We start from the raw sequence: 56,145 nt of genomic DNA, 5'->3' as shown, positions 1-56,145 counted from the left end.
CGCCTTGTAGCGTGGCGCCACTGAGTCCCAGCGCCGCGCCACAGAGAAACGTCATCACCACACGCGGTAAACGTACCGTCCACACCACCTGTCCGGCGATATCGTTCGTCGTATAAGGATGGAGAAGATGAGTGACAACGTCACTCATTGGCAAATGATATTGGCCGAGACACAGCGAAACCAGTGCCAGCAGCAGAGTTAAGGCCATTAACCCCGCTTGTAGCGCGCGAAAGCGGGCCTCAGAGGGCATTCGATTTCCAGCTCACGCGGTAAAAGTGCTGATAATAATCCTGCGCCAGAGCATCCACGTCGACGTTTTTATAGCGCTCCGGATAAAGTTTTTTCGCCATCCACAGCTCACCAATCGCCATCGCTTCCGGCATCGGATAGCCCCAGGCTTTGGCATATTCTGGCATCAGCCACACGCGGTGGTTTTTCACGGCGTCAATTGCTTGCCACTGCGGATCGCTTTCGATGGCTTTCAGCACCTGCGGGTAGCGGTCCTGCACAAAAATAACCTGCGGGTTCCATTGTAAAACCTGCTCCAGCGACACCTGACGCGCACCTTTAACCGTTGCCGCCGCCACGTTCAGCGCACCTGCATGTTCCATCATCAGCCCGGTATATTTTCCTGAGCCGTAGGTGTTGAGATCCGGGTTTGCCATATACACGCGGACTTTTTTATCCTCAGGAATATTGGCCACCGGCGCGTTAGCGTTGGCGCGTGCGCTGAAGGTGTAGTCGATTAACGCCTCGGCTTCTTTCGGCCGTTCCACTACGTCGCCAATCAGACGAATGCCCTGTTTCAGTCCATCGTTATAGGCCTGTTCTTCGTTGGCCATCGTCGGGTTCATTTTATTCTTCTCGCTGGCGGCGTCCTCACGCAAAGAAATCGCCACCACCGGAATACCGGCATTTTGAATCTGCTGGATCATTTCGGTCGGCGCGTAGTTCGCCACGAAAACCACCTGCGGATGTAGCGCCAGCAGGCTTTCAATATTGGCCTGGGTCAGATCGCCCGGCATCGGCAGCGTGGTGATTTTCGGCATAAAGCGTGCAAACTGCGGCCCGAGCTGTTTTTGCCAGCTCCTCAACACGCCGACGATGTTGTCCTGCGCATTCAGCTGTACCAGCAAATTCAGCGTCTGATGTTGTAATACCACCACGCGGTTAACGTGGTCGGGCAAGGTCACCTGACGACCTAGCTGATCCGTCACTGTGCGGTCTGCGTGGGCAGCCGTGGCGAGCAGTGCGCTACAGGCCAGCGCGGTGCACAGGTAAAGGCGGTGTAGTCTGGACATGAAATCACTCTGAGAAGGGAAATAATCGATGTATATTTAATTATATAGCGGTGTGTTATGCAAACCCTTCATGCCACTTACCCATAAAGAGTGAGGGGATTTGGTTATAACAAGAGGTTATAACCTGATTCGGCTGTTGCATAACGCTGATAAGTTATGTATTTTTATGCAAATTAAATGCATAAAAAGGTGGTGGTATGATCAGCAAATGGATGAAGGGTTTTTGTTTAACAGCAGTGCTGGCAGCCAGTGCCCAAGTCGCAGCACAAACGTATATCGTCGGTTCGGGTGGCACCTATCGCCCGTTTGAATTTGAAAACAGCCAGAAACAGCTGGAAGGTTTTGATATCGATGTGATTAAGGCCATCGCCAAAGCCGAGAACTTCGATATCAAACTGATCAACACGCCGTGGGAAGGCATCTTCGCTACCCTCAATTCCGGCGACCGTGACATCATCATTTCCGGCATTACTATTACCGACAAGCGTAAGCAGATGATCGACTTCTCCGCGCCGTACTTCCCGGCTGAACAGTCGATTGTGGTGCCGAAGGATTCTAAAGTCAGTTCGCTGGCAGCGCTGAAAGACGAGAAGGTCGGCGTGGTGAACTCCAGCACCGGCGATATCGTGGTCTCTGACGTGCTCGGTAAAAACAGTACTGCCATCAAGCGCTTTGACAACACTCCACTGATGCTGCAAGAACTGTTTGAAGACGGCGTGAGCGCAGCGGTCGGCGACGTTGGTGTGGTGAAGTACTACATCAAACAGCACCCCGAAAAACAGTTCAAACTGGTCCCGGATGCCAAATTTGAACGTCAGTATTTCGGTATCGCGGTAGCGAAAGGTAACACCGAACTGCTTGGTAAAATTAACGACGGCCTGAAAAAGATCGTCGCCGACGGCACCTACGCCAAAATTTATCAAACCTGGTTTGACGCAGACGTTCCGACGTTGCCGGCTCAGTAATATCTTCTTTTTTATTTTCACGGCGATCGCCACGACTGACGATCGCCGTTTTTTCAGGGATAAGCTATGACGGGATTCCGTTGGGAAATTATCGAGGAGTACGGCCCGCTGTTTATCGACGGCGCGATAATGACCCTCAAATGCACCATTATTTGTGTGATCCTCGGTACGTTATGGGGTTTGACGCTCGGCCTGGGCCGGATGGCGAAGGCCGAACATGGACCGTGGAAATATGTGCTGCGCTACCTGGTGCAGTTCCCGGTGCGCTTTTATGTCAGTGCCTTTCGCGGCACACCGCTGTTCGTGCAAATCATGGTGGTCCATTTTGCGCTGGTACCGCTGTTCATTAACCCACGCGATGGTCTGCTGGTAACTCACGGCGTGATGAGCAGCGATTTCGCCCGCGAATTGCGTTCAAACTACGGCGCGTTTTTATCCTGCATCGTGGCAATTACGCTTAATGCCGGGGCCTACGTGTCGGAGATTTTCCGCGCAGGCATTCAGTCGATTGATAAAGGCCAGATGGAAGCGTCCCGCGCGCTGGGTATGCCGTGGTGGAAAACCATGCGCAAGGTGATTTTACCGCAGGCGTTTCGCCGCATTCTGCCGCCGCTCGGCAATAACGCCATCGCGATTGTGAAAGACTCTTCGCTGGCGTCGGCGATTGGTCTGGCAGACCTGGCGTACGCCGCGCGTACCGTTTCCGGGGCGTACGCCACTTATTGGGAACCGTACCTGACCATTTCGGTTGTCTATTGGGTAATTACCTTCGTGCTGGCGCAGCTGGTTAACCGTCTGGAAAAGAGGTTTGGCAAAAGTGATTCACATTAAAAATCTGCATAAGCACTTCGGTGCGAGTCACGTTCTGCGCGGTATCGACTGTGATATTCAGCCTCAGGAAGTGGTCTGCGTGATAGGGCCTTCCGGCTCCGGGAAAAGCACCTTTTTACGCTGCATGAATGCGCTGGAATCAGTGAGCGAAGGTGAAGTGGTGGTCAACGGCTTCCCGGTGCACGATAAGAAGACCGATCTCAATAAATTGCGCGAGAGCGTGGGCATGGTCTTCCAGCGCTTTAATCTGTTCCCGCACATGACGGTGCTGGAAAACCTGCTGATGGCGCCGATGGCGCTGCGCGACATGTCCCGCGCCGAGGCCGTAATCTATGCCGAAGGGTTGCTGGCGAAAGTCGGGCTGAGCGATAAGCGCGATGCCTGGCCGTCAAGTCTGTCTGGCGGGCAGCAGCAGCGCGTGGCCATTGCCCGGGCATTAGCGATGCAGCCGTCGCTCATGCTGTTCGATGAGCCGACGTCCGCGCTTGACCCGGAGTTGGTCGGCGACGTGCTGGAAGTGATGAAAAACCTGGCCACGGAAGGGATGACGATGGTCATCGTGACCCACGAAATGGGCTTTGCCCGTGAAGTGGCCGACCGGGTGATTTTCATCGACCAGGGCATTATTCAGGAGCAGGGCTCGCCGGAGCAGATTTTCAGCGCGCCGCAGAACCCCCGTACCGCGTCGTTTCTCAGTAAGGTGTTGTAATTAATCGTTGCCAGCGATGCCTGTCGACTTGTCGTAAAGGCGTCGCTGGATTACGGTTAAAGGCTACGACATTCGAATGACAGAACCTCATGGCCTATTTTTCCCGTTTACTGGCAGACATCCCCGGCGTTCGCCACGCCTTTCTCGATGTGCATGAATCCGCGGTGTTTGATAAATCCACCCTCGTGGATATCAAGCAGGTCCACGGCACGGATATCCTCAATTACGTCGCACCTCCTGCAGAGCGTCCTCATGCGGATGGGCTCTTTACGCAAATTGCAGGCCAGCAGATCGGGGTCTATACCGCAGATTGTTTACCCTTATTGATGGCATCGCGTGACGGACGCTTTATTGCCTGCGTCCATGCCGGATGGCGGGGTACCGCAGAGGGCATCGTGCGGGAAAGCGTGGCGCAGTTTATCGCAGCGAGGGTTAGTCTTGAGGATATTATCGTTGCTATCGGCCCGCATATTCGGCCGTGCTGTTATGAGGTGTCGCCCTCATTTTATGACGCATTATTACAAACACCTGCCGCAGAACAGGTGCGCCAGCACAAGCAGGATTTGTTCTCTGTGACACCGAGAGGGCCAAATGCGATCAGTGCCACAGCACGTGAAGAAAACAGTCTGTGGTTTGATTTACCGACATTTTGCGAGATTCATCTGCTGGATGCAGGAGTGCGGCAGGAAAACATCGACTGTCTGGCACACTGTACCTACTGTACGCCCGACAGCTTAGGGTCGTATCGCCGACGCACTCACGTTCCGGCAACGAAAACCCAGCAGGTATCATGGATTGTGCGGGATTAACGCGAAGGCCGACAGGATGTTCTGTAGATGGAGGAAAGCGCTACAGCGGCGTAACATCACACTGTAGCGCGATAAACGTGAAAGAATGCCGTTTATGCAGGAGCAGGGAAGAATGCCGGTCAGTCCACCATCTCAACGGTTCAGCGAAATTCCCCTGATTTTCAGTACTGCGATCAGGACACTAACTGAGTAATGACACCGAACTCATTAAAAATTGACCATTCCTGCTGAATAATACCGTCCTGAATACGATACTGGCTAATTCCTATTAAGCGAACCTCTTTACCTGTTGGTTTACCGTAGATGCCATTACCCAAATGTGTACCTTGCGCACTCCAGCGGACGGAAACTAAATACCCACTTTGATCATTCCCCATCCAGTAAACATCATCGACAGAGAATGTCAGGTCAGGGAACATGGAGAGCAGGGACAGGATCCAGGATTTATAATTGCCCAGGCCCTGATACACACGTTCTGTCGGTCCCTGATAGGCAATATTAGGTGAGCAGAAGTCAGTCAGTGAACGCAGCATTCTGCGGTTCCAGACGTTCTGATAAAATGCATTAATAAAGGCGCGGATGTCCAGTTTGTTGCTCTGTGGTAGCGGCAGCAGCGCTGGTTTACCCTGACCGGGGACACGGAATGGCTCACTTGCACCAAAATCGCGTGCCAGCGGGTTTTCCCCGTGTTTAGTCATCATATCGCGGGCAACATCAAACACATTTAATCCAAGCTGCTGAATAAGGCTTGCGGTGTTGTGCATGACATGTTCGTAGAATATTTCGTTTTCCAGCATCACGCAGTTGGCGATACACATGAAACGAACCGGTTTGTTGGTTGGGGCACCGAATTCACTAAATCCGGTGTTGGTGCCCATGATGTAGCTGCGGTGTGACGAGTGGAAACCCACATTTTCATCACCGGCCCAGATAACTTCATCACCCAGGATTCGGATATCCGGATAAGCATTCAGTGTCCGCGCGGTACCGGCAACAACCCGGTCACGTCCCACATGCAATCCCACATCATCCCACACATTACAGTCATGACTGTAGGTATCATAGATATAGCCAATATCGCCTTCTTCCCAGATGCGATGGGTGATACGGATGATGTAATCAATAATATTGACATATTCTTTGTCGAACCCACGCATCGGGTGGTGATGCAGATGAGAGGGAGTTTGTGCCAAAAATTTGTCTGTTCCGCCACGTTTATAGCTGTCCCAGGAAATGTTGAAATCGGACGGCATATGGTGATCATCGAGTTGCCTTGGCAAGCGATTCAATGAAGAAGGCACGATTTTCTTATCCTTTTGATTTTCATTACTATTGTCGACTCTTGCTTCAGTCAGGTTTTTACTGTCATTCACATCATTGACTATCTGTGGTTTGTTCATCATGCCCTCTTTACCTGGTTTCTGACATCGTTGATTAAGTATTTCAATCAGTTAGCTCGATCCCGTGCGTTGCTACGCCATAACCACACGGCTGTTTGGGTGTTGTCTTGATGTTGCTTGTTACGTATCTATTACGTTAAGGACAACATAAATCAACACAAATGTCACATTTATGATGATTTTGGTGATCTTCTTCACACTTAAACGTGTTCTCAGCGGGGCGTTGCCTCTTCTCGTTGGCTTTATGTTGTTTTTTTATGACTAAAGTGTGATTTGTGTGTTGTTATTGGTTGTGCTTGGTGTGTATATTCGTTTCTATTGTGTTGTTTTGCTGTTTAGGTCAACAGCGGTAGCGTCTGATTAATGGGTAGGGATGAATGAGGGTAAAGACAAGGCGACCAGTATGAATAAAATCTGCTGAATCTTGATAATCAACCTAATCCGCTGAAGAGGCGGAATTTGTAATGAATCCGTTCTTATGAGCGTAATGACAACCAGGATGCGAATATGTTTAAACAATTATTCTCTCGCCGGGAAATATTCCTGTTCTTTATTATGAGTTTGCTATTTTTTATCTGTATTAATGGTTACGATGCCTTTCTTGCTTCCTATATGGTGCAACATGATATTCCACCTGAAATTATCGGCTTGATAATGGGAGCCACGGGACTGGCAACCGTACTGTTACGTTTCCCACTTAGTGTGGTATCCGGGACATTACATAACAGGAAAATATTTATACAATTGAGCCTTATTTTGCCGATGGTCATGTGGCCAATAGCCTATTTCCATACCAATGATATTACATTGTATATTGCCAAAACGTCGTCGGGCCTCGCCTCAGCTACGTGGGTGCTTTATAACATTATGTTTATCCGTTATTTCAGTAAGAATGAAGCACCCGCTGCGGTGGCATTGCTCGCACTGGCAAGTCCCGTTGGTGTATTTTTGGGAAATAGCCTGTGTGGGATCATTGTGCAGAATTTCCCGCCCAATTTAGGCTTCTGGATCCCGAGTGCTGCAGCGCTAGCGGCGTTGTTTATTTCACTGTTCTTACAAGAGCATGTCGAAACACCGGTAAAATCGACATTAAATGATTGTTTTAAAAGCGCCTGGGGGCAACTGACTGATCGTACCATTTGGTTTGTCGGGATCTTGTGCGCCATTGTTTTGCTGGTGCCGTTCGCCACTCGCGATACATTGACACCCATCTATATGCTGAAATTGGGCAATAAAGGGATGTTGATTGCGGTTCTGAGTAACCTGCATTTGTTGTTCTACGCACTGGCTGTTGCGTTATGTAGCGCCTTTTTTTATCCGCGATTAGGTTTAGTTAAAACCGCGGTCATTGGTTCGCTTTTACAGGCTATCGCTGCGTTAGGCATTCCACTGACGCAAAACTACCTCGTCATATCTGCTTTCCAGGCGTTAGCCGGTTTTTCGTTTGGTATGGCTTTCGCGGTGATGATGTCACTCAGCGTAGTTAACACGACATCTGAGGAGCAAACCGCACGTATGGGATTGTTTCAGACTATTTATGCGACAGGCATGTTTTGGGGACCGGTATTAATGGGGATTATGCTGAAATATTTCACCATGCAGGCAGGCTATATGTTGATCGCTGGGCTTTCATGCTTCGCCGCACTACTGACCGCAATGGCAGCTAAACTGGTTCAGCACAGAACCCCACGATGTCAACCGGGCATCGTTGTAGAAAAAAGCGTGTAGCCAGACTGGCCGTGGTAAGGAACATCACGGCCAATTCGCACGAGCAGGTCACAATGCCTTATCGCTCGGTTTCTACTTCAGCGAATGTGACGTTTACATTGGCAGGAAATTTACTTTTCCGGTTCTGAGATCCATCGTTAGTGGTGAAGAGATAGTGGATTTTATCCCATCCGCAGACCAACGTTGTTGCGTGGTTTTGTAGTTTGTGGCCGTCGGCCAACACCACTGTGCGATTGCTGTTCTCAATCATCTGCCGGGCAATAGCTGCCTCATTAATATCCTGATCCATCATCCCGACGTCGGTATGTACCGCGCCAGCACCAATCACTGCATAGTCAACGAAGAAACGTTTGATGTTATCGAGGGCGATGGCACCGACACATTCAAATTTCGAACTGATGAATTCACCACCAATCAGAATCGTTTTAATGCTGCTATTTTCATGCAGGACATTGGCAATCAATGGTGAATTGGTGACGACGGTTAACTCGTTTATCTCAACCAGTTGACGAGTAAACTCAAGAGTCGTGCTGCCGAAATCGATAAAAAGCGAATCACCCGGTTTGAAGAGTTTAGCGGCATGACGGGCAATGGCTTTTTTTTCACTGGCGGCAAGCTTCGCACGTTCATTAAATTCCATTTCAAAACCAAACTGGCTGCTGACCGCGCCACCATGGATTTTCTTAATTAACCGTTGCTCTTCAAGTTTATTTAAATCGCGTCGTATCGTTTCCTGAGAGACCTGAAATATGTCTGAGAGCTCATTTACAAAAACTTGTCCATTATCTTTAAGTTTTTCCAGAATGATGGCTCTTCTCTCTAAAGAACTGACGACTTCTGTATTCATTGATGTTCCCTGATCGCTTTATTTTGATTGAAAATAGGGCGGTGAGAAATGCCCGACATATTTTTCAGCGTGTAATTATACACTATTAGCGTAAACGACCTTATCATTTTGTGTAACCCTCTGGCGACTGAAGCACTTTGCTGGCTACTAAAATGAGATCATGATCACAATACGTTGGGGATCCGTGACTTTAAATTGCCTTGCTGTGGCTTTTGTGTAATTTTCAACACTAAAGCCACATATAAGCAACATACAAATCACACCTGCAAGTGAGACGATTATGCTAAATCAACGTTACGCCGCTATCGATCAAGGCACAACCGGAACACGGGTGGTGGTCTTTTCTGAAGACGGAAGACACCATTCACCGGCCAGTGTTGCTCACAAACAAATTACACCCAACCCCGGATGGGTTGAACATGATCCCATGGAAATTTTGCGTAACATCCGTAATTGCCTGGGAAGTTGTAACGTAGTGGATGCTATCGGTCTGGGACACCAGGGCGAAAGCGTGGTCGCCTGGGATGCGCGCAGTGGCCTGCCATTATATAACGCTATTATCTGGCAAGATCAGCGTACCGAAAATGTGGTGCAGGCGCTCAAAAAGGAAGGCATAGAGGAAATGGTGAAGGCGCGCAGTGGACTGCCGCTGGATACCTATTTTTCGGCCACTAAATTAGGCTGGATCATGCGTAATGTCCCTGGCGCCGAATCACTCTCAAAACAGGGACGTTTATGCCTGGGCACAATGGATGCCTTCTTTTTGTTTCACTTATGCGGCGTGCACGCCACGGACTACAATTCCGCCTCCCGCACATCATTGTTTAATATCCACACCCTGCAATGGGATGAAGAACTTTGCCGTCTATTCGGGGTACCAGTCAACGCGTTACCAGAGGTAAAGGACAACGTAGGGCATTTTGGCAATGTTACGCTCGACGGCAACGTCATGCCGCTGACCGCCTGTATCGTCGACCAGTTTGCGGGAACCTACGGTCACGGCTGTCTATCAGCGGGCCAAATGAAAATCACCTTCGGTACCGGCGCTTTCCTGCAATCGATAGCTGGTCATGCCATCCCGGACCCTAAAGATTCCGGGTTGCTGCCAACCTTGTGTTGGAAAATGCCGGGCCAATCGCCGGTCTATGGGCTGGACGGTGGGGTTTACAACGCGGCTTCAGCCATCAACTGGGCACGTAAAATAGGCCTGTTCACGGACATTGAAGAATTCAGTGATTTTCCGGCGCAATCGGCTATTGCTCGTGGGCTGGCTTTTGTGCCTGCGCTATCTGGATTGGGCTGTCCTTACTGGGACCGCTCAGCTGCCGGTATGTGGGCCGGGCTGTCGCTTGAGACGGAGCGCAAAGACATGCTGCAGTCGATCCTTGAAGGCATTGCGGTCCGTTCGGCTGAAGTGGTTATTGCCATGGAAAAAGTCGGGCCAGTGGGAGAGTCTATCTCTGTCGATGGTGGATTGGCGAGCAATCAGTACTTTAAGCAATTCCTGGCAAATCTGTTGCAAAAAAACATCGTTACTCCGGGCAATAAAGAAATGACCGCCCAGGGCATCGCGATGTTGGCACGTAAGGGGCTTGGGATTGAGCGTGAGCTGAAAATCAACACCCAGTATGAAGTAATTAAACCTTCGGAAAATAACCTGGCACATCTGTTCCTGCGCTATCAGGACATTATTTCCCGCGCCCGTAATCTGCGTCAGGAATAAGAGGTTAGTGTATGTCAGAGATCGGTAACCTCATTATCTATATCATCATGGCGGGTACGCTGTTAGGCGCACTGGCTTCGGTTGCTCGCCCGGAAAGTGGCTTGGGACGTGAGTTCGTCAACGGTATCCATTCCATCGGCCCTGTTTTTCTCGCCCAGGCGGGAATAATGGCAGCGCTACCGCTATTGACGCATGTGATAATGCATACTGTCGGCCCCCTGTTTCAGTCGATGGGGTCGAACGCGGCCATTGCTGCGCTCTCGGTTATCGCGGTGGATATGGGCGGCTATCAGTTGGCAAATGCTCTCGCTGCGAATCGGGATATGTGGATAATCGCCATGCTGGTCGGATATACCTCTGGAGCCAGCATCGTGTACCTGATTCCTGTGGGTCTGATTATGCTCAAAAAATCCGACCATAAGTATCTGGCACTCGGGGCGATGGCCGGACTTATCAGTATTCCTTTTGGTGTACTGGCTTCCCTGATGGCAATTACTTTATATAACGTTCCGGTCCGGGAGATTATTTCGACCACCTCACTGGCAAACTATGCGTTAACTATTGATTTGATTTCAGCACTAAAATTGCTCGCGCCGTTGTTTGGTTTTTGCTTTTTTCTGGCGCTTGGCCTTAAATATCGACCCTTGATCATGGTGAGCGGTTTTTTGATTTTCGGCAAGATTATGGATGCCTTCATTAAGATAGTGCTGGCACTGTGTATCATTGAGCATTTCACCGGGTTGTTTACCCACCTGTGGGGTGGCTGGATATTCGATCCATTATTTGCTGATGAGAAAAGTGCATATCGTGCGATCGAGATGGCCGGGTACATTGGTATTATGTTGGCCGGGACATTTCCTGTCTGTTATCTCTTTCAGAAATACTGTCAGGGCATGATGCGTTATATCGGGAAAAAACTGTTGTTGACCGATACCGGTGCTCTGGGATTAGTGATGGTGCTCGCCAATATTATTGCTGTTTATCATCTGTTCCCGTCAATGCGGGCCAGAGATAAAGTGCTTTGTATCGCCTTTGGTATCTGCGCGCAGGCTACTCTGGGAGACCATTTGGCTTTTACTGCTAATTTCCAGCCTTCACTGGTGATCCCGGTTATGGCCGGTAAATTTACCGCCGGCCTATTAGCAATAGGGATAGCGATGATCATTTCCGTGCCAGCTGCTGAAGAACTGGAGGCAGAAACACTGGCTCCTGATATTGTTAATGACCTTACCGCATGATCTGATTTTATTTTCACCCCTGCTTATTTGGAGAAATACCGCAATGAGAAAAATATTTCTGGCTTGCCCTTATAGCCACACTGATGGTGTTGTCGTGAATGAACGCTTTAATACCTGTAATCAGGTCGCGGCAACAATTATTGAATCTGGCAATATTGTTTTCAGCCAGGTCAGCATGTCGCATCCCATAAACCAGGTGTTTCAGCATACGGAGAAAGGCGAGGTTGGCAAACGTTGGGCCCCCATAGATGCCTTCTTTATGTCGACAATGGACGAACTGATTATTATTGATTTGCCTGGCTGGGATCAGAGTGTGGGTATTCAGCGAGAAATTGCTTTTTTTGAGCAACGTGGGCAGCGTGTAAGTTTATGGTCCGAAAGTCAGGGCGAATTTGGCTCTGAATAATATTATAATACCTACAAAAAGGGCCGTTAAACGGCCCTTTTTTATATCTGATGTCAGCTGGCCGGTCAGGATTCAATTGATATGTGCAACGCGCTTTGTGCCGTCACATTACTCATATCAACATCCTTCAGTAAAATGCGGCGTTCAGGCATGCAACGATAGCGGCGACGATAAAGCTCTTTACTACCGTCGCGTACGACCACATAGCCGGTGACAGGACGTTGCACGCGGATGTTGAAGGTTGTTTTATTAACGGTATCCATCAGGCGCACAATGCTGGGAGCTGAGATACGGATGATGTCATCGTGCTGCACCGAGATAAACTCGGGAGCAATGGATCCTGACGGCAGTGCAGCCGCAATCCTCCCACCAATGCGCAGCCCTTCCTGATAACACTGATCCCCCATATCGGCAGGATGGGTCATGTTGCCGACGGCGTAGTATCCCGGATCTGAGCAGGCACCATTTTGGTCAAACAAAGGCCTTCCGGTACCGAAGTCAGAGGCCAGATGGCTTTTACGAATCAGGGTGTATTCACCGGTAAATTTGCCGGTGAAAATGACGCTGTCGCACGGCAGGGTCTTATGTTCCCCCTTGGACAATATTTCAATACTTTCAACACGCTCACTGCCGTTAATACGTGAGATACGGCTATTGCAGTGTACCGGGACATTCAATAACCTGGCGAAGAGCAGGCACAGACGCCAGGCTGTCGGGCGTGGGCCTTCTTCAATCATGGCCACTGCACGAACGCCAGCATTTTTGAGGGTCCAGATAGCAGAAAAACTGACAAGTTCAGTGCCGATTATGACTGGATGATCCCCTGGTTTGAGACCACGTAAATAAACAAATTGCTGTAACGCGCCAGCCGTCAGTACGCCTTGTGGGCGCACGCCGCTCACCAGACGGGGATGACGGGGTGTTTCTCGCACACCTGTCGCCAAAACGATTTTTCGTGCTCTTAAGGTTTCCAGTCCGGCATCTGACGATACCTCGATTTGACCATCCGGTAACAGGGAGGTGACGGTTGTTGCGGTACGGATAGGGTACTGAACATAGGTGAGTAGTTTCTCAGCCCAGGTGTGTCCTTTCATCGGACGGAGGAATGTCAACATCCCAAACGTGGGATGACGGCAGTGTTTAGGCACACCACCCGGTTGGCTTTCTCGTTCAATCAACAGGACATCTTTAACGCCCGCGTGTTGTAGCGCCCGCGCGACGCCTAACCCTGCTGGCCCGGCACCTATGATGATGACATCGTACAGCTTGCTCATTTTATCTGCCCCGTTATCAACGTGTTGTTAAAGCGGTCGCCAACAATTTCAGCTACATGGTTGCTACAGAAAAAACCGTTGCAGCGTCCCATCATGACCCGCGTCCGACGGCGCAGTCCGCCTATACAGTCCGGAGGGACATCCGAATCAAACGCGGCTTCCAGCTCACGACGTGTCACCCATTCACAATGACAGACCACACCGCCATTTCCCGGGCAGGTATAATCGCGTGGCTCATAGTCTGAGAGCATGGGCATCTTTGGCCAGTGAGGATTTTTTACTGGCGCCAGCGTAAACAGTGCTGCAAAACGCTGGAGGTAGAGTGTTTCAAGATGGCTGGCAATGCCAAGCGCCGCAGTGAGTCCGGTAGAGCGAATCCCCCCTACGGTTATCCACTGTTCTTCAGGATAAGGGAAAATCCGATACTCTTTTTGCTCGGTAGCCGGGCGTAAACCAGCATAAGTGGCGGTGACGGAGTAATCCGCCAGCGAGGGCAGCATTCGCTGACCCTGAGCAATCAGTGATTTCAGCATCTCTTCATTGACATCAGCGCGGTCGCGACAGGTTTGCTCTTCTGCTGTCGGTCCCAGCAACAGATTGCCGAAAATAGTTTTCGACAATAAAACGCCCTTACTGCGCGCCGTCGGAACCGGGAGAATAATGGCATTGATTTGTGTCGAGGCCGGTTTATCAAACACCAGAAACTGGCCTTTGCGTGGCCTGATTTCAAATTCAGGGATACGCCATAATGCATCAATCTCATCGCCATGGTTTCCTGCACAGTTAATCACCAGTGCCGCCTGATAGCTATCAGCTGAGGTGCTGAGCGTCCATTGGCCATCATTGAATTGTGCCCCGGTCACTGCACAGTTAAAGCGATACTCTCCGCCATGTTTTACACCCTGAGTCAGATAGGCCAGCGGACTGCTCCAGGGATCGATAATTCCTTCTCCCGGGACAATCACGCCACCCATAACACCGGCCGCAAGATGCGGCTCCCGTTGATAAATCTCTTCGGCACTGACCTGTCTGACATCCGACACCCCATTTTGATGTGCCTGAGAAACAATTTCCGGCAATGCCGCCAGTTGCTCGTCATTCCAGGCGACGACAATGGCACCCGTCTCAAGGAGCGGGAGATTCATTTTTTGATGGATAGCTTTGTACTCAGCATATCCCGCTTGCATACAGGCAAGCTCAAGACTGCCGGGGGGGGCATCAAAACCTGTATGAAGAATAGCGCTATTAGCTTTGCTGGCACCTGAAAGAATATCTTCGCCTTTTTCCAGCAGCAGCGTGCGTGCACCCATTAGCGTGAAACGACGAAAGACTGCGCAACCAACCACACCGCCGCCAATGACGATGACATCAAAATCGTGAGTTTTCTGCTCCATAGATATTTGCCCATGCCTGAATGATGATCTTATGTCACCACAAGGCAACACAAAAAACAACATTAAAGATGGTAAAACAACATCAAAACCACAATTAAAGGCATTGAACATAACAAAAAAGCCATCTGACGTGCAGATGGCTTTGAAAGAGAGAATCGGTAGGATTTTTTACCGGCGGAAGAGCCAGTATTGGGCGAACTAGTTTTCGATGCGTGCGGTGTAGGCCGCAGACACGCGGCGGGCAACCTTACGTGCCGTAAGAGGCATGACATCTACCTTCGCAATATAGCCGTCAGGATCGACAGCCCAGCCGTGTTGCTCTGCTGCGGCGACGATCTCTTCATCCCAGTAGAGCGTTTTGCGCTGATCGCCGCGACTGGTCAGCGTCACTTCACACTCACCGTCCAGCGCACGGTACTGCCGCCAGCAGTTTTCCGGAACAGAAATGACCGAGCGCTCAGGGGCGGTGAGGACCACCTCTTCGCCCTGGTGATTAAACGTCACTTCCAGCGTACCTTTAAAGACCATGATCACCTGTACCTGCTCACAACGGTGACGGCCAAGCAGGCCGCCAGCTGGCAGTTTCAACCATTCCACTGAAAAACCATGAGGACGGATAATTTTCGGCTGGCTGTTTCGATCCTGGCTGACACCAAACCCGATAACCGGCGCAATTTGTGCGCCGTGGCCGGGCAGGATAGCATCCAACAATCCCTGCGAAGACCACTGGCGTTGCTCACCCGTTACCGCAAATTCGGCCATTTGCTGTGGCGTATAGTGGGTGAGGCTCTCGATCTCGGCTTGTGCCAGCTCCGGCATCAGTGCCGAAGCGTCCGGAATCGCATCTCCTTTTTCAACATCGATCAGCATGTTCTCACGGCTGAGATATAACCCGTATTCTTTCGCCGCCTGCATTACGGAAGGGTGCCAGATAATTCCGCCCGTATTATCGCCGCCCAGTACGGTGAAGACCCAGCCATCGGTATCCGTTGCTGAAGCGTTGGTAAAACCACGGAAAATCCACGTCGGGATCGATAAAATCGCCGGTGCGCTGAATGTTGCTTCATTTTCGCCGTTTGCCCCCCAGCGAAAACGCCAGCTCCCTTCATGGATCAGGAACACTTCGGCGGTGAAATGAAGATGAAGATTATTGGTGACGCCTTTCGGCATCGCGGCAGCGCCGATATTGAAACCGTGAGGCAGCGGAATATTGATGACTTGCTCGCTGGATTGCGTGACGCCAGGCCCGATAAACGAGTAATTTTGCTTAAGATGAGAGCCGGGTAATTTGCAGTCAATAAACGCCACGCTGCATGACACCATATCTTCTGGCGTAATCAGACGCTTACGAGCTTCTTCGTGGGTCAGAGTCGTGTTTTTCATACCATCTCCATTAATAACCGGAACCTGAGCGGGCCGGAGGAACGTCGCCGCGAGCGCGAGCAACCGCTTCGCGACCAGCCTGAGAGAGTTGCATAACATCATTTGCTGGCGTCACCAGGGTGAAGCCTTGCGCGATACGGTCAGCCGCAGCCTGGCCCGAGGTGCAGAAGATTCCGGCGATTTTTTGCGCCGCTTGAGTGCGTTTGAGAACATGATCGACCGCCGACAGCATTTCCGGGTGCTGAGACTCTGCGCTGGCTGTACCGGTCAGCGTCAGGGAAAGATCGTTAGGCCCAATGAAAATGCCGTCTAATCCTTCAACATCGAGGATCGCATCCAGATTTTTTAAGCCGTCACGGGTTTCGATCATCGCCAGGGTCAGGATTTGCTCGTTGGCATGTTGAGGATAATCTTTGCCACCATACAGCAGGGCACGCGCGGGTCCGAATGAGCGGTTACCCAGAGGCGGATAGCGGCAGGCCGAGACGAAACGGCGCGCCTCGTCGGCGGTGGAAACCATTGGGCAGATAATGCCGTATGCGCCTGCATCGAGCAGTTGCATAATGAGCGCCCCGTCATTGTGCGAGACACGTGCAATGGGGGTTGCAGGAGTCGATGAGAGTGCCTGCAACATGGTCAGCGCGGAGGCGAAGTCGATCATACCGTGTTGCATATCGACCGTGACCGAGTCATACCCCTGGTGGCCGACGATTTCGGCACTGTAACTGCTCGGAATGGCCAGCCAGCCATTGATTATCGGTTGCTGGCGTTGTTTTAGTGGGTTAAGTCGCATAGCAGGACCTCGTTTAACCATGAATGAAGGGCTTTGGCTGTCAATTGTGGCGCTTCAAGCGGCACAAAGTGACCGACGCCAGGCAGCGTTTGCCAGTCTGCAGAGGGCGCAGCGCGGTGTACGGCGCGATGATGCTCCGCCGTGCAAATCGGGTCTTCTTCACCGTTCACCAGCAGAACCGGTACGGTGAGTTTTGCCAGAGCATCCCGACGATCGATGCGGCTGATGGCGATTTCTGTCTGTCTGGCGAAGACCTCATGACCGCAATTTTGCGCCATGGCGATAATGTGCTGGCGCAAATCGTCATCGTTTTGGCGCTGACCAGCGACATAGCGTGGCCAGAGCTGTTGTGTAATAAACGCCTCAAACCCAAGCGCCCGAGCGTGTTCTACAGCCGCCCGGCGCGGTTGCGCATTTTGCGGCAGATCGGCAAACGGATTGACCGAAATCAGCGCCAGCCCCGCGATACGCTCCGGGGCGATGGCCTGCAACTGTAACGCGACAATCGCGCCCAATGAAAATCCACACACACAGAACCTTGCAGGTAGCTGCGCCAGCAGACGCTCTGCGGCGGCTTGTGCGCACGCTTCGTCTTGCAGCGTCAGACACTGCACATGACTGACAGAGAGTGTATTCAGCATCGGTTGCCAGAGCTGCTCGTCGCACAGGGTGCCGCCGAGCAGAATTAACGGAACAGCCTCGTTTTTAATCGGTTTCATCTTCATGCCGGTATGGTTTCAGGTTCACGACGGGCTTCAACCATGCGGATCACATGATGGATGAGCACAATCGACAGGATGGAAATCAGGCCGACCACCAGGAATCCCTGCTTCATGGCGAAGTAGTATTTGATGTAGCCGACCAGCACCGGGCCGAAGAAAATCCCGGCGGAGTAGATACTCTGATAAAGCCCGACGCGGGTGGACTGTTGCCAGACTGGCGTATGGGTGATTATCAGAGAATTCAGCACGGTGAAAATCATACCGAAGGACACGCCAGCCAGCGCCTGCAGGCCATAGAGCGCCAGTATATTCGGCGCATAAGGCATTGCGATGGCGACCACCCCTTGCATCACCCCGCCAATCACCGCGGTTTTGGCGAGGCCGAGTCGGCGATAAAACACCGGCGCGCAGAGTGCGGTGGAGAGGGCGTAAAAGAACAAGTGAATGCTGCTTAATGTTGCCAGTGAACCTGCCGCCATGCCGAATCCTTCCGCCAGCAGCGGCGTGAGGGTATCGCGGGTGGCAAACGGCACCATCATCACCGCGGCACAGAGGCCGCCGAGAAACCAGACAGATTTATCACTAAGCTGGCTGCGCACGGCGGAAGCGGCGGCTTCTTCACGCGCACGCTCAGGACGGCGTTCACGGATGAAGAACGTCAGCAGCAGGGCGAGGGTTGCCGCCGCAGTGGCGACGAGAAAGCTCGACTGTGGGCCGAAATGACGCGCCATAAAACCCGCCAGTGAGATGCCAATAAAAGTGCCTACCGGGGAGGTGACGCTGAGCAACGCCACGGCGGCAGCGGCTTCAAGAGGCGGGAAGAAGGCGACAAACATCACGTTGTAAATCACCCATGTCGCGCTGGTCACGCCATCGGCCAGCTTGGCAATAAACAAGGTTTCCGGTGTCGGATGTAAAAACACTATCGGCCAGGAAAGAATGGTAAACAGCAAACCTACCTGAATAATGCGTTTACGGTTATGAAAACGGTCGGAAAGGATGCCTGTCGGGAAACGCAGCAGCATCGACGCTAATCCCGTCGCACCGATAATAATGCCCATCGTTCGGGCCTCGACATTTAGTGAGGTAATGTAAGGCGCGAGAAACGGATCGAAAGCATGAATGCTGACGAAAAACAGCAGGCTGATAATGAAGAACAGCAGGACATCACGACGCAGTAATTGCACAGACATAATAACCTCCAGACTCAGGATGCGGTCCAGCCGCCATCAACCATTAACGCTGTGCCCGTGATCAGAGCTGCAGCCGGGGAGACCAGAAACACCACCGGTCCCATCACATCTTCCAGTTGCCCTAAACGCCCGAGTTTAATGTTACTCAGGACCTGCTGATGAAATTGCGGGTCGGCCAGTGAGCTTTGCGACAGTTCGGTTTCAATAAACGTCGGGCACAGGGTGTTGACGCGGATCCCGAAGGGGCCTAATTCAATGGCCATCGCCCGGGTGAGGCCTTCCAGTGCAAATTTTGATGCGCAATAAACGCTGCGCATGGGGCCGCCAACATGGCCCATTTGTGATGAAATATGCACAATCGAACCCTGAATGCCGGCACTTTTCATCCGCCGTACCACTTGCTGGGACAGGAAAAATGTCGCCCGCACGTTGATGTCCATAACGGCGTCATAGTTCTCCTGACTGACATCGGTGAAATGCTGATGCCGTGCCAGTCCAGCGCTGTTAACCAAAATATCCATTTGAGGAAGGTGTTCGATAACGTGCTGAACATCCTCAGTCCGGGTGATGTCAACCTGCACCGGGTTGAGTTTCAGGCCTGCCTCGCTGGCCGTCACTACCGCGCTATTGAGCCGGGAAGCGTCACGGGCGGCAATCCATACCTCTGCGCCGGCCTCGGCCAGTGCCAGTCCCACAGCATATCCGATGCCGCGAGAACCTCCTGTCACCAGCGCGCGTTTTCCATCCAGACGAAAACTGGGGGTTTTGGGCAACGTCATCATTACATCCTTATTCAACAATGCCGGCGTAAGGCACATTTCTGTGTCCGTAGCGGCGTACGCGAATGTTTGCTTGCTCACCGTGACCTGCAAATCCTTCAAGCGCACACAGGCGAGAGCAATATTCGCCAACATGGGTTGAAGCTTCATCGGTAAGGACTTTTTGGTAAGAACACGTTTTGAGGAATTTGCCTACCCATAATCCACCGGTATAACGTGCGGCCTGTTTTGTCGGCAGAGTATGGTTGGTGCCGATAACTTTATCCCCATAGGCGACGTTAGTGCGAGGTCCGAGGAACAGTGCGCCAAAATTACGCAGATTCTGCAAGAACCAGTCAGGATTACGGGTCATCACCTGTACATGTTCGAAAGCCAGTTTATCGGCGATATCCCGCATTTCTTCGTCGTTGTCAGCGACAATCACTTCGCCAAATTTGTCCCATGACTGACGAGCGATATTCGCCGTGGGTAAAATCTCTAACAAGCGCTCGATTTCAGCAAGTGTTTCAATAGCGAGTTTTTCAGAGGTCGTCAGCAAAATCGCCGGAGAGTCCGGGCCATGCTCAGCCTGACCAAGCAGGTCAGTGGCGCACAGTTCACCATCTACGCTGTCATCAGCAATTACCAGTGTTTCGGTTGGACCCGCAAACAAGTCGATACCCACGCGGCCGAAAAGTTGTCTTTTAGCCTCGGCAACAAAGGCATTGCCCGGTCCTACCAGCATATCAACGGGGGCGATAGTTTCCGTGCCAATCGCCATCGCAGCGACAGCCTGGATCCCGCCAAGGCAATAGATTTCATCGGCACCAGCCATATGCTGTGCGACGACAATTGCCGGGGCTGGTTTGCCATTGAAGGGTGGGGCGCAAGTGATGATGCGGGGAACACCCGCCACTTTTGCGGTGATGACCGACATGTGGGCTGAGGCCAGAAGAGGATATTTTCCGCCCGGAACATAACAACCTGCCGCGCTGACCGGAATGTTTTTATGACCAAGGATCACGCCCGGCAGCGTTTCAACCTCAACATCGTGCATGCTGTCACGCTGATGCTGGGCAAAATTACGAACCTGCTCCTGGGCAAAAGCGATATCGGCAATATCTCGCTCGGACAATTGCTCATAACAGGTGGCAATTTCTTCAACGGTTAACCGGTAGCTTTCGCGATCCAGGTTGTCGAAGCGAATGGAAAGCTCCCGCACCGCCGCGTCTCCTCGTTCCGCGATATCCGCCAGAATACTTTCGACGGTTTCCCGAACCTTACGGTCTGCGGATTTAATTGCCTCAGCTTCAGCGCCGTGTTTCAGCCATTTTGCCATGATTGTCTACTCTCCAGTGTCTCTTGTGCAGGTGTGTGAATTCGAATGCATTCATACTAGTCATGAAATAAATCGGAAAGAAACTTTTATTGCATTCGAATGCAATGGAGATCGCAAAAATTATGATTAAGGGGTGTAATCCCCCATAATGTCTGTCACGGTATTTCTTTTTGAAGGGAGCTCTCAATGGTCGAACGTATCCGCCGTCCCGTGACAAGCTATGAAGTGGCAAAGCTTGCAGGCGTTTCACAATCTGCGGTATCACGTGCCTTTACCGAAGGAGGCAAGGTCTCAGATGCGACTCGGGAAAAAGTCAAACTCGCCGCAGCACACCTGGGTTACCGGCCGAGTTTTGTCGCACGTTCACTGATAACCCGTCGCTCTAATATGATTGGCGTAGTGGTGCCTGGTTTGATGAATCCCTTCTATGCCGGGCTGGTGGATGAACTGTCGCACGCCTTCAACGAAATGGGATACCGCGTGCTGCTCTTCTCAATGCAGGGCGATGGCGATACTGATCCGATTCTGGAAGATATACTGCGGCATCGCGTCGAGGCGTTGATCTTAGTGTCCACTATGCTTTCATCCCATTTTGCGGAAGAGTGTCAGCAGAATGGCTTGCCTGTATTACTGCTGAACCGAAAAAATGACAGCAAAAGCGTCTCAAGCGTGACCAGTGACAACCTCGCAGGCGGCGCACAAATTGCCGATTTTCTGGTGGCGGGTGGGCACCAGCGTCTGGCGTTTATGGCCGGGCTTGACAGTTCATCGACCAGCCGGGATCGCGAGAAAGGTTTCTGCGATCGCCTGCATGCACAGGGTTTTGCGCCACCGCTACGTGTTCAGGGTCTATACGATCTTGAAACAGCGATGGAAGCGACCCGTCAGTTGCTTAGAGGTAAAGAGCGTCCGGATGGCATTTTCTGTGCCAATGATATTATGGCGATAGGCGCATTGAATGTGGTGGTCGGTGAGTTGGGGTTAGTGGCAGGGCAGGATATCTCTGTCGTGGGGTTCGACAACATTCCGATGGGCGCCTGGCCTTTATTCAGCCTGACGACCTATGTTCAGCCGATCAACGACATGGTGGCCTCCGCGGTGCGGATCATTACTCAGCGATTCGACGATGCTGATTCACCGGCAGTCCAGCAAGTGCTGTCGGGAAAACTGGTGGTACGAAACAGTGCACGCCGACCGACCCAGACTGAAGTTTGAGGCGCGATAAGAAGGGCGAAAGCTCTTCATTGCCTGAATATTGTTATGTGGGCAGCGTTTGAGAGTAACAGAAAGAGAGGAAGCGAATTTTTAGAATGGTGCGTCCGAGTGGACTCGAACCACCGACCCCCACCATGTCAAGGTGGTGCTCTAACCAACTGAGCTACGGACGCACAAAAGAGAGATGGTGCGTTTAATTGGACTCGAACCAACGACCCCCACCATGTCAAGGTGGTGCTCTAACCAACTGAGCTATAAACGCAATGGTGCGTCCGAGTGGACTCGAACCACCGACCCCCACCATGTCAAGGTGGTGCTCTAACCAACTGAGCTACGGACGCACAACGGGGACGAATATTAGCGGCAGGGAGGGGATGTGGCAAGAGGCAAATGCCACTTTTCTTCCAGATTTCACGCGATTGCGGAAACACTGCACAAACTGTCGAGAAAGCAGCCGCCCGGAGGCGGCTGTCGGGCACTTAGCGTGAGGCGCGAGCCAGAATAATCGCGGAAGGCTGGCGTTGCAGGAAACGCATTCTCAGCATCATCAGGATTGCGGCAGAGGTAAGGCCGATGATAAAGCCCATCCAGAAGCCCGCCGGGCCCATACGCGGCACGACGATATCGGTTAATGCCAGAATATACCCGCATGGCAGACCGAGCACCCAATAGGCGGTGAAGGTGATAAAGAAGATCGAACGCGTGTCTTTGTACCCACGCAGGATCCCGCTGCCCACCACCTGAATGGAGTCGGAGATTTGATAAATAGCCGCCAGCAGCATCAGATGCGAGGCCAGGGTCACCACTTCAGGATTATCGTTATAAAGAAGCGCAATATGCTCACGCATGGTCACGGTAAAAATCGCCGTCAATACCGCCATACAGACACCGACACCAAGTCCGGTACGGGCCGCGATTTGTGCATCAAGTGTGGAACCTTGGCCCAGACGAAAGCCCACGCGAATGGTTACCGCTGCTGCCAGCGACATTGGCAGGACGAACATCAGCGAACTGAAGTTAAGCGCAATCTGGTGTCCGGCCACATCAACAATCCCCAGAGGAGAAACCAGCAGGGCGACCACCGCAAACAGCGTCACTTCGAAAAATAGCGCTAACGCGATAGGCAGTCCGAGCTGCACCAGACGTTTCATTATCGCGTAGTCAGGTTTCACGAACCCTTCGTAGGTGCGAATATCACGCATTGAACGGGCGCGTTTCACGTAGGAAACCATCGCGAAGAACATGACCCAGTAAACGGAAGCTGTCGCCACGCCGCAGCCAACGCCGCCGAGTTCTGGCATACCGAAATGGCCGTAAATAAAGATGTAGTTCACCGGAATATTCACCAGCAGGCCGATAAAGCCCATCACCATGCCCGGTTTGGTTTTCGCCAGACCTTCACACTGATTACGGCATACCTGGAAGAACAAATACCCCGGAACGCCCCACAGCAACGCGCGCAAATAGCCGACGGCTTTATCCGCCAGCACCGGGTCAATATTATGCATCGCGTGAATGATATAACCGGCATTCCACAGCACTATCATCACCAGAATGGAGACAAAACCGGCGAGCCAGAATCCCTGGCGAATCTGATGGCCGATGCGGTCGCGACGACCGGAACCGTTCAGTTGGGCAACCACCGGCGTCAGGGCCAGCAGCAGGCCGTGACCAAATAAAATCGCCGGGAGCCAGATAGAGGTGCCAATAGCCACCGCCGCCATATCGGTGGCGCTGTAACCACCGGCCATGACCGTATCAACGAAACCCATTGCGGTCTGGGCCACCTGCGCAATGATGACCGGGATTGCCAGCGCGAGAAGCTGGCGCGCTTCAATAACGTACTTTTGCACGGGAGGTACCTTTTATTGTTTGTTATTGTTGAAGAGACTAAAAAAGCCGCCGGCACTGGCAGCAAAAAGAAAGAGCAGGGGAATTTTCGAATATATTGTAGCGAGTAATGGGTATTAAGCCAGTCAAAAAATGGCAGTGAGCACAGCCTGACTGGCAAGGCCTGATGGCAACTGGTATTGTGCGGGGTATAAAAGGCGGTGATGATTCCGCCCTCGTAAGATACAGGAGTTAATGGCATGTTTACTGGTATCGTTCAGGGCACGGCTAAGATTGTGTCCATTGATGAGAAACCGAACTTTCGTACCCATATCGTTGAAATGCCAGCGCATATGCTCGACGGTATTGAAACGGGCGCCTCTATAGCCCACAACGGCTGCTGCCTGACAGTGACGGAAATTAACGGCAATCAGATCAGTTTTGACCTGATGAAAGAGACGCTACGTATTACTAATCTTGGCGAACTGAAAGCGGGCGACGTGGTTAACGTGGAACGTGCGGCGCGTTTTAGCGATGAGATTGGCGGCCATTTAATGTCGGGCCATATTATGACCACCGCTGACGTATCAAAAATCCTGACCTCTGAAAATAACCGCCAGATATGGTTTAAGGTTCAGGATCCGACGTTGATGAAATACATCCTGTATAAAGGTTTTATCGGCATTGACGGAATTAGCCTGACGGTCGGAGAAGTCACGCCGACGCGATTCTGCGTGCATCTGATCCCAGAAACGCTGGAACGCACGACGCTCGGTAAGAAGAAGCTCGGTGAGAAGGTAAACATTGAGATTGATCCGCAGACTCAGGCGGTGGTGGATACGGTAGAACGTGTTATGGCAGCAAAAGAAGCGGCAACCAAAACAATCAGCGCAGATGAGTAAAAACAAACCCCGGCTTGCCGGGGTTTGTTTTATCGGGCGACGCGTAAACCGCCTTCTGCCCCGCGGGTGAATACTACCTGCCAGAGCTGAATGTCACGGGCGCGGAAAGCACCGGCACAGGCGTTCAGATAATAAGAGAACATCCTTTTGAAACGCTCTGAATAGTTGTCAGCAATTTCCGGCCAGCTATGCAGAAAACGCGTATGCCATGCCATCAGCGTGGTGTCGTAATCGGCACCGAAGTTGTGCCAGTCTTCCATCACAAAGTGCGGTTCACTGGCGTTGGCAATCTGACGTACGGACGGTAGGCAGCCATTCGGGAAGATGTATTTATTTATCCACGGATCGACATTATTATCCGTTTTCTTCGACCCGATGGTGTGCAGCAAAAACAGGCCGTCAGGCGTCAGGTTACGATCTACCACGTTGAAATAGGTGGCGTAGTTTTTCGGCCCAACGTGTTCGAACATCCCGACAGAAACGATACGGTCGAACTGATCCTGCAAATCTCGATAATCCTGCAACAGGATTTGCACGTCCAGCCCTTCACAGCGCGCCTGGGCCATCTTCTGCTGTTCAGCTGAAATGGTCACGCCGACGACGCTCACGCCGTAGTTTTTCGCCATAAAATGCGCCAGCCCACCCCAACCACAGCCGATGTCGAGAACTCGCATGCCGGGCTGTAAATGCAGCTTCTGACAAATGAGGTCCAGTTTCGCCTGTTGTGCCTGTTCCAGCGTTTGGGCATCTTTCCAGTACGCGCAGGAATACTGCATAAACGGGTCAAGCATCCGACTGAATAAATCGTTGCCCAAATCGTAATGTTCTTTGCCCACTATCCAGGCGCGTTTTTTACTTTGAAGATTGAGCAGACGGGCGCCTGCGACACGCAGCGTGTCTTTCAGATGGTGGGGGAGTTGGCTTTCCAGACCGGCACGAAGCACATTATGAAAAAACACATCGAGCCGTTCACATTCCCACCAGCCGTCCATATAGCTTTCGCCTAATCCCAGCGACCCTTCCTGCAGCACGCGTTTAAAGAACAGGGGATTATTGACCCGGATATCTGAGGGAGCAGAACCATTAACCCTGACGCCGGCACGACTCAGTAATTCGTTAACAATGCGGTACCAGTCATCATCAGGCAAATTTACTTCTTCTATACACGATGAACTCATAGCTTCTCCATCACGCGGCTTGTGATCAGAACCTTAAAACAGCGTAGACGTTTTTTTGGTTGTGTGAGAACTCTCACGGTATATCCGTGAGTCTGCTATCCGACGTAGAACAGAGGAAGGGAGATAACCCTTGCCGAAAGGCCTTCCGTGGTTAATCGGGGGAGATCCGTTCCCCCGTTAATCGCTAATATTTATCGTATTTATGTGTTACCGAAATCAGTATAGGCCGCAAAAATGAGTGATTCAATAAAAAATTCTTAGCAAACTAATGACTGAGTTATTACATAGTCGCTAACGATACTATGCGTGTGATTCTTCAGTTGAACCTGCGTTTTCATCACGTTGTGCAACAAACTGCATCCGGTAACCCCAGCCTGCCAGAACCACGGTGGCCAGCATCACGCTGGTGGTGGTCAGGAGCGGAGTGGAAATCAGGGTGGAAACCACCAGGCTTGCCAGGAAACACAAACCCAACTGCAGCGTGTTTTGCATCGCTGCTGCCCGACCCGTGGCGTGTGGGAATGGGCGCAGTGCCTGAGCCACAACGATTGGGTATATCGCGCCGTTGGCCATTGCCATCAGACAGAAAGGGATCAGCAGGGTGGTTAGTGAACTGCCTGCGGTCAGACCGACAGCAAAGGTGCCCGCTACGCTCACGGCAAAGGCCAGCAGCAGCCATGGCAGCATCTGTTGACCTTCCCATTTTTGCAGGGCGGCACGACAGCCGTAGCCCCCGATAAGGAAAGCGATGGTCTGCGGCACATAGCTCAGGCCAATCACCGTCGGGCCGTAACCCATGGCGCTCAGAATAAACGGCGAGCCGGTCAGCCACGCGAAGAAGCTGGCGGAGCAGGCGGCGTAAATCAGTACGTTGCCGCGATAATCTTTCGAGCGCAAAAGCGTCAGGAAGGTCAGGGGCTGCTCTTCCTTATGCACGATGCGCACCGGTTTTTGCAGACGCAGCGCAGGCAGCATCAGCAGCAGCGTAATGCCAAACAGAGTGGCAAAAATTGCCTGCCATTCGAAATGATGCAGGATCCAGCTGCCGAGCAGCGGTGCCAGAGCCGGGGATAGTCCAACCAGCGGCATGATAGTCGCGAAGATACGATTGGTGCGCTGAGCCGGATAATAATCGGTGACCATCGCCTGCCAGGTAACGGTAGCGGCGCAAACGCCGACCGCCTGCACAAAGCGCAGCACCAGCAGCAGGGTAGCATCACGGACCCACAGCATCCCCAGACAGCCAACGGCGAATATCGCCAGGCCGGTCAGCAGAATAGGTTTACGACCGTAACGGTCAGACAGCGGGCCCCACATCAGCTGAGCGAGGGCAAAACCGGCCAGGAACAGGCTAAGGCTGGCGCTGACGGCGGCGGCAGGGGTTTGTAAATCGGTTTGAATGGCGGAAAATGCGGGCAGATACATATCGGTTGCCAGAAAACCGAGTACGCTCAGGCCAGCCAGCCAGCACAAAAATCCTTTCCCAGGTTGTTTATTCATTTTCTTTCTCGTTGCAGGTGTCGATGGCAGCAGAGTGTAGGGAGTGCAACTTCGCTTGTGAAACGCTAATATTTGTCTGGTGAGTTCAAATTTTTTGCAGGCAACCTATGTGGTCAGAATATTCTCTTGAAGTCGTGGACGCTGTAGCGCGTAACGGGAGCTTCAGCGCAGCCGCGCAGGAGTTGCACCGTGTGCCTTCTGCGATCAGCTATACCGTACGTCAGCTAGAGGAATGGTTGGCGGTTCCGCTGTTTGAACGACGCCATCGAGACGTGGAATTAACCCCCGCAGGTGCCTGGTTTTTGAAAGAGGGGCGCTCTGTTATCAAAAAAATGCAGATCACCCGTCAGCAGTGTCAGCAAATCGCCAACGGCTGGCGCGGCAATTTGGCCATCGCGGTGGACAATATTGTGCGTCCGGAACGCACCCGGCAGATGATTGTCGATTTCTATCGCCACTTTAAGGATGTCGAACTGTGCGTATTCCAGGAAGTGTTCAACGGCGTGTGGGATGCGTTATCCGACGGGCGCGTGGAGCTGGCTATTGGGGCCACCCAGGCGATCCCGGTCGGTGGACGTTACGCGTTTCGCGATATGGGGATGCTGAGCTGGAACTGCGTGGTGTCGAGTCAACATCCGCTGGCGCAGATGCCCGGCCCGCTCAGCGATGATGTGTTGCGCAACTGGTCGGCGCTGGTGCAGGAAGATACCTCGCGATCGTTGCCGAAACGCATCACCTGGCTGCTGGATAATCAAAAACGGATTGTGGTGCCGGACTGGGAATCTTCCGCGACCTGTCTTTCAGCCGGGCTGTGTGCTGGAATGGTGCCCACGCATTTTGCCCGTCCGTATATCGACAGCGGTGAATGGGTGGTGCTGGAGCTGGAAAATCCGTTCCCGGATGCGGCATGCTGCCTGACCTGGCAACAAAATGACATGTCACCGGCGCTGAGCTGGCTGCTGGAGTATTTGGGGGACAGTGAAACGTTGAATAAAGAGTGGTTACAGGAGCCGGAATAACCGGCTCCTGAGAGATCATTAACGGCGGTAGTCGCGGAACGGACCGTCGGCAACCGAGCGGCGCTCGATCAGGCGCGGGTGCACTTCAATAGACTGCGACTCTTCACGCTTATTGACAATACGATCCAGCAGCATATCGAAGGCCGCTTCACCCAGCGAATCCTTCGGCTGATGGATAGTGGTCAGGGCAGGGGTAAAGAAGCGCGCATTGCGCACGTTATCGTAGCCAATGACTGAAATATCCTGTGGAACGCGCAGGCCCATTTCGTCTGCGGCGCACAAGGCACCCATCGCCATAATGTCACCGCCGCAGAACACGGCGGTCGGGCGTGGCTGTTGCGCAAGAATTTTCTGCATGGCGCGATAGCCAGATTCAGGCTCGAAATCACCCTGCACAATCCAGTTTTCAGGCACGTTGATTTGCGCTTCTTCCATGGCTTTCATGAAACCTGCCAGACGTCCGGCGCCAGTGTTACGCTCCATCGGGCCAGGAATGACGCCGATTTCGCGATGACCGCGTTCGACCAGATAGCGTCCGGCAATATAGCCACCCTGGAAAGCGTTATCATTTACCGAGTCGGTAAAATCAGCTTTAGATTCGCCCCAATCCATCACCACCATCGGGATGTGACGGTACTCTTCCAGCATCTCGAGCACCGACTGCGGGTATTCAGAACACATCACCAGCAGGCCATCGACGCGCTTTTGCGCCATCATTGAAAGATAGGCGCGCTGTTTTTCCAGGTTGTTCCAGGCGTTACCCAGGATCAGGGTATAGCCTTTCTCGAAGCAGTTTTTCTCAACGGCTTCAATGATTTCAGCAAAATAGGCGGCTTCGCTGCTGGTTGCCAGCAGGCCGATTGTTTTGGTGTGATTCACCTTCAGGCTACGCGCTACGGCGCTAGGAGAGTAGTGCAGCTCTTTAATGGCCGCCCACACCGCGTTGCGGGTCTCTTCCGCCACGAAACGCGTTTTGTTAATTACATGTGACACTGTTGTAGTGGAAACGTTTGCGCGCTTCGCTACATCTTTAATAGTTGCCATTCGTTCTCACTCCAGACCCTTTCCTTACGCCTGTTTACCAACACGAAAACGTTTGCCTTTACACACCCTTAACACAATTCAATTGAATTGCAGTACGCCGGGATACAGACAGGACGACAGGAGGGGGTCAATGGCTGGTACGCTTTTAAATTAGCGTGGAATTTTGTCTGATTCTGAGGCAAAGGGAAAGAGAAAAATCGCTATGAGCTTAAAACCAGGAAGATTTTTGCGTACAGTTGTGCAAAAATGAGCAAGCTCACTTTTGTTGTGGGGATTAAAAGGAGAAAAATTGATGAGTACCGACCTTAAGCTCTCTCTGATGACGACCGTGATTGCGCTGGCCGTGATTGTTGCCGCCGGTCTGACCGCCGTCCTGCATTGATTTATACGGAGGGAGAGTTCTCTTCCTCCGCCTCATCTTCCTGCCGATTGTTACCAGATTTGCAAAAAACTTTTGCCATTTTGTTTACTTCTGTTTTTTTGTGATTGATGTCATGCTTTTGACTTCTGCTGTTGCACCATCCCAGACGGATGGCTTACCGGAGTCGTTACATGAAAATCAATTTTCCCCTGCTGGCGTTGGCAATCGGGGCGTTTGCCATCGGGACCACGGAATTCTCGCCAATGGGCTTGCTGCCCGTTATCGCTAAAGGCGTCGATGTCTCTATCCCTGCCGCCGGGATGCTGATCAGCGCCTATGCCATTGGTGTGATGGTTGGTGCGCCGTTGATGACGTTGCTGCTTTCACATCGCGCGCGCCGTAATGCGCTCATTTTCCTGATGGCCATTTTCACGCTCGGCAACGTACTGTCGGCTATCGCGCCGGATTACACCACGCTGCTGCTGTCGCGCATTATCACCAGTCTTAATCACGGGGCCTTCTTCGGCCTCGGCTCGGTGGTGGCTGCCAGCGTAGTGCCTAAGCACAAGCAGGCCAGCGCGGTGGCGACCATGTTTATGGGGCTGACGATCGCTAATATCGGCGGCGTTCCGGCGGCGACCTGGCTCGGTGAAACCATCGGCTGGCGGATGTCGTTCCTCGCGACGGCCGGACTTGGCCTGGTAGCGATGGTTAGCCTGTGGTTCTCCTTGCCGAAGGGCAGCAGCGGTGAACGCCCTGACGTGAAAAAGGAACTGTCGGTTCTGGTGCGTCCGCAGGTGCTGACGGCGTTGTTGACGACCGTGCTCGGAGCCGGGGCGATGTTCACGCTCTACACCTATATTTCGCCGGTGCTGCACACCATTACCCATGCGACACCGCTGTTCGTCACCGCCATGCTGGTGCTGATTGGTATCGGTTTCTCTCTGGGTAACTATCTGGGCGGCAAGTTTGCTGACCGCTCCGTGACCGCCACGCTGAAAGGCTTCCTGACACTGCTGATCGTTATCATGGCGTCTATCCCGTGGCTTGCGCAAAACGAAATCGGCGCGGCGGTGAGCATGGTTATCTGGGGTGCGGCGACCTTCGCGGTGGTCCCTCCGCTGCAAATGCGCGTGATGCGTGTGGCACATGAAGCGCCGGGCCTGTCATCATCGGTCAATATCGGGGCGTTTAATCTGGGCAATGCGCTGGGCGCGGCCGCGGGCGGGGCGGTTATCTCAGGAGGCCTGGGGTACAGCTTTGTGCCAGTGATGGGGGCGATAATTGCCGGTGTTGCGTTGCTGGTGGTGCTGATGACTGGGCGTCGTCAGTCAGAAGAAGTCTTTACCAGTCATTGATAACATGCCCGGCGGGAAACCACCGGGCCAGAAATTATGCCGACAGGTTCTTCGCGACAAATTCCCAATTTACCAGCGCCCAGAAATGCTCGAGATAGTTCGGGCGGGCGTTACGGTAGTCAATGTAGTAGGCATGTTCCCATACATCTACGGTCAGCAGCGGTTTGGCGTCAGTCGTTAACGGGGTACCCGCGTTAGACGTAGAAACGATAGCCAGTTTGCCGTCTGCATTTTTCACAAGCCAGGTCCAGCCAGCGCCGAAGTTTTTAACAGCGGCATCGGTGAACTGCGCTTTAAAGTCAGCAAAGCTGCCGAAGCTCGCGTTGATAGCGGCTGCGACGTCACCGGTTGGCTCGCCACCGGCGTTTGGTGCCAGGCAGTTCCAGTAAAACGTGTGGTTCCACACCTGTGCAGCATTGTTGAAAACGCCCGCTTCGGAAGTGCGAACGATCTCTTCAAGCGTTTTGCCCTCAAACGCAGTGCCTTTGATCAGATTGTTCAGGTTGGTGATATACGTTTGGTGATGTTTGCCGTAGTGGTATTCCAGCGTTTCTACGGAGATGTGTGGCGCCAGGGCGTCTTTTGCATACGGTAATGCAGGTAATTCGAATGACATTGCTTATTCTCCCTATTATTTTATGACTCAATAACCATGCATTGAGTATGGATAGGGTAGCAAATTAAAAGATGTGGCTAAAGAAGAACTTACCCTGTCGATAGATCGACAGGGCAGGGATCAGCGAATTGTTTTAGGCGTCATCACGCGCCGTGCGCCAACGTAGTGATTCGCCCAGTAATCTTCGCTCAGAGAGGTAATCTGGATATCGCGGCCGGTGCGCGGGGACTGAATAAATTTACCATTGCCAACGTAAACGCCTACGTGATCGGCAGTGCCACGACCGCGGGTACGGAAGAACACCAGATCGCCGCTTTGCAGCTCACCCCGGTTAACAGACCGCGCATCACGCAGGTGATACATTTCATTCGCGGTGCGAGGAATACGGAATTTCACCAGATCTTTGTACGCGTAGTAAACCAGACCGCTGCAATCGAAACCGGTGCGCGGCGAAGTGCCACCCCAACGGTATGGTTTGCCAATCTGGCCCATCAATTTATTCATCGCCGTTTTTTGTGCTTTCTGCACGCGCGCTTTGTGTGCATCTGCAATGGTTAACGGTTTCACGTCTTCGCTAACGCATTTCTTTTTATGGCCTTTACGCACGCTGCATTTCTGCGCCATTTTAACGGAGGCGGTTTTCAGCGCGGGGCTATGAATTTTGCGGGTGGAGGCGGTTTTACTGACGGCGGATGTTTTTTTACTTTTGGCGGTCGTTGTTTTCTTAAGGGTACTGGTTTTCTTTTTGCTGGAGGTTTTGGCCGTTGATTTGGTTTTGCTGCTGGTCGTTTTCTTTTTACGGTCTGCTTTCGCCTGGTGGGATTTTTGCGATGCAGATGTACGCGCCTGTTCGGATGCGTGGGACAAAGGCGTAATGGACAACGATATAAACAGCAAAGCACAGAGCGTGATCGAGACTTTATTTATCCGCGCCACTGAGCATTCCTCTGTTAAGCAGGCAAACGGTCATGCCTGGGTATGATTGACAAAACGAATCGATTCTAAAGCATAAAAACATTAATTGTTAATAGTGTTTTTGTATCTGATGCACAGTTTCGTTAGCGACTGCAAAAAAATGCGTCAAACTGGACATAACATGCTCGGAAAATGCTCATGTTTACGCGGGGCAGGCCGATAAAGGCATATTTTTAAGGCAACTTCAAAACGTCAGAGGTAAAATGCATTATCGTGAACAAAATGTTATTTTCTGACAGCCGTCGTTGACGTTACACTTAGCGACTACAGCCATAAAAAGAAGTTTAAGGAAGCAAGATATGAGTACGACTCTTGAGAAAATCCAGACCCAAATCGCCGAGAACCCAATCCTTCTGTATATGAAGGGTTCCCCGAAACTGCCAAGCTGCGGTTTCTCTGCTCAGGCGGTTCAGGCACTCTCTGCCTGTGGCGAACGTTTCGCTTATGTTGATATTCTGCAAAACCCGGATATCCGCGCTGAGCTGCCAAAATATGCAAACTGGCCGACCTTCCCACAGCTGTGGATTGACGGTGAGCTGGTTGGCGGCTGTGACATCCTGATTGAGATGTACCAGCGTGGCGAACTGCAACAACTGATCAAAGAGACGGCTGCTAAGTACAAAGACGACGAGCAGAGCAGCGCTGAGTAAGTTTTTGACTGGCAATAAAAAAGCGACCCTCGGTCGCTTTTTTTTATTCTTCGCTTTCGCCTTCTGGCAACGGTAACGGCCAGCCGCCCAGGCGTTTCCAGCGGTTGACGATTTCGCAAAACAGCTGCGCCGTCTGTTCGGTATCGTACAAAGCGGAGTGCGCTTTATTGCCGTCAAATTCCATTCCTGCAGCCAGGCAGGCTTTCGACAACACGGTTTGCCCCAGTGCCAGCCCGCTCAGGGCGGCGGTATCAAAAGTCACAAACGGGTGGAACGGATTGCGTTTCAGCCCGGCGCGCTCAGAGGCGGCCATCATAAAGCTGTGATCGAACGTGGCGTTGTGCGCCACCATGATTGCCCGATTGCACTCCTGATCCTTCATGCCTTTACGTATTTCTTTATAGATGGCGTGCAGGGCGTCGTATTCGCTGACGGCACCGCGCGCAGGGTCATTAGGATCAATGCCATTAAACGCCAACGCTTCCGGGACCAGATTCGCGCCTTCAAACGGTTCAACATGGAAATGCAGTGTGCTGTCCGGCATCAACCAGCCGTCTTCGTCCATTTTTAACGTCACGGCGGCGACTTCCAGCAGCGCATCCGTTTTGGCGTTAAAGCCCGCTGTTTCTACATCTATAACTACAGGATAAAAACCACGGAAGCGGTCGCACAGAGCATTGCGTTGAGCGTTGTCGGACATCAGTATCTCTTAGGCTTACAAAAAGTAGCGCGCATTATGGCAAATTTTGCCAGCGGTTGCAGCAGAGGCGGGAGCAAAAAAATGGGTGCCGTAGCACCCAGGGAGTCTTAATGACCAAGACCTTTACCGGCGTCTTTGGCTTCAATCAGTTCGATTTTATAGCCATCTGGATCTTCGACAAAGGCAATAACGGTGGTGCCGCCTTTTACCGGGCCGGCTTCGCGGGTTACGTTGCCGCCGTTATTGCGGATGCGTTCACAGGCTTCTGCGGCGTCATCTACGCTCAGCGCGATATGGCCGTAAGCGGTGCCGAGATCGTAGCTTTCAACGTCCCAGTTATAGGTCAGTTCGATGACCGCCTCTTCACTCTCCGGGCCGTAGCCGACAAAGGCGAGTGAATATTTGTATTCCGGGTTTTCGCTGGTGCGCAGCAGCTTCATGCCCAGTACGTTGGTGTAAAACTCGATGGAACGTTGCAGATTGCCAACACGCAGCATGGTGTGAAGTAGGCGCATAGTCTTCCCCTTATCATATTGTTTATAAAGCAGGACAATCAGTATAGCGGCGGATGCCCGCCGCTATCAATGCGGGGATTAGAGCGTAGGGTAATCAGTATAGCCTTCCGCGCCGCCGCCGTAGAAGCTTTCCGGGCGCTGCGGGTTCAGTTCCGCTTTACGCTCCAGACGTGCAACCAGGTCCGGGTTTGCGATGTATGCGCGACCAAATGCCACTGCATCAATCAGACCTTTAGCAATCAGATCTTCTGCTTTTTCCGGAGTGTACGCACCGGCACCGATAATTGGGCCGTGGAAACGTTCGCGTACTTTACGACGGAATGCTTCGGTATAAGGCTGACCACCGGCCCAGTCTGGCTCAGACATGTGCAGGTAAGCGATGCCGCGTTTGCCCAGTTCTTCAATCAGATACAGCGCATCGGCTTCTTCATTCGGGCCGTTGTCGGTATTCTGGAAAGAACCAATCGGCGAAACACGGATCCCGATGCGATCCGCGCTCCACTCTTTGCTGACGGCGTCGACCACTTCCAGCACCAGACGGGCGCGGTTTTCAATGCTGCCACCGTACTGATCGGTACGCTGGTTTGCTGATGGCGACAGGAACTGGTGCAGCAGGTAGCCGTGCGCGGAGTGTAGTTCGACGAGGTCGAAACCGGCTTCTCGAGCGTTCGCCACCGCCTGGCGGAAATCGTCAACGATGCCCGGGATTTCTTCTAGTTCCAGCGCGCGCGGTACAGAGGTATCTTCGCGAGTGGCGTGGCCGTTAGCATCACGCAGGGAAGTGCGGGTGCCCGCGCTCAGCGCAGATGGTGCAACCGGCGCCTGGCCGCCAGGCTGGAGGCTGTTATGCGAAATACGGCCGGTGTGCCACAGCTGAACGGCGATGTGACCGTTTTCAGCATGTACGCCTGCGGTGATTTTTGTCCACGCGGCAATTTGTTCTGGGCTGTGCAGGCCAGGTGCGCCCGCGTAGCCTTTCGCCTGAGCAGAAATCTGCGTCGCTTCAGAGATAATCAGCCCGGAACTCGCGCGCTGGCGATAGTATTCACCCATCAATGGAGTAGGGATGTCGCCAGGCTCGATGCTGCGAAGACGCGTCAGCGGGGCCATCAGTACGCGGTTAGGCAGCGTGACAGCACCAACCTTGAGCGGGGTAAACAGTTTGTGTTGTGACATAGTGCATGACTCCTGAATAGACCGGTCGTCTAGTAAATCGATAAATAAAAACGCCTGTTATGGGCCAGGCGCGGCAATCATGGTCTTCGCATGTTCGAGCGCGCTTTCGAGCGGCGTCGCACTGCGAGAAATTTTGGCCTGAAGATTGGCCCCCAGCCACAGCGAATACAGCACTTCGGCCTGGGTATGGGCGTCACCGAAAATGGTGAGGCTTTTCTCTTTACGTCCTTCTTCAAGCGCATGGGACAGCAGAACAATAATCTGACTGGCGCCTTTATTCATTTCCGTGCGCATCACTTCGGAGAGGTCACACACTTCGGCTGACAGTTTTACCGTCAGACAACCGCTGATAATGCCTTGCTGACAAAACTGGTTCAGCGTGTGCTGGTAATAGGCCAGTAGACGGTCGCGGTAGTTGCCTTCTCCATGGGCAAAATGCTCAGACAGACGTTGGTGATAGTCTGCGTAGTGGCGCTCAAGCATCGCAACACCAAACGCTTCTTTAGAGCGGAAATAGTGATAAAACGAGCCTTTTGGCACTTCTGCCGTTTTCAGCAGCTCGCTAAGTCCCATTCCGGTAAAGCCGCGGTGCATACATAAACGCTCGCCGGTAGCGAGGATATGTTCGCGGGTGTCGTGTTCGGTATGTTTGTTCATGGGGGTTAAATGTAGTAGACCGATCGGTCTAATGCAAGAGATAAATGATTGCTGGTTGCAGGATGCGCATTATCAGGCTTCAATGAGAGTATGCAGATAACAGGGGGGTCGGCGTGGCAGAACAACTGGAGTTTTTCCCGGTACAGAGTCCGTGCCGGGGGATTTGTCAGTCCGATGAACGCGGGTATTGCCGGGGTTGTATGCGCAGCCGCGACGAACGCTTCCACTGGCAAAATTTCAATGATGCTCAAAAGCAGGAGGTGCTGCGCCTCTGCCGTCAACGTCTGCTGCGCAAAATCCGCGCAAACAAATCTGCTTTACCTGAAGAACCTGATCAGCCTTCACTGTTTTAATGCTAAATGTGCGTATACTCGATGAAATTTTTCAGTTGAGGAAGCTCGTATGGTTCAGCGTATTACTCTCGCGCCAAATGGCCCGGAATTCTCCCGCTTCGTAATGGGCTACTGGCGTCTGATGGACTGGAACATGTCCCCGCAGCAGCTGGTCAGCTTTATTGAAGAGCATCTCGACCTCGGTATTACCACCGTCGATCACGCCGATATCTATGGCGGTTATCTGTGCGAAGCCGCGTTTGGCGAAGCCTTGAAGCTGGCTCCGCAGCTGCGTTCGCGTATGGAAGTGGTCAGCAAATGCGGAATTGCGACCACCGCAAAACCTGAACACGCTATCGGGCACTATATCACCGATAAATCCCACATCGTTCGCAGCGCCGAGCAGTCCCTGACCCATCTGGCCACCGACTATCTGGACCTGCTGCTGATCCATCGCCCCGATCCGCTGATGGATGCAGACGAAGTGGCTGAAGCTTTCACCGAGCTGCATCAGAGTGGCAAAGTGCGTCATTTCGGCGTGTCTAACTTTACCCCGGCGCAATTCTCGCTGCTGCAATCACGTCTGCCGTTTACTCTGGCGACTAACCAGGTCGAACTTTCTCCGGTTCACCAGCCGCTACTGTTGGACGGCACGCTCGATCAGCTGCAACAGCTGCGCGTGCGACCGATGGCGTGGTCGTGCCTGGGTGGCGGTAGCCTGTTCAATGACGACAAATTTGCCCCACTGCGCGAAGAGCTTGCCAACGTAGCGACAGAACTGAACGCGGAAAGCATTGAACAGGTGGTTTACGCCTGGGTGATGCGTCTGCCGTCTCAGCCACTGCCAATTATCGGCTCCGGCAAAATCGAGCGCGTGCGTTCTGCGATTGTTGCTGAGCACCTCGAAATGACCCGTCAGCAGTGGTTCCGTATTCGTAAAGCCGCGCTGGGTTACGACGTACCGTAATCACGCTTTGCGCTGATGTTCCGTCCAGAAAGGTGTTCCTGGTTTAGACTTACCAGGGACACTTTTTTTTGGAGGTACTATGAAGCGCATTACGCTCACGTTACTGACTCTTGCCATTTCAAGCGGCGCATACGCGGCCAGCACGGAAGTGGAAATGAATCTTGTCACCCCGCAAGCCGTCGGACAGTCCATTGGTGAAGTAAAAATCACCGAAACCGATAAAGGCCTCGAATTTTCCCCTGACCTTAAAGCATTGCCTCCCGGCGAGCACGGTTTCCACGTACATGCCAACGGTAGCTGCCAGCCTGCAATTAAAGAGGGTAAAGCCAGTGCGGCCGAAGCTGCGGGTGGTCATCTGGACCCGGATCATACCGGTAAACACGAAGGACCCGCCGGAATGGGGCATTTAGGTGATTTGCCCGTGCTGGTGGTGGATAAAGAGGGGAAAGCCACGCAGCCCGTGCTGGCGCCGCGTCTGAAAAAACTCGATGAAGTGAAAGGCAAGGCCCTGATGATCCACGTCGGTGGAGATAACATGTCCGATCAGCCGAAACCGCTCGGCGGTGGCGGCGTGCGCTATGCCTGTGGGGTTATCAAGTAGTTCTTTCGGTGAGGGTGCCCGCTACCGGGGCCTGTTCAAGCTGTAACAGAGAACAGTAAAGCCGCCAGACTATCGCCGCCAGTTCTCTGGCAGCAGGTTGGTGGTGATGGCCTAAGGTTTCGTAAATCCGCTTTAACTCGCTCAGCGTAGATGCCAGCGGGCGCTGCTGGACGCCGCGTTCGCTCATTACATCCCGCAGCAGACTGATGCACAGATCCCGGACCTGCACCAGCGGATCGGAACGTGTTTCCCAATCACGTAACTGCCAGACCACGTGGGAACAGTTGAGCAACACCACCCCCCAGCGCAGCAGCCAGCGGCGGGCAAGGGCATCCTGGCTATTACTGAGCTGGCTGATGTAGTGATAAACCAGCGATTCAAACTCATGCTCACTTTGCTGAGGGCGACGACTCAGCTGATCAATAAAGTGACGACGTAACGACTGAATATGACGCCGACTTTTACGCGCGTCAGAGCCCGGTTTCAGCACCGCAAAGGCCAGCCATGCCATACCTACGCCGATAATTTTCGCCAGGTTATCATTGAGAAATCCTGCAAAATCATATACTGGCGGGTTGGTGACCGAGATAAACGAGCCCATAAATACCACCAGTTGTCCCCACAGCCCCGCGTATTTCGGCATCTGTAATTTGAACAGTTGCATGGTGACCAGCAGGGGGAACAGAAACAGCAGGAATTGCCAGAGGTCACTGATTTGCACCATCAGGCCAAACTTTACTGCAAAGCTGAACAGCGAGAGCCAAAGCAGCGTGCGCAGCAGCAACGTCAGGGAATTGAACGGTGAGGGCGACGTTGAAAACAGTACGCAGCAAATTGCCGCCAGGGTCAGCGCCGCAGGACCGGATGTCCATTGGGTATTGATGGTCCATGCCCCGACCATAATCAGCGCGAAAAAGGTGCGCAGCCCGTTCCACAGCGCTTCGGCGTGGTCGGTTCGTCGGGTCAGCGCTGGCGCCGCCGGGACGTCAAACTCAGTGATCGCTGAAGCATTTTCCAGTCGTTTCAGCCAACGACTGGAGGTCAAATAAAGCCGGCAAAAATAGCGCAGTCGCTGCCAGAACGCCTGATGCCGGTAATCCATCGGATTGCGTGGGGCCAGCGGCGCGATTATCCGTGCGACGGAATACGTATTGGCATCCGTTCTCGCGAGCTCGGCAAATAATTTTTCGAGCACATCGCGGGTATTGGCGGGGGATTCAGGCCAGTTAATCAACATCCGGCGCAGGCTGGAAATCACGCTGGTCAGGCGTAATTGCTGGTGTAACAGATAGTTCAGTAGGCTGTTCTGGCGTCGGAAACGATAATGGCTCCAGAATGCCTGAATGCGTAACAGGTTCATGGTCAGGATCTGACCGATGACGCTCTCATGAGCGGTACGAATCGCATCCGTGGTATCCGGCTGCCACAGTAGGCTGGCATGTTCCAGAATGCGCGCGTGCATGTTTTTCAGGGCGGTCAGAAGCGTAGTGCCATCGGAGGTGCTGGGCAGGATCATCATCATCATCGCGCCGCACAAAATCCCGAGGACAACTTCACAGACGCGGGCCTGCGCGATATCCCAAAGATGGGTGGCATCCACCAGATTGACCATTGGGAAGGCGATGATGGCGCAGGTGTATCCCGCCAACTGGAACGCATACGCGGCGTTATTCATGTACATCGCGCAGGTCCAGGTGCAAAAGGCGATCCACGCCGATAGCCCCAGCAGGAAAAGCCAGGGGTCAGTCATGGTGTGTCCGGCAATCAGGATCGCAGCGACGGCACCGAGCAGACTGCCGGCGATTCGCCCGAGGCTTTTACTGATAACCCCCCCGACGGTGGGGAAACTCACCACAGCGGCGGAGGTCATTGCCCAGTAGGGCTGGTCGAGATTGATGTAATACGCAAAACTCAGGGCCAGACACATGGCGATGCCGTTGCGTAGCGCATATCGCCATTGCGGACGGGTCGCTTTAATCCACGGCAGCGACCGCCAGTTGAGGGCCTGTAGGGTCATTACAGAGAGCCAATCGACACGGTGCAAGTGGTACCCGACACCAGAATAATATCGTCTGGCAGCTTATCGAACTCGATACGCACCGGCACGCGTTGGGCCAGGCGCACCCACGGAATGGTCGGTTTGACATCGGCAATCAGGCTACCCTCCGGGCCAACGCTCTGATCAGAGATGGCGCGCCCAATACTGGCGACGTGACCCTGTAACGTCTGTCCGTTGCTGTAAAGTACCACGCTGGCGCTGACGCCAGGTTTTATGTGACGAAGTTTGGTTTCTTCGAAGTAGCCCACGACATAGAATGAATGGCTGTCTACGAGGGCGAATACCGGGTGGCCGACGGCGGCGTAATCGCCAGTGCGAGTGGACACGTTGGTTACCCAGCCGTCAACCGGGGCTTTGACCTCGGTTTGCGATAGCTGCCAGTTGGCGTGTTCCAGCGCGGCGTTAGCGGCATCGGCATTGGCTTTGGCGGCGGCAACGCTAGCTTTGGCAGCTTCGGCATTGGCTTTGGCGGTTTGCAGCGCGATGTTAACCGTGTCGAGGTCTTCTGCAGAGATGAAGTTTTTTGGCAAATGACGACGACGATCGGCCTCACGTCGTGCCTTATCCATATCCGACTGCGCTCTGTCCATATCTGATTTCGCTTTTGTCATATCAGACAGAGCCTTAGCGTGTTGCGCCTGGGCATTCATCACCGCGATGTGAAACGGTGTGGCATCGAGGCGAAACAGCACATCACCCGCTTTAACCTGCTGGTTATCCTTCACATTCAGTTCCATGATACTGCCCGAAACCTGCGGCGTGATGCTGACCTGCTCAGCGCGGATTTTTCCGTCACGGGTCCACGGTGACTGCATGTAGTAATTCCAGACCAGCCACACAGCAATCAGTGCCAGGGCTGCAACCAGCAGCGTGGAGAAATATTTTATTTTTTTCATCGAGTTAGTTACCACGCCACAATCAAAACCAACGCCAGGCATACCGCCAGCGCGAACAGGGAAAGATCCATTAACAGCGGATGCCAGACGTCACCGGCGTACATCCAGTCGCGCAGCTGGCGATGGGCGAGCAGCCAGATGAGAAAACCCAGGATAACTGCTTTGAACAGCGGGGGAAAATAGATAGAGGCCCCGACGATGAGGTCCTGCAGGGGAAGTCCCGAGGTATTGAGCGTCAGCTTCACGAGCAAAAATCCTTTACAAATGCATCGTTGCGGGTCGAGGGCCGCGATGCGCCATCATAATTATCAGTGTAAATCATTGTGTCAGTCTGCGGGGACAAGGCAATACATTTGTTTTGGGCATTTAAATGCTGCACACTATTCTAAAATCAGTATAATAACTTAGCAAGCTAATTATAAGGAGATGAAATTGGAATCGCCACTGGGTTCTGATCTGGCACGGCTGGTGCGTATCTGGCGTGCTTTAATTGACCATCGCCTGAAACCTCTGGAATTAACGCAGACTCACTGGGTCACGCTGCATAACATTCATCAGCTGCCGCCTGAACAGTCGCAAATTCAACTGGCTAAAGCGATTGGGATTGAGCAGCCTTCACTGGTTCGTACGTTGGATCAGTTAGAAGAGAAGGGCCTGATTTCGCGTCAGACTTGTGCAAATGACCGTCGTGCTAAACGCATTAAACTGACAGAGAAAGCCGAACCGTTGATCGAAGATATGGAGACGGTGATTCGCAAGACGCGGGGTGAAATCCTTGCGGGCATTTCTTCTGATGAACTGGATTTACTGCTTGGGCTTATTCGCAAGCTGGAACAGAATATCAACGAACTGCAGTCCAGAGACTGAGTTTCGCGCCGATAGTGACAAAAAGGCCCTGATATCAGGGCCTTTTTTTATGCCCGCCAGGTCACCGTCCGGTTACGTCTGGCTGGCCTGATAATTAGCGTGGGGAAACGGTCACCTGACTGCCATTGCTGGCCATCACAACGCGCTGGCCTGCGACGAATTGAGTATCACCCTGTTTCTGCACAACCATAATGGTGTTGCCGTCGTCTTTGCGGATTTCCAGCTCAACGCCCTGGGTTTTGTTCATTGCACCCTGAACGCCCTGGCCCGCTACGCCACCGGCAACAGCACCTGCTGCGGTCGCGAGTGAACGACCCGTACCGCCGCCGACGGTATTCCCGAGGAAGCCACCGAGAACTGCACCGCCGATTGCGCCGATAACGTTAGAATCGTTGCCACCCTGGATCTGTACCGGACGCGTGTGGACAATGGTCCCGTAGGTCACATTCTGAACCTGTTTGGCTTCGGATGCGGAATAAACGTCCCCGGAGAGGCCGCTGCTATTAACACAACCGGCAAGCGATAAACCAATCATTGAAACGGCCAATACACGTAACATCATTTATGAATCTCCTGTTCACCAAGAAACGCTCTTGAGAGCATCCTTACACCGCAATTATATGGCATTTATGCGCCTCGGGTCATATGTTCTACGAGGATCTCTTCAAAATTGTAATCTCTTTGTGCTTAACCAAGCGTAAACAGCCGTTACGTTGCCACTCTGACTCAGGCCGTATCGCGCCCGCGCACAGGTTTGTTAAATTTTGTTATTGGATCATGGTATTAAGAAAGACTTTATGTTTCAGTGTGGCTCTCTGTCATGAACTAAGGAAGGCGTATGAATTCGGGTCGCTATATTGGTGTGATGTCGGGCACTAGCCTTGATGGCGTGGACGTGGTGCTCGCGGCCATGGACGATAACATGGTGGCACAGCAGGCCAGCCTGTCGTATCCCATTCCCATTGCGCTGAAGGAAGATATCCTCGCGATTTGCCAGGGTCAGCAACTGACGCTATCGCAGTACGGTCAGCTCGATACACGCCTGGGGCGTCTGTTTGCCGATGCGGTGTTAGCGCTGATGGCGCAGGAAAAACTGTCTGCCGGTGATATCGTCGCCATTGGCTGTCATGGCCAGACCGTCTGGCATGAACCGGACGGAGACGCCCCGCATACGCTGCAAATTGGTGACAACAATATTATTGCCGCACGCACCGGCGTGACGGTGATTGGTGATTTCCGCCGTCGCGATATCGCCCTTGGTGGCCAGGGCGCGCCATTGGTGCCTGCATTCCACCACGCGCTGCTGGCGAATCCGCATGAGCGTCGCATCGTGCTGAACATCGGCGGAATTGCGAATCTGTCGATGCTTTGCCCAGGTTTGCCGGTAAAAGGGCACGACACCGGGCCGGGCAATATGCTGATGGACGCGTGGATCTGGCGTCAGTGCGGTAAACCGTACGATAAAAACGCCGAGTGGGCGAATTCCGGCAAAGTTATCCTGCCACTACTGCAGGAAATGCTGAGCGATCCGTGGTTTGCGCTGCCGGCACCAAAAAGTACCGGACGCGAATATTTCAATTATGGCTGGCTGGAACGCCAGTTGGCGAAGTATCCGGGTTTGGCGGCGAAAGATGTCATGGCCACGCTGACCGAACTAACAGCAGTTACCATCAGCGAACAGGTGTTGCTGAGCGGCGGCTGTGAACGGCTACTGGTGTGCGGTGGTGGGAGCCGTAATCCGCTGTTGATGGCGCGTCTGGCTGCACTGCTGCCGGGCACGGAAGTCTCGGCCACCGATGACGCTGGCGTCAGCGGAGACGATATGGAAGGTCTGGCCTTCGCATGGCTCGCGTGGCGTACCCTTGCAGGGCTGCCGGGTAATTTACCGTCGGTCACTGGTGCCAGTGAGCCTACTATTTTAGGGGCTATTTTCCCTGCAAACCCGGTGTAGAATCAGAGTTAACTTACTGAGGCACGTGTCCGTTGCCGATAGAATGGAAGTGTTAAGGGAGGGCATCTGCCCTCCGGGACCGGGACAGTCTTAAGGTAAGCCAATGAAAAAAATTCTTCTCGCTGTAGTACCAGTGATCGCACCCCTGATGCTCTCTGGTTGTAGCTACTACAACCAGTTCGTTGAGCGAATGAATACCGACACGCTGCAATACCAGTGTGATGAAAAACCGCTGACCGTTCACCTGAATAACACCCGTCAGCAGGTGGATTTCATCTATGACAATCAGCAGCAAACGTTAACCCAGGGCATCTCTGCCTCTGGCGCGCGTTACACCGACGGCATCTACGTCTTCTGGTCGAAGGGCGACGGCGCCACGGTTTACAAACGTGACCGTATCGTGCTGAATAACTGTCAGTTACAAAACCCGAAGCGTTGAGATTTTGCTGATGGCGGCGCACAATAGCGCCACCTGAAGACAACTATCCTAAACGCCATGTCTGACAACGACTCCCTGCAGCAAATCGCGCATCTGCGCCGTGAGTACACCCGTGGCGGCCTGCGCCGTCGCGATCTTCCTGCTGAACCCCTGGCGCTGTTTGAGCGCTGGTTGGGTCAGGCCTGTGAGGCCAGACTCGCCGATCCTACCGCGATGGTTGTGGCAACCGTGGACGAAAACGGTCAGCCGTATCAGCGTATCGTTTTGTTAAAGCATTATGACGAAAAAGGGCTGGTGTTCTATACCAACCTCGGTAGCCGGAAGGCGCACCAGCTGGAGCAGAATCCGCGTATCAGCTTGCTTTTCCCGTGGCATATGCTGGAGCGTCAGGTAATGGTCACCGGTAAAGCCGAGCGTCTTTCTACCCTTGAAGTGGTGAAATACTTCCACAGCCGCCCACGCGACAGCCAGATTGGCGCCTGGGTCTCCAAACAGTCCAGCCGTATTTCGGCGCGCGGGATCCTCGAAAGCAAATTCCTCGAGCTCAAACAGAAGTTCCAGCAGGGCGAAGTGCCGCTGCCCAGTTTCTGGGGTGGCTACCGCATCAATATTGAGTCGATGGAGTTTTGGCAGGGTGGTGAACACCGTCTGCACGATCGTTTTTTATACCAGCGTGAAAACGACGCCTGGAAAATTGACCGCCTCGCGCCGTAATCGCGCATTTTGTTGTTTTAAGCGCTGGCACAACACGGGCTGGCGTTTTATTCTATGAACCTTTCGCAAATGGCGAAACGTCGTGTACCGGCTAAGGTGCAGTCTGTTTTATACATGGAGACTTTGATGGCGAGCAGTAACTTGATTAAACAATTGCAAGAGCGGGGCCTTGTGGCTCAGGTGACGGATGAGGAAGCGTTAGCAGAGCGACTGGCGCAGGGCCCGATCGCGCTCTATTGCGGCTTCGATCCGACCGCTGACAGCTTGCATTTGGGGCATCTCGTTCCCCTGTTATGCCTGAAACGCTTCCAGGAAGCAGGTAATAAGCCAGTGGCATTGGTGGGCGGAGCAACCGGTCTTATCGGCGATCCAAGCTTTAAAGCGGCCGAACGTAAGCTGAACACCGAAGATACCGTGCAGGAGTGGGTGGATAAAATCCGCAAACAGGTAGCCCCGTTCCTCGATTTCGACTGCGGCAGCAACTCTGCCATCGCGGCCAACAACTATGACTGGTTCGGCGGCATGAACGTGCTGACCTTCCTGCGTGACATCGGTAAGCACTTCTCTGTGAACCAGATGATCAACAAGGAAGCGGTGAAACAGCGCCTGAATCGTGACGATCAGGGTATCTCGTTCACCGAGTTCTCCTACAATCTGTTGCAGGGTTATGATTTTGCTTGCCTGAACAAACTGCACGGTGTGGCGCTGCAGATAGGCGGCTCCGATCAGTGGGGCAACATCACCTCCGGTATCGACCTGACTCGTCGTTTGCACCAGAACCAGGTGTTCGGCCTGACCGTTCCGCTGATAACCAAATCAGACGGCACCAAATTTGGTAAGACCGAAGGCGGTGCTGTTTGGCTGGATCCGAAGAAAACCAGCCCGTATAAATTCTACCAGTTCTGGATCAACACCGCGGATGCGGACGTTTACCGCTTCCTGAAATTCTTCACCTTCATGGACATTGCCGAAATCAATGCGCTGGAAGAAGAAGACAAAAACAGTGGCAAAGCTCCGCGCGCCCAGTACGTTCTGGCCGAGCAGGTGACCCGCTTGGTGCATGGTGAAGAAGGCCTGGTAGCGGCAAAACGCATCACCGAAAGCCTGTTCAATGGCACTCTGAGCGCGTTAAGCGAAGCTGATTTCGAACAGCTGGCGCAGGATGGTGTACCGATGGTCGAAATGGAAAAAGGTGCGGACCTGATCCAGGCGCTGGTGGATTCAGAACTGCAGCCGTCCCGCGGTCAGGCGCGTAAAACTATCGCCTCTAATGCAGTCACCATCAACGGCGAGAAGCAGATTGATCCGGAATACACCTTCGCTGAAAGCGATCGTCTGTTCGGACGCTACACGCTTCTGCGTCGCGGTAAGAAAAACTACTGCCTGGTATGCTGGAAGTAAATTCCCGCTGACAGGATAAAGGAAAGGCCGCGAATGCGGCCTTTTTCTTACCCAATGGCGCTAACGCTTCTCGGGCTTGTGTTCTGTTGTAATTCTGGCAGGTTTACGCCGCCGGGTTAGCTCAGACCTTCTGCTTCCATTGCCGCCGTCACGCCTGGACGGGCCGCCACCCGCGCCATGTAGGCTTCAATATTTTTCAGCCCGCTCATATCCAGTTTCACCGCATGCGCCCAGCGCAGAACGGTAAACAGATAGCCATCGGCAATCGTAAAGCGGCTACCGCAAATCCACTCGTTATCACGTAGAGCGTCATTCACGTAGTTCAGTTTCTTCTCCAGCAGCGCGCGCACGGTTGGCTTGAAGTCTTCCGGAGTGTCGGGACGGAACAGTGGTGTAAAGCCCTTGTGCAGCTCTGTGGCGATGTAATTCAGCCATTCCAGAGTCCTGTAACGCGCAATGCTACCTGCCGGGGCCAGCAGTTGGCGATCGGCTTTTGTATCGGCGATGTACTGCATAATCGCCACACCCTCAGTCAGCAGGGTATTGTCATCCAGAAGCAGAGCGGGCACCTGGCCTTTTGGGTTCACTTGCCAATAATCTTCCCCGTTTTCCAGCTGCTTTTTCGCGAGATCAACACCGACCAGTGAAAAATCCATCCCGCTCTCTTGCAACGCGATGTGGGAAGCAAGGGAACAGGCACCGGGTTTGTAGAACAATTTCATGACGAACTCCTTTGGACACAGATGTGTTCCTTATCCTAGAGCGCGAGCAGATAAAAAAAAAGCCGCTGAACGTATCAGCGGCTTAATTAATTCGTTTTCCGGGAAAGTTATGCGGAAGCTGTCTCGCGAGCTTTTGCGATATCAGCTTCGTCATCCTGAGTCATGCGATTCAGTTTCGGTGCGGTCAGCATCATCAGTACAGCGATAACAGCGGTGGCGATACCAATCTTCATGAACACATCACCGTAGACGTGCAGGGACAACAGAGGGTCGGTTACGTTTTCTGGAACCGCCATCAGGTTGGCCACGTTACCGGCGATGATTGCAGCACCGGCGGTAGTCAGGAACCAGCTACCCATGATGAAGCCCATCAGACGCTGTGGAACCAGCTGTGCAACCATTGCCAGACCCAGACCAGAGATCATCAGCTCACCGATAGACTGCAGCGCGTAGCTCAGAATCAACCAGTTTACAGAGACGATACCTGCGTCAGATGCGAATTTCGCACCCAGTGGCAGCACCAGGAAGGCCAGAGAACACAGCACCATACCGAAGGCAAATTTGTTCGGCATTGGCATACGGTCGCCCATCTTGTTGTAGATGGCGGCCAGAATTGGGCTACCAATCATGATCCAGAATGGGTTGAGTGCCTGGAACTGTTCTGGCTCAAACGCGATACCCAGAATGGAATGCTCAACGTTACGGATAGCGAAGAAGTTCAGAGACGTTGGCATCTGGCTGTACAGCACGAAGAACACGATAGCTTCAACCATCAGGATGAAAGCAACGAGCATCTTACGACGTGCAGCTCCCTGCATGGCGAAGGTTTCTTTCGCGAAGATGCAGATGATACCCAGAGCAACAACGCCCAGAACCAAGCGTGCGATACCCTGGTTGTGCAGCAGCCAGGTGGCGATAGCAACCAGAATCACAACACCGACGATAGTTGCCAGCAGTTTACCGACGTGTACTGGCGCAAAGTCAGGCTTGGAACCGTAGCTTTTCACCCATTTCTGGCAGAACGCGAAGTTCACCACAGTGATACACATACCGACCACGCTCAGCGCAAACGCAGTGCTCCAGCCGTATTTCGCCGCCAGCCATGGAGTGGCCAACATAGAGAAGAAGGAACCGATGTTGATGGACATGTAGTACATGGTGAATGCACCGTCCAGACGCGGATCCTCTTTGTCGTAGCAGGTAGAAAGCAGGGAAGACGGGTTCGCTTTAAACAGGCCGTTACCGACCGCGATGGTCGCCATACCCATATAAACGACAGCAGCGTCATGACCTGAGAAGGCTACCAGTGCGTAACCGATCGCCAGAACGATGGCGCCCAGCATGATAACGCGTTTGGTCCCCAGAACTTTATCGCCCAGCCAGCCGCCGACAGCGACCAGACCATATACCAGCGCACTGAAAGAGGAGAACAGCGTAATGGAGTCCGATTCGGACATACCCAGTTGTTTCACCAGGTAGACGGCCATGATGCCCTGAAGGCCGTAATAGCCAAAACGTTCCCAAAGTTCGATAGAGAATATGAGATAGAACGCTTTAGGTTGCTTGAAAGCGTTGAGACTTACGCTTTCTTCAGTTGGTTTATTGTTTGCAGTAGACACATATACCTCTTTTTTTACATCCCATATTAACGGGGGTGGTGGGCGTGACGTTCGTTTTGACATCCGCCTTATAATTATTCTTGGAGGGGAAAACGGGAGGTAATGTTCACTATCCTGAACGTTCACACAAGGGGTTTGTAATACTCTGTTACACATAACGAGATCGTTATAATCGTCCGTTCATCTAAATGTTATTCAGCGTTTAACATCGCCGTTTCGATTCCGTCAGATTTTTTCACTAAAAAATAGCCCTGCCGCGCCCTGAGAGGCGATATGTTCTGCTGTTTTGCTTTACACCCAGTGATATGGTCCATTAATCCGAAAAATAGTGGTGATATGTCTGGTTAAAAAACAGTTAACCACTTCATCAGCAAAGGCTTGCGAGCATTTTTATAACATTGATGTAACATGATGTTATCGATGTGATCTGTATCACATTTGTATAGAAATTTTAGTTGAGAAAAAAACGATTAACCTGCCAGAGCGATAAATGACCGGATCATGCATTAGATTTTGGCTGGCTAGAGAGTGAATCAGAAGGCAGGAAAGCCGTGTGGCAACACGGCGTTAAAACGGGATCAGGATCAGCTATCGACTTTTTCTTTAAATTCGCACAGGTCTTCAATCAGGCAGGAGCCACAGCGAGGCTTACGAGCGATGCAGGTATAGCGACCGTGTAGAATCAACCAGTGGTGGCAGTCTACTTTAAATTCGGCAGGCACCACTTTCAGCAGTTTCTCTTCTACCTGTTCGACGTTTTTGCCAGGCGCGAAGTGGGTACGGTTGCAGACGCGGAAGATGTGGGTGTCTACGGCGATGGTTGGCCAGCCAAATGCGGTGTTCAGTACCACATTCGCGGTTTTGCGTCCTACACCGGGCAGGGCTTCCAGTGCGGCACGGTCCTCCGGCACCACGCTGCCGTGCTGCTCAATCAGAATGCGGCAGGTCTTAATCACATTCTCGGCCTTGCTGTTAAACAGGCCAATAGTCTTGATGTACTCTTTCACACCGTCAACGCCAAGTGCCAGCATTGCTTCCGGGGTGTTCGCCACCGGATACAGCTTCGCCGTGGCCTTATTGACGCTGACGTCCGTCGCCTGCGCGGAAAGCAGCACCGCAATCAGCAGCTCGAACGGGCTGGTGAAATTAAGTTCCGTGGTCGGGTGCGGGTCGTTGTCCCGTAACCGGCGGAGGATCTCAAGACGCTTCTCTTTATTCATTAGGCTTTCCCTGTCGTGATTTTGACGTCCGGCACAACTTCGCAATGATTACGCAAACTTGTGGCCTTCTGCTTCATACGCTGGTCGATAACGTATTTCCCTGCCAACAGCATACCGAGTCCAATAAACGCACCCGGTGGCAGCATCGCCAGCAGGAACGGCGTATCGGTGTGGAACACTTCAATGCGTAGCACTTTGGCCCAACTGCCCAGCAGGCCATCTGCGCCGTCAAAGAGTGTACCGTTGCCGAGAATTTCACGGATGGAGCCAAGAACAAACATCGCGCAGGTGGCACCCATCCCGATGGCGAATCCGTCCAGCGCGGACAGCATCGGACCTTGCTTTGCCGCGAAGGCTTCGGCGCGGCCAACGACAATACAGTTGGTCACAATCAGTGGGATGAAAATGCCCAGCGACTGGTACAGGCCGAATGCGTAAGCGTTGATCAGCATCTGCACTGAGCTCACCACCGAGGCGATGATCATCACGTAAATCGGAATACGGATTTCAGGCGGTGTCCAGCGGCGAAGCAAGGAGACAAACAGGTTGGTCAGGGTCAGCACCAGCGTGGTCGCCAGCCCCAGGCCAAGGGCGTTGGTTGCCGTGGAGGTCACCGCCAGCAGCGGACACAGCCCTAACAGCTGCACCAGCGAGGAGTTGTTTTTCCATAATCCCTGAACAATAACGTCTTTGATTTCACTCATGATTTACTCTTCACAGGGGCTAAGTTCGTTGATCTGCTGCGGCAGCGTCTCGGCAAAAAGTCCGGCGCGTTTTACTGCGTTCACCACCGCGCGAGGCGTAATGGTAGCACCGGTAAACTGATCGAATTCACCGCCGTCTTTCTTCACCGCCCACTGGCTGTCATTATCGCCGTGAATGATTTTACCGGCAAAACGGGTGATCCAGTCGGAATGGCGCAGCTCGATTTTATCACCCAGGCCCGGTGTTTCATGGTGCTGGGTCACGCGAGAACCGAGTACGGTTCCGCTAAAATCGGCCCCAACCAGAAGCTGAATGGCACCGGAATACCCGTCGGGCGCAGTGGCTTCCATCACCACGGTGACCGGCACGTCGTCTTTACGGGCGATATAAATCTTATGGCTGCCTTTCCCTAACGCTGGGGCGTCCAGCACATAACAGCTTTTCAGCAGGTCGTTATTATAGCTTCCCTGCGGCACCACTTGATCGAACAGCGCCATTTGCTGCCTGGCCGACTGGCTATCAATGGTGCTTTTGGTCATCTGATTAATGATGGCCGTGGTTCCTGTGGCACCGGCGGCGAAAAGGGCCAGCGTGATGCCGTGTTTGCGAATCGTCGTCAGCATGGTCGTTCTCAGCGGTGTCCATAAACGCGCGGACGCGTGTAATAGTCGATCAGCGGCACGGTAATGTTGGCTAACAGCGTCGCAAAGGCCACGCCGTCTGGATAACCGCCGAAGCTACGAATCAGCCATACCAGCACACCAGCCAGTGCGCCGTAGAGCAGGCGACCACGATTGGTCGTGGAGGCGGTCACCGGGTCGGTCAGAATAAAGAACGCGCCGAGCATCGTCGCGCCGGACAAAATATGCAGCTGTGGGGAAGCCAACGACTCTGGCGAGAATGCCCAGCCGAGCGTGGCGCAGACGGTGAGCGTCACCAGGAAACTCACCGGAATATGCCAGCGAATGGCCCGTTGCCACAGCAGAAACAGGCCGCCCGCCAGATAGGCAACATTCACCCACTGCCAACCAATGCCCGCCAGCGCGCCGCGATAAATCGTGGAATGTAGAATGTCATTAACGCTGTGGCCTGCGTGCAGCGAGGTTTTGAAGGTGTCCAGCGGTGTCGCCTGGCTGATGCCGTCAACACCAACCCGCAGTGCGTTGATATCGGTTCCGGTGGCGGTATGTCCGCTGAGGATAATCTGCAGGGTATCCATCAGAGTCGGCGTATTAATCGCGATTTCCTGCGGCGGCAACCAGGACGTCATCTGCACCGGGAAGGAAATCAGCAGCACCACGTAACCAATCATTGCCGGGTTAAACGGGTTATTGCCCAGGCCGCCATAAAGCTGTTTGGCGATAATCACCGCGAAGGCCGTGCCAAGTACCACCATCCACCACGGCGCCAACGACGGAATACTGATAGCCAACAGCAGCCCGGTGAGCAGGGCGGAATTGTCGCCCAACGTTTTACCTATTTCTTGTTTGCGCAGACGCAGAATGGCGGCTTCTGCTACCCAGGCAGTGACGCTCGCGATAAGGATTTGCACCAGCGTACCCCAGCCGAAAAACCAGGTCTGAACGGCGATCCCCGGCACGGTCGCCAACAGAACCAACAGCATAATGCGCGAGGTCTGGCGATGGTTGTGGGTGTATGGGGAGCTTGCGATTTTAAAGACCATTTATTCCTCGTTTACTGCCTGTTTTTCTGCTTTGCGTGCTTTCGCACGGGCGATAGCCGCTTCAACGGCGGCTTTACGCGGATCAATGGTTTCAGCCTCAGCCTCGTTGGCTGCATGCTGTGCCGCTTTACGGGCTTTAGCACGGGCAATGGCGGCTTCAACGGCAGCTTTGCGCGGGTCAAGCGCTTCGACAGCAGGGGCTTCAGTCGTTTGTTGCTCCGCTTTACGGGCTTTAGCACGGGCAATGGCGGCTTCAACGGCAGCTTTGCGCGGGTCGGCGGCTTCGACAGCAGGGGTTTCAGTCGTTTGTTGTTCCGCTTTACGGGCTTTAGCACGGGCAATGGCGGCTTCAACGGCAGCTTTGCGCGGGTCAACCGCTTCGACAGCAGGGGCATCAGCCGTTTGTTGCTCCGCTTTACGGGCTTTAGCACGGGCAATGGCAGCTTCAACGGCAGCTTTGCGCGGGTCGGCGGCTTCTACAGCAGGGGCTTCAGTCGTTTGTTGTTCCGCTTTACGGGCTTTAGCTCGGGCAATGGCGGCTTCAACGGCAGCTTTGCGCGGGTCGGCTGCGTCATTTACCGTTTCACTGGTGCTGTCGGCCTGGCGCCTTTCTGCCTGAGCGGCGCGAGCCTGGGCCTTGCGAGCTTCGCGTGCAGCAATCACTGCGCTGTTATCGGGCTGCACACCGGCCTGAACGACAACAGGCTGCGTTGCCTGTTTTTGCTTATCACGCACACGGTTCAGGGCGGCGTTAATCGCATCCTGATCCTGGGCAGCAGGCTGTGCCGCAGAGTGTTTATGGCGCTCAAGGCGGGCGGCTTTGTCACGCTCGAGTCGTGCGGCACGCGCTTCGAAACGGGCTTTTGCCTCGGCCGCACGTTTTTCTTCCTGCTGGATGGCAGAGATTTCGGCCTTTTCCTGACGGAAGTACTGCACCAGAGGGATATTGCTCGGACATACCCACGCACAGGCGCCGCATTCGATGCAGTCGGCCAGATTGTGCGCGGTGGCTTTGTCGTGCTGCTGGCCTTTGCTGAACCAGTACAGCTGCTGGGGCAGCAAATCTGCCGGGCAGGAATCGGCACAGGCGCTACAGCGAATACAGCTCTGTTCTTCTTCCGGTTCACCCATCTCGCGTGGGGAAGGCGCCAGCAAACAGTTGGTGATTTTAACCACCGGCACATCGAGCCATGGCAGGGTAAAGCCCATCAGCGGGCCGCCCATAATCACCATTTGCTCCGGGCTCGGGCAGAAACCGGCGTCTTCCAGCAGATGACGCACCGGCGTACCCAGTCGCGCCCAGACGTTACCTGGCCGGGAAACGGACTCACCGGTCAGGGTAACGACGCGTTCGGTCAGCGGTTCACCGTCGATAACGGCGCGCTTAACCGCGAAGGCCGTGCCGACGTTTTGCATCAGTACGCCAATGTCAGAGGAACGCCCGCCGTGAGGAACCTGTTTGCCAGTAAGGATCTGCGTCAGCTGTTTTGCACCGCCAGACGGATATTTGGTTGGGATCACCCGCAGGCTGATGCCATGTGCATCGGCCAGCACCGCTCGCATCATCGAAATGGCCTGCGGCTTATTGTCTTCGACGCCGATCAATACTTCTTTCGGCTGCAGAATACGCGCCAGAATGCGAATGCCGTCGATGATTTGCGCAGCGCAATCCTGCATCAGGCGGTCATCGGCGGTGATATAAGGCTCGCATTCCGCGGCGTTGATGATCAGCGTGTCGATTTTATCGCCGCCGCCTTTTAGCTTGGTACCGGTCGGGAAACCTGCGCCACCGAGTCCGGCAACGCCGAAATCATGAATGCGTTCGATAAGTTCTTCGCGGCTGCGGTTCTGCCAGTCGTTCCAGCCATCGCGTTCAATCCAGCAGTCGTCGCCGTCGGCTTCGATAATCACGCTCATTTCGGCTAATGCAGAAGGATGGGCGGTGGAGTGGGGCGCAATGGCGATAACAGTCCCGGACGTTGGCGCGTGTACCGGCAGCATACGGCCCCAGCCACGGGTCAACGGCTGGCCGCGCAAAACGCTATCGCCAGCACTCACGGCCAGTTCGCCTTCGGCACCGATATGCTGTTTCAGCGGAATGACATAACGCTGCGCAAGAGGAACCTGGCGCAGGGGCGTGCCATTAGACTGAGTCTTCATTTCCGGAGGATGAATGCCCCCGTCGAAGTCCCAGATTTTGTCCTTTCTGAACGCGGAAAATAACTTAAGCATGGTGTTCCACTGGAATGATACGGACTGGAATGGTTTGCAGATCCCACTTCCAGCTCTCGGTCGTCTCTGCGACCGGAATTAATTCGATACACTGCGTCGGGCACGGGGCGACGCAGAGATTACAGCCGGTGCACAGGTCGGTGACCACGGTGTGCATGGCGCGGGTGGCGCCAACGATGGCATCCACCGGGCAGGCCTGAATGCATTTGGTGCAGCCGATGCAGTTCGGTTCGTCGATAACCGCAATCATGCGCACCGGCTCCACGGCCTGTTCGTCGCCATCGATAGGCTGCGGTTCTACGTTAAGCAGCGTGGCGATTTTCAACATCACCGCTTCGCCGCCTGGCGCACAGCGGTTGATTTTCTCGCCCTGGGCACCTACGGCTTCTGCGTAGGGGCGACAGCCGGGGTATCCACACTGACCGCACTGGCTCTGAGGCAAGATTTCATCAATTTTTTCCACCACCGGATCGTCCTCGACCGCAAAACGGCGCGAAGCGTATCCGAGAATGCCGCCAAAAATCAGGCCTAACAGGCTGAGGGCAGCGATGGCAATCCACACTAACGTCATTACAACTTCACCAAACCAGTAAAGCCCATAAAGGCCAACGACATCAGACCGGCTGTGATCAGCGCAATGGCGTTCCCGCGGAATGGGGCAGGCACATCGGCCACCACGAGGCGTTCACGAATCGCCGCGAACAGCACCATGACCAGCGAAAAACCGACCGCCGCAGAGAAACCGTACAGCGCCGATTGCAGGAAATTATGCCCAAGGTTGATATTCAACAGCGCCACGCCGAGTACCGCACAGTTGGTGGTTATCAGCGGCAGAAAAATCCCGAGCAGACGATAAAGCGCAGGGCTGGTTTTACGCACCACCATTTCGGTGAACTGCACTACCACAGCGATGACCAGAATAAAGGCCAGCGTGCGCAGGTAAATCAGATTAAGCGGAATGAGGATCCATGTGTCAATCAGCCACGCGCAAACCGACGCAAGCGTCATCACGAAGGTGGTGGCGAGACCCATCCCCATGGCCGTTTCCAGTTTTTTGGAAACGCCCATAAACGGACACAGCCCAAGGAACTTCACCAAAACGAAGTTATTAACAAGGACGGTGCCGATAAAGAGCAGCAGGTAATCAGTCATATTGGACCTGGAACGAAAAAAGCCGCCTATTATCGGTCAAACCGCAGCAGGCGACAACAGATTATCTGTAGGGTT

57 protein-coding genes and 3 tRNA genes (1 of these 60 cut by a window edge) are annotated in these 56,145 nt (G+C 53.2%); 22 read left to right on the top strand and 38 right to left on the bottom strand.

Going from position 1 to position 56,145, the window contains the following annotated elements:
• On the bottom strand, positions 1-250 hold the 5' end (the start) of the coding sequence (locus MUU51_RS03650; protein ID WP_258967135.1) for a FecCD family ABC transporter permease. It extends 755 nt beyond the left edge of the window; 250 of the gene's 1,005 nt are visible here — the first part of the coding sequence; the start codon lies at positions 248-250; its stop codon lies beyond the left edge, outside the window.
• Positions 240-1,301, bottom strand: coding sequence for an ABC transporter substrate-binding protein (locus tag MUU51_RS03645; RefSeq protein WP_258967134.1), 1,062 nt, complete (start codon positions 1,299-1,301; stop codon positions 240-242). The genes MUU51_RS03650 and MUU51_RS03645 overlap by 11 nt, the downstream gene beginning before the upstream one ends.
• 197 nt (positions 1,302-1,498) lie before the next feature.
• On the opposite strand from MUU51_RS03645, the gene MUU51_RS03640 reads away from it, so the two are divergent.
• The 4 genes from MUU51_RS03640 to pgeF all read left to right on the top strand — a co-directional run bounded on the left by MUU51_RS03640 (position 1,499) and on the right by pgeF (position 4,615).
• Positions 1,499-2,266: a basic amino acid ABC transporter substrate-binding protein gene (locus tag MUU51_RS03640; RefSeq protein WP_258967133.1), complete on the top strand. Its 768-nt coding sequence runs from the start codon at positions 1,499-1,501 to the stop codon at positions 2,264-2,266.
• A gap of 66 nt (positions 2,267-2,332) precedes the next feature.
• Positions 2,333-3,097 (top strand): amino acid ABC transporter permease, encoded by a 765-nt coding sequence (locus MUU51_RS03635; protein WP_159767752.1) that lies wholly within the window; start codon positions 2,333-2,335, stop codon positions 3,095-3,097.
• Entirely contained in the window at positions 3,084-3,806 is a 723-nt protein-coding gene (locus MUU51_RS03630) for an amino acid ABC transporter ATP-binding protein (RefSeq protein WP_258967154.1), read from the top strand. The genes MUU51_RS03635 and MUU51_RS03630 overlap by 14 nt, the downstream gene beginning before the upstream one ends.
• 89 nt (positions 3,807-3,895) lie before the next feature.
• Positions 3,896-4,615, top strand: a complete 720-nt coding sequence (gene pgeF, locus MUU51_RS03625) for a peptidoglycan editing factor PgeF (protein ID WP_258967132.1) — start codon at positions 3,896-3,898, stop codon at positions 4,613-4,615.
• A 173-nt stretch (positions 4,616-4,788) separates the two neighbouring features.
• Here the strand turns inward: pgeF and MUU51_RS03620 are convergent, their stop codons facing one another.
• On the bottom strand, positions 4,789-6,018 hold the full coding sequence (locus MUU51_RS03620; protein ID WP_159767758.1) for an ester cyclase: 1,230 nt from the start codon (positions 6,016-6,018) through the stop codon (positions 4,789-4,791).
• A 504-nt stretch (positions 6,019-6,522) separates the two neighbouring features.
• Between MUU51_RS03620 and MUU51_RS03615 the strand changes: the two genes are divergently transcribed.
• A complete protein-coding gene (locus MUU51_RS03615) occupies positions 6,523-7,743 on the top strand; it encodes an MFS transporter (protein ID WP_159767761.1) in 1,221 nt (406 codons plus the stop codon).
• Between the two features lie 58 nt (positions 7,744-7,801).
• Here the strand turns inward: MUU51_RS03615 and MUU51_RS03610 are convergent, their stop codons facing one another.
• Positions 7,802-8,590, bottom strand: coding sequence for a DeoR/GlpR family DNA-binding transcription regulator (locus MUU51_RS03610; RefSeq protein ID WP_159767764.1), 789 nt, complete (start codon positions 8,588-8,590; stop codon positions 7,802-7,804).
• Between the two features lie 280 nt (positions 8,591-8,870).
• Between MUU51_RS03610 and MUU51_RS03605 the strand changes: the two genes are divergently transcribed.
• The 3 genes from MUU51_RS03605 to MUU51_RS03595 are packed head-to-tail and all read left to right on the top strand — an operon-like array spanning position 8,871 to position 11,957.
• Positions 8,871-10,313, top strand: coding sequence for an FGGY-family carbohydrate kinase (locus MUU51_RS03605; RefSeq protein WP_258967131.1), 1,443 nt, complete (start codon positions 8,871-8,873; stop codon positions 10,311-10,313).
• A gap of 11 nt (positions 10,314-10,324) precedes the next feature.
• Positions 10,325-11,551 carry an ethanolamine utilization protein EutH gene (gene eutH / locus MUU51_RS03600; RefSeq protein WP_258967130.1) on the top strand — a complete coding sequence of 409 codons (1,227 nt, stop codon included), beginning with the start codon at positions 10,325-10,327 and terminating at the stop codon, positions 11,549-11,551.
• Positions 11,535-11,957, top strand: a complete 423-nt coding sequence (locus MUU51_RS03595; RefSeq protein WP_258967129.1) for a DUF1937 family protein — start codon at positions 11,535-11,537, stop codon at positions 11,955-11,957. The genes eutH and MUU51_RS03595 overlap by 17 nt, the downstream gene beginning before the upstream one ends.
• 65 nt (positions 11,958-12,022) lie before the next feature.
• Here MUU51_RS03595 and MUU51_RS03590 read toward each other — a convergent pair whose 3' ends face one another.
• The 8 genes from MUU51_RS03590 to hisD all read right to left on the bottom strand — a co-directional run bounded on the left by MUU51_RS03590 (position 12,023) and on the right by hisD (position 20,813).
• Entirely contained in the window at positions 12,023-13,231 is a 1,209-nt protein-coding gene (locus MUU51_RS03590; RefSeq protein ID WP_258967128.1) for an NAD(P)/FAD-dependent oxidoreductase, read from the bottom strand.
• Positions 13,228-14,625, bottom strand: coding sequence for an NAD(P)/FAD-dependent oxidoreductase (locus MUU51_RS03585; RefSeq protein ID WP_258967153.1), 1,398 nt, complete (start codon positions 14,623-14,625; stop codon positions 13,228-13,230). The genes MUU51_RS03590 and MUU51_RS03585 overlap by 4 nt, the downstream gene beginning before the upstream one ends.
• Positions 14,626-14,823: 198 nt before the next feature.
• Positions 14,824-16,008, bottom strand: coding sequence for a cupin domain-containing protein (locus MUU51_RS03580; RefSeq protein ID WP_159767779.1), 1,185 nt, complete (start codon positions 16,006-16,008; stop codon positions 14,824-14,826).
• A 10-nt stretch (positions 16,009-16,018) separates the two neighbouring features.
• Positions 16,019-16,801 (bottom strand): HpcH/HpaI aldolase family protein, encoded by a 783-nt coding sequence (locus MUU51_RS03575; RefSeq protein ID WP_159767782.1) that lies wholly within the window; start codon positions 16,799-16,801, stop codon positions 16,019-16,021.
• On the bottom strand, positions 16,783-17,520 hold the full coding sequence (locus MUU51_RS03570; protein WP_258967127.1) for an alpha/beta fold hydrolase: 738 nt from the start codon (positions 17,518-17,520) through the stop codon (positions 16,783-16,785). The genes MUU51_RS03575 and MUU51_RS03570 overlap by 19 nt, the downstream gene beginning before the upstream one ends.
• A 2-nt stretch (positions 17,521-17,522) precedes the next feature.
• Positions 17,523-18,716 (bottom strand): MFS transporter, encoded by a 1,194-nt coding sequence (locus MUU51_RS03565; RefSeq protein WP_258967126.1) that lies wholly within the window; start codon positions 18,714-18,716, stop codon positions 17,523-17,525.
• A gap of 14 nt (positions 18,717-18,730) precedes the next feature.
• Complete coding sequence (locus MUU51_RS03560; protein WP_258967125.1) at positions 18,731-19,498, bottom strand: SDR family NAD(P)-dependent oxidoreductase; 768 nt, start codon at positions 19,496-19,498, stop codon at positions 18,731-18,733.
• Positions 19,499-19,505: 7 nt separating this feature from the next.
• Positions 19,506-20,813: a histidinol dehydrogenase gene (gene hisD, locus MUU51_RS03555; RefSeq protein ID WP_258967124.1), complete on the bottom strand. Its 1,308-nt coding sequence runs from the start codon at positions 20,811-20,813 to the stop codon at positions 19,506-19,508.
• A 186-nt stretch (positions 20,814-20,999) separates the two neighbouring features.
• Between hisD and MUU51_RS03550 the strand changes: the two genes are divergently transcribed.
• Positions 21,000-22,028, top strand: a complete 1,029-nt coding sequence (locus tag MUU51_RS03550; protein ID WP_258967123.1) for a LacI family DNA-binding transcriptional regulator — start codon at positions 21,000-21,002, stop codon at positions 22,026-22,028.
• A gap of 96 nt (positions 22,029-22,124) precedes the next feature.
• On the opposite strand, the gene MUU51_RS03545 is transcribed toward MUU51_RS03550, so the two are convergent.
• The 4 genes from MUU51_RS03545 to mdtK all read right to left on the bottom strand — a co-directional run bounded on the left by MUU51_RS03545 (position 22,125) and on the right by mdtK (position 23,881).
• A tRNA-Val gene (locus MUU51_RS03545) sits at positions 22,125-22,201 on the bottom strand.
• Between the two features lie 12 nt (positions 22,202-22,213).
• Positions 22,214-22,290 (bottom strand) — tRNA-Val (locus MUU51_RS03540).
• Positions 22,291-22,292: 2 nt separating this feature from the next.
• Positions 22,293-22,369 (bottom strand) — tRNA-Val (locus MUU51_RS03535).
• A 138-nt stretch (positions 22,370-22,507) separates the two neighbouring features.
• A complete protein-coding gene (gene mdtK / locus MUU51_RS03530) occupies positions 22,508-23,881 on the bottom strand; it encodes an MdtK family multidrug efflux MATE transporter (RefSeq protein ID WP_258967122.1) in 1,374 nt (457 codons plus the stop codon).
• A gap of 237 nt (positions 23,882-24,118) precedes the next feature.
• On the opposite strand from mdtK, the gene MUU51_RS03525 reads away from it, so the two are divergent.
• Complete coding sequence (locus tag MUU51_RS03525) at positions 24,119-24,760, top strand: riboflavin synthase subunit alpha (RefSeq protein ID WP_258967121.1); 642 nt, start codon at positions 24,119-24,121, stop codon at positions 24,758-24,760.
• Positions 24,761-24,789: 29 nt separating this feature from the next.
• On the opposite strand, the gene cfa is transcribed toward MUU51_RS03525, so the two are convergent.
• Positions 24,790-25,938 carry a cyclopropane fatty acyl phospholipid synthase gene (cfa, locus tag MUU51_RS03520; RefSeq protein ID WP_159767803.1) on the bottom strand — a complete coding sequence of 383 codons (1,149 nt, stop codon included), beginning with the start codon at positions 25,936-25,938 and terminating at the stop codon, positions 24,790-24,792.
• A 300-nt stretch (positions 25,939-26,238) separates the two neighbouring features.
• Positions 26,239-27,438 (bottom strand): purine nucleoside transporter PunC, encoded by a 1,200-nt coding sequence (gene punC / locus MUU51_RS03515; RefSeq protein WP_258967120.1) that lies wholly within the window; start codon positions 27,436-27,438, stop codon positions 26,239-26,241.
• 107 nt (positions 27,439-27,545) lie between these two features.
• On the opposite strand from punC, the gene punR reads away from it, so the two are divergent.
• Positions 27,546-28,457, top strand: coding sequence for a DNA-binding transcriptional activator PunR (punR, locus tag MUU51_RS03510; RefSeq protein WP_258967119.1), 912 nt, complete (start codon positions 27,546-27,548; stop codon positions 28,455-28,457).
• Positions 28,458-28,475: 18 nt separating this feature from the next.
• On the opposite strand, the gene purR is transcribed toward punR, so the two are convergent.
• Positions 28,476-29,501, bottom strand: coding sequence for an HTH-type transcriptional repressor PurR (gene purR / locus MUU51_RS03505; protein WP_258967118.1), 1,026 nt, complete (start codon positions 29,499-29,501; stop codon positions 28,476-28,478).
• Positions 29,502-29,793: 292 nt separating this feature from the next.
• Between purR and cydH the strand changes: the two genes are divergently transcribed.
• Together cydH and MUU51_RS03495 are read left to right on the top strand one after the other, a co-directional pair.
• Complete coding sequence (cydH, locus tag MUU51_RS03500; RefSeq protein ID WP_159767815.1) at positions 29,794-29,883, top strand: cytochrome bd-I oxidase subunit CydH; 90 nt, start codon at positions 29,794-29,796, stop codon at positions 29,881-29,883.
• Positions 29,884-30,053: 170 nt separating this feature from the next.
• Positions 30,054-31,220 (top strand): MFS transporter, encoded by a 1,167-nt coding sequence (locus MUU51_RS03495; RefSeq protein ID WP_159767818.1) that lies wholly within the window; start codon positions 30,054-30,056, stop codon positions 31,218-31,220.
• A 34-nt stretch (positions 31,221-31,254) separates the two neighbouring features.
• Here MUU51_RS03495 and sodB read toward each other — a convergent pair whose 3' ends face one another.
• Positions 31,255-31,836, bottom strand: a complete 582-nt coding sequence (sodB, locus tag MUU51_RS03490) for a superoxide dismutase [Fe] (RefSeq protein WP_159767821.1) — start codon at positions 31,834-31,836, stop codon at positions 31,255-31,257.
• Between the two features lie 120 nt (positions 31,837-31,956).
• A complete protein-coding gene (locus MUU51_RS03485; RefSeq protein ID WP_258967117.1) occupies positions 31,957-32,772 on the bottom strand; it encodes a C40 family peptidase in 816 nt (271 codons plus the stop codon).
• Between the two features lie 338 nt (positions 32,773-33,110).
• On the opposite strand from MUU51_RS03485, the gene MUU51_RS03480 reads away from it, so the two are divergent.
• Entirely contained in the window at positions 33,111-33,461 is a 351-nt protein-coding gene (locus MUU51_RS03480) for a Grx4 family monothiol glutaredoxin (protein WP_110508449.1), read from the top strand.
• Between the two features lie 43 nt (positions 33,462-33,504).
• On the opposite strand, the gene rnt is transcribed toward MUU51_RS03480, so the two are convergent.
• From rnt to MUU51_RS03460, 4 genes are all read right to left on the bottom strand, one after another.
• Positions 33,505-34,161, bottom strand: coding sequence for a ribonuclease T (gene rnt, locus MUU51_RS03475; RefSeq protein WP_258967116.1), 657 nt, complete (start codon positions 34,159-34,161; stop codon positions 33,505-33,507).
• A 107-nt stretch (positions 34,162-34,268) separates the two neighbouring features.
• On the bottom strand, positions 34,269-34,676 hold the full coding sequence (gene gloA, locus MUU51_RS03470) for a lactoylglutathione lyase (RefSeq protein WP_159767827.1): 408 nt from the start codon (positions 34,674-34,676) through the stop codon (positions 34,269-34,271).
• A gap of 78 nt (positions 34,677-34,754) precedes the next feature.
• Entirely contained in the window at positions 34,755-35,852 is a 1,098-nt protein-coding gene (locus MUU51_RS03465; RefSeq protein ID WP_159767830.1) for an alkene reductase, read from the bottom strand.
• A gap of 57 nt (positions 35,853-35,909) precedes the next feature.
• Positions 35,910-36,509 carry a TetR/AcrR family transcriptional regulator gene (locus tag MUU51_RS03460; RefSeq protein WP_159767833.1) on the bottom strand — a complete coding sequence of 200 codons (600 nt, stop codon included), beginning with the start codon at positions 36,507-36,509 and terminating at the stop codon, positions 35,910-35,912.
• Between the two features lie 113 nt (positions 36,510-36,622).
• On the opposite strand from MUU51_RS03460, the gene MUU51_RS03455 reads away from it, so the two are divergent.
• The 3 genes from MUU51_RS03455 (at position 36,623) to sodC (ending at position 38,409) form a co-directional block, all read left to right on the top strand.
• Positions 36,623-36,862 (top strand): DUF1289 domain-containing protein, encoded by a 240-nt coding sequence (locus MUU51_RS03455; protein WP_159767836.1) that lies wholly within the window; start codon positions 36,623-36,625, stop codon positions 36,860-36,862.
• A gap of 49 nt (positions 36,863-36,911) precedes the next feature.
• Positions 36,912-37,808 (top strand): aldo/keto reductase, encoded by an 897-nt coding sequence (locus MUU51_RS03450; protein ID WP_258967115.1) that lies wholly within the window; start codon positions 36,912-36,914, stop codon positions 37,806-37,808.
• Positions 37,809-37,887: 79 nt separating this feature from the next.
• Positions 37,888-38,409: a superoxide dismutase [Cu-Zn] SodC gene (gene sodC, locus MUU51_RS03445; RefSeq protein WP_159767842.1), complete on the top strand. Its 522-nt coding sequence runs from the start codon at positions 37,888-37,890 to the stop codon at positions 38,407-38,409.
• Here the strand turns inward: sodC and MUU51_RS03440 are convergent.
• Genes MUU51_RS03440 through MUU51_RS03430 form a run of 3 tightly spaced genes read right to left on the bottom strand, consistent with a single transcriptional unit; the run spans position 38,402 to position 41,609 of the window.
• Entirely contained in the window at positions 38,402-40,426 is a 2,025-nt protein-coding gene (locus tag MUU51_RS03440) for an FUSC family protein (protein ID WP_258967114.1), read from the bottom strand. The two genes, sodC and MUU51_RS03440, sit on opposite strands and share 8 nt — an antisense overlap.
• Positions 40,426-41,364, bottom strand: a complete 939-nt coding sequence (locus tag MUU51_RS03435; RefSeq protein WP_258967113.1) for an HlyD family secretion protein — start codon at positions 41,362-41,364, stop codon at positions 40,426-40,428. The genes MUU51_RS03440 and MUU51_RS03435 overlap by 1 nt, the downstream gene beginning before the upstream one ends.
• 8 nt (positions 41,365-41,372) lie before the next feature.
• Positions 41,373-41,609, bottom strand: coding sequence for a DUF1656 domain-containing protein (locus MUU51_RS03430; protein WP_159756116.1), 237 nt, complete (start codon positions 41,607-41,609; stop codon positions 41,373-41,375).
• Positions 41,610-41,790: 181 nt separating this feature from the next.
• On the opposite strand from MUU51_RS03430, the gene slyA reads away from it, so the two are divergent.
• Positions 41,791-42,231: a transcriptional regulator SlyA gene (slyA, locus tag MUU51_RS03425; protein WP_258967112.1), complete on the top strand. Its 441-nt coding sequence runs from the start codon at positions 41,791-41,793 to the stop codon at positions 42,229-42,231.
• Positions 42,232-42,325: 94 nt separating this feature from the next.
• Here the strand turns inward: slyA and slyB are convergent, their stop codons facing one another.
• The gene (slyB, locus tag MUU51_RS03420; protein ID WP_110508423.1) at positions 42,326-42,793 is read right to left on the bottom strand and encodes an outer membrane lipoprotein SlyB; all 468 of its coding nucleotides are present in this window, start codon (positions 42,791-42,793) and stop codon (positions 42,326-42,328) included.
• A 276-nt stretch (positions 42,794-43,069) separates the two neighbouring features.
• On the opposite strand from slyB, the gene anmK reads away from it, so the two are divergent.
• The 4 genes from anmK (at position 43,070) to tyrS (ending at position 46,736) form a co-directional block, all read left to right on the top strand.
• Positions 43,070-44,182, top strand: coding sequence for an anhydro-N-acetylmuramic acid kinase (gene anmK / locus MUU51_RS03415; protein WP_159767876.1), 1,113 nt, complete (start codon positions 43,070-43,072; stop codon positions 44,180-44,182).
• 103 nt (positions 44,183-44,285) lie between these two features.
• Positions 44,286-44,621, top strand: a complete 336-nt coding sequence (mliC, locus tag MUU51_RS03410) for a C-type lysozyme inhibitor (RefSeq protein WP_159767879.1) — start codon at positions 44,286-44,288, stop codon at positions 44,619-44,621.
• A 57-nt stretch (positions 44,622-44,678) separates the two neighbouring features.
• Entirely contained in the window at positions 44,679-45,335 is a 657-nt protein-coding gene (gene pdxH, locus MUU51_RS03405; protein WP_258967111.1) for a pyridoxamine 5'-phosphate oxidase, read from the top strand.
• 126 nt (positions 45,336-45,461) lie between these two features.
• On the top strand, positions 45,462-46,736 hold the full coding sequence (gene tyrS / locus MUU51_RS03400) for a tyrosine--tRNA ligase (RefSeq protein ID WP_159767885.1): 1,275 nt from the start codon (positions 45,462-45,464) through the stop codon (positions 46,734-46,736).
• Positions 46,737-46,852: 116 nt separating this feature from the next.
• On the opposite strand, the gene gstA is transcribed toward tyrS, so the two are convergent.
• From gstA to rsxA, 9 genes are all read right to left on the bottom strand, one after another.
• Positions 46,853-47,458, bottom strand: a complete 606-nt coding sequence (gene gstA / locus MUU51_RS03395; protein ID WP_159767888.1) for a glutathione transferase GstA — start codon at positions 47,456-47,458, stop codon at positions 46,853-46,855.
• Positions 47,459-47,565: 107 nt separating this feature from the next.
• Positions 47,566-49,077, bottom strand: coding sequence for a dipeptide/tripeptide permease DtpA (dtpA, locus tag MUU51_RS03390; RefSeq protein ID WP_159767891.1), 1,512 nt, complete (start codon positions 49,075-49,077; stop codon positions 47,566-47,568).
• A 584-nt stretch (positions 49,078-49,661) separates the two neighbouring features.
• Complete coding sequence (gene nth / locus MUU51_RS03385) at positions 49,662-50,297, bottom strand: endonuclease III (RefSeq protein ID WP_258967110.1); 636 nt, start codon at positions 50,295-50,297, stop codon at positions 49,662-49,664.
• A complete protein-coding gene (locus MUU51_RS03380; RefSeq protein ID WP_258967109.1) occupies positions 50,297-51,001 on the bottom strand; it encodes an electron transport complex subunit E in 705 nt (234 codons plus the stop codon). Before MUU51_RS03380 ends, nth begins: the two co-directional genes overlap by 1 nt.
• Before the next feature lie 3 nt (positions 51,002-51,004).
• Positions 51,005-51,625, bottom strand: a complete 621-nt coding sequence (gene rsxG, locus MUU51_RS03375; RefSeq protein WP_258967108.1) for an electron transport complex subunit RsxG — start codon at positions 51,623-51,625, stop codon at positions 51,005-51,007.
• A gap of 8 nt (positions 51,626-51,633) precedes the next feature.
• The gene (gene rsxD, locus MUU51_RS03370) at positions 51,634-52,686 is read right to left on the bottom strand and encodes an electron transport complex subunit RsxD (RefSeq protein WP_258967107.1); all 1,053 of its coding nucleotides are present in this window, start codon (positions 52,684-52,686) and stop codon (positions 51,634-51,636) included.
• Entirely contained in the window at positions 52,687-54,918 is a 2,232-nt protein-coding gene (rsxC, locus tag MUU51_RS03365) for an electron transport complex subunit RsxC (protein ID WP_258967106.1), read from the bottom strand.
• Positions 54,911-55,489, bottom strand: coding sequence for an electron transport complex subunit RsxB (gene rsxB, locus MUU51_RS03360; RefSeq protein ID WP_110508397.1), 579 nt, complete (start codon positions 55,487-55,489; stop codon positions 54,911-54,913). The genes rsxC and rsxB overlap by 8 nt, the downstream gene beginning before the upstream one ends.
• On the bottom strand, positions 55,489-56,070 hold the full coding sequence (rsxA, locus tag MUU51_RS03355; RefSeq protein ID WP_159767909.1) for an electron transport complex subunit RsxA: 582 nt from the start codon (positions 56,068-56,070) through the stop codon (positions 55,489-55,491). Before rsxA ends, rsxB begins: the two co-directional genes overlap by 1 nt.
• Positions 56,071-56,145: the final 75 nt, after the last annotated feature.

It is taken from the genome of Scandinavium manionii (assembly GCF_024764775.1).
In the GTDB taxonomy this organism is placed as follows: Bacteria; Pseudomonadota; Gammaproteobacteria; order Enterobacterales; family Enterobacteriaceae; genus Scandinavium; species Scandinavium manionii.
The sequence above is the reverse complement of the archived record's forward strand: the minus strand, read 5'-3'. Positions and strand labels throughout refer to the sequence as shown.

What these genes read in the sequence shown, in the direction of transcription:
- cfa (WP_159767803.1), bottom strand. Translation starts at nt 25,938, where the DNA reads ATGAGTTCATCGTGTATAGAAGAAGTAAATTTGCCTGATGATGACTGG.
- nth (WP_258967110.1), bottom strand. Translation starts at nt 50,297, where the DNA reads ATGAATAAAGAGAAGCGTCTTGAGATCCTCCGCCGGTTACGGGACAAC.
- MUU51_RS03585 (WP_258967153.1), bottom strand. Translation starts at nt 14,625, where the DNA reads ATGGAGCAGAAAACTCACGATTTTGATGTCATCGTCATTGGCGGCGGT.
- gstA (WP_159767888.1), bottom strand. Translation starts at nt 47,458, where the DNA reads ATGAAATTGTTCTACAAACCCGGTGCCTGTTCCCTTGCTTCCCACATC.
- MUU51_RS03640 (WP_258967133.1), top strand. Translation starts at nt 1,499, where the DNA reads ATGATCAGCAAATGGATGAAGGGTTTTTGTTTAACAGCAGTGCTGGCA.
- rsxB (WP_110508397.1), bottom strand. Translation starts at nt 55,489, where the DNA reads ATGACGTTAGTGTGGATTGCCATCGCTGCCCTCAGCCTGTTAGGCCTG.
- MUU51_RS03575 (WP_159767782.1), bottom strand. Translation starts at nt 16,801, where the DNA reads ATGCGACTTAACCCACTAAAACAACGCCAGCAACCGATAATCAATGGC.
- rsxD (WP_258967107.1), bottom strand. Translation starts at nt 52,686, where the DNA reads ATGGTCTTTAAAATCGCAAGCTCCCCATACACCCACAACCATCGCCAG.
- MUU51_RS03635 (WP_159767752.1), top strand. Translation starts at nt 2,333, where the DNA reads ATGACGGGATTCCGTTGGGAAATTATCGAGGAGTACGGCCCGCTGTTT.
- MUU51_RS03645 (WP_258967134.1), bottom strand. Translation starts at nt 1,301, where the DNA reads ATGTCCAGACTACACCGCCTTTACCTGTGCACCGCGCTGGCCTGTAGC.
- punR (WP_258967119.1), top strand. Translation starts at nt 27,546, where the DNA reads ATGTGGTCAGAATATTCTCTTGAAGTCGTGGACGCTGTAGCGCGTAAC.
- MUU51_RS03595 (WP_258967129.1), top strand. Translation starts at nt 11,535, where the DNA reads ATGACCTTACCGCATGATCTGATTTTATTTTCACCCCTGCTTATTTGG.
- slyA (WP_258967112.1), top strand. Translation starts at nt 41,791, where the DNA reads ATGAAATTGGAATCGCCACTGGGTTCTGATCTGGCACGGCTGGTGCGT.
- purR (WP_258967118.1), bottom strand. Translation starts at nt 29,501, where the DNA reads ATGGCAACTATTAAAGATGTAGCGAAGCGCGCAAACGTTTCCACTACA.
- MUU51_RS03525 (WP_258967121.1), top strand. Translation starts at nt 24,119, where the DNA reads ATGTTTACTGGTATCGTTCAGGGCACGGCTAAGATTGTGTCCATTGAT.
- MUU51_RS03550 (WP_258967123.1), top strand. Translation starts at nt 21,000, where the DNA reads ATGGTCGAACGTATCCGCCGTCCCGTGACAAGCTATGAAGTGGCAAAG.
- punC (WP_258967120.1), bottom strand. Translation starts at nt 27,438, where the DNA reads ATGAATAAACAACCTGGGAAAGGATTTTTGTGCTGGCTGGCTGGCCTG.
- MUU51_RS03580 (WP_159767779.1), bottom strand. Translation starts at nt 16,008, where the DNA reads ATGAAAAACACGACTCTGACCCACGAAGAAGCTCGTAAGCGTCTGATT.
- MUU51_RS03450 (WP_258967115.1), top strand. Translation starts at nt 36,912, where the DNA reads ATGGTTCAGCGTATTACTCTCGCGCCAAATGGCCCGGAATTCTCCCGC.
- anmK (WP_159767876.1), top strand. Translation starts at nt 43,070, where the DNA reads ATGAATTCGGGTCGCTATATTGGTGTGATGTCGGGCACTAGCCTTGAT.
- MUU51_RS03380 (WP_258967109.1), bottom strand. Translation starts at nt 51,001, where the DNA reads ATGAGTGAAATCAAAGACGTTATTGTTCAGGGATTATGGAAAAACAAC.
- mliC (WP_159767879.1), top strand. Translation starts at nt 44,286, where the DNA reads ATGAAAAAAATTCTTCTCGCTGTAGTACCAGTGATCGCACCCCTGATG.
- MUU51_RS03570 (WP_258967127.1), bottom strand. Translation starts at nt 17,520, where the DNA reads ATGAAACCGATTAAAAACGAGGCTGTTCCGTTAATTCTGCTCGGCGGC.
- MUU51_RS03620 (WP_159767758.1), bottom strand. Translation starts at nt 6,018, where the DNA reads ATGATGAACAAACCACAGATAGTCAATGATGTGAATGACAGTAAAAAC.
- MUU51_RS03615 (WP_159767761.1), top strand. Translation starts at nt 6,523, where the DNA reads ATGTTTAAACAATTATTCTCTCGCCGGGAAATATTCCTGTTCTTTATT.
- rnt (WP_258967116.1), bottom strand. Translation starts at nt 34,161, where the DNA reads ATGTCCGACAACGCTCAACGCAATGCTCTGTGCGACCGCTTCCGTGGT.
- MUU51_RS03435 (WP_258967113.1), bottom strand. Translation starts at nt 41,364, where the DNA reads ATGAAAAAAATAAAATATTTCTCCACGCTGCTGGTTGCAGCCCTGGCA.
- rsxA (WP_159767909.1), bottom strand. Translation starts at nt 56,070, where the DNA reads ATGACTGATTACCTGCTGCTCTTTATCGGCACCGTCCTTGTTAATAAC.
- pdxH (WP_258967111.1), top strand. Translation starts at nt 44,679, where the DNA reads ATGTCTGACAACGACTCCCTGCAGCAAATCGCGCATCTGCGCCGTGAG.
- MUU51_RS03480 (WP_110508449.1), top strand. Translation starts at nt 33,111, where the DNA reads ATGAGTACGACTCTTGAGAAAATCCAGACCCAAATCGCCGAGAACCCA.
- hisD (WP_258967124.1), bottom strand. Translation starts at nt 20,813, where the DNA reads ATGGCAAAATGGCTGAAACACGGCGCTGAAGCTGAGGCAATTAAATCC.
- MUU51_RS03460 (WP_159767833.1), bottom strand. Translation starts at nt 36,509, where the DNA reads ATGAACAAACATACCGAACACGACACCCGCGAACATATCCTCGCTACC.
- MUU51_RS03590 (WP_258967128.1), bottom strand. Translation starts at nt 13,231, where the DNA reads ATGAGCAAGCTGTACGATGTCATCATCATAGGTGCCGGGCCAGCAGGG.
- MUU51_RS03565 (WP_258967126.1), bottom strand. Translation starts at nt 18,716, where the DNA reads ATGTCTGTGCAATTACTGCGTCGTGATGTCCTGCTGTTCTTCATTATC.
- slyB (WP_110508423.1), bottom strand. Translation starts at nt 42,793, where the DNA reads ATGATGTTACGTGTATTGGCCGTTTCAATGATTGGTTTATCGCTTGCC.
- sodC (WP_159767842.1), top strand. Translation starts at nt 37,888, where the DNA reads ATGAAGCGCATTACGCTCACGTTACTGACTCTTGCCATTTCAAGCGGC.
- MUU51_RS03495 (WP_159767818.1), top strand. Translation starts at nt 30,054, where the DNA reads ATGAAAATCAATTTTCCCCTGCTGGCGTTGGCAATCGGGGCGTTTGCC.
- eutH (WP_258967130.1), top strand. Translation starts at nt 10,325, where the DNA reads ATGTCAGAGATCGGTAACCTCATTATCTATATCATCATGGCGGGTACG.
- MUU51_RS03440 (WP_258967114.1), bottom strand. Translation starts at nt 40,426, where the DNA reads ATGACCCTACAGGCCCTCAACTGGCGGTCGCTGCCGTGGATTAAAGCG.
- gloA (WP_159767827.1), bottom strand. Translation starts at nt 34,676, where the DNA reads ATGCGCCTACTTCACACCATGCTGCGTGTTGGCAATCTGCAACGTTCC.
- rsxC (WP_258967106.1), bottom strand. Translation starts at nt 54,918, where the DNA reads ATGCTTAAGTTATTTTCCGCGTTCAGAAAGGACAAAATCTGGGACTTC.
- cydH (WP_159767815.1), top strand. Translation starts at nt 29,794, where the DNA reads ATGAGTACCGACCTTAAGCTCTCTCTGATGACGACCGTGATTGCGCTG.
- rsxG (WP_258967108.1), bottom strand. Translation starts at nt 51,625, where the DNA reads ATGCTGACGACGATTCGCAAACACGGCATCACGCTGGCCCTTTTCGCC.
- MUU51_RS03610 (WP_159767764.1), bottom strand. Translation starts at nt 8,590, where the DNA reads ATGAATACAGAAGTCGTCAGTTCTTTAGAGAGAAGAGCCATCATTCTG.
- MUU51_RS03465 (WP_159767830.1), bottom strand. Translation starts at nt 35,852, where the DNA reads ATGTCACAACACAAACTGTTTACCCCGCTCAAGGTTGGTGCTGTCACG.
- sodB (WP_159767821.1), bottom strand. Translation starts at nt 31,836, where the DNA reads ATGTCATTCGAATTACCTGCATTACCGTATGCAAAAGACGCCCTGGCG.
- tyrS (WP_159767885.1), top strand. Translation starts at nt 45,462, where the DNA reads ATGGCGAGCAGTAACTTGATTAAACAATTGCAAGAGCGGGGCCTTGTG.
- pgeF (WP_258967132.1), top strand. Translation starts at nt 3,896, where the DNA reads ATGGCCTATTTTTCCCGTTTACTGGCAGACATCCCCGGCGTTCGCCAC.
- MUU51_RS03560 (WP_258967125.1), bottom strand. Translation starts at nt 19,498, where the DNA reads ATGATGACGTTGCCCAAAACCCCCAGTTTTCGTCTGGATGGAAAACGC.
- MUU51_RS03605 (WP_258967131.1), top strand. Translation starts at nt 8,871, where the DNA reads ATGCTAAATCAACGTTACGCCGCTATCGATCAAGGCACAACCGGAACA.